Here is a 56,735-nt window from a genome sequence, read left to right as displayed (position 1 = left end):
GGCCGCGAGGCTCGGGCTTTTACTCCCTCCCCCTCAGGGGGAGGGCTGGGGAGGGGGTGTGCGGCGTTCGAGTTGACGGGCAATCTCCTCCAGCATGGCCCCGGGGTTCTGTATTCTGCTTATTCCGGCAACTCGCCCCGAACCACAGAAAATCCTGTCAATCCCGTCAATCCTGTAAATCCTGTCCATACAAAGAAAAAGGGAGGCCGAAGCCTCCCTCTCTATTCATCAGATACTCACTACGCCTTCGAGCCGTAGTAGTCGTAATGGTAGTAGCGGTCGTACCCGTATCTGCCGTATTTCCCGTAACGGCCAGCTTTCTTGATGTCCACCTGGTTGAGGACGGCGCCGACCAGCGGGGCATTGACGTGGCGCAGGCGTTTCACGCCGGTCTGGGCCAGGGGGTAGGGGGTGGAGTCGGCCTTCACCACGTAGACCACGGCGCTGGCCTGGGTGGAGAGGACGAGGGCGTCGCTCACCGCCTGGGTGGGGGCGGTGTCGATGACGATGCGGTCGTAGGCCTCGGAGAGCTTGTCCAGCAACTCCCTGAAGCGGTGGGAGGAGAGCAGCTCCAGCGGGTTGGGGGGGATGATGCCCGCCGGCAGCACGTGGACGCTGGTGCCCTCCACGGGGTGGATGCACTCGCTGGCCTTGGCGGTGCCGGCCACCAGGTTGGACAGCCCGGGGGTGTCCTTGGCGAAGCCGAGCTGCTGGGCGATGGAGGCGCGGCGCATGTCCGCGTCGATGAGCAGCACCTTTTCCAGCTGGCCCAGCGCGAGGGCCAGGTTCATGGAAACGGTGGTCTTGCCCTCGCCGGGAATGGTGGAGGTCACCACCACGATCTTGTGGGGGTTGTCGAGGCCGGAGAGCACCACGCCGGTGCGAATGGTGCGGATGGCCTCGGCGAAGGTGGACTTGCTGTCGTCCGCGAACACCCGCTCGGGCTTGAGCTGCTCGCCCTTCTTCAGCCGCAGCAGGGGCAGGGAGCCGAGCATGGGCAGCCCCAGCCGGTCCTCCAGCTCCTCGCCGCTCTTCAGGGTGTTGTCCAGGTGCTCCAGCAGGAAGGCCAGGCCGATGCCGGCGAACAGCGCCAGGACGATGGCGATGCTGACCATCAGCGCCTTCCGCGGCTTCACCGGCACGGTGGGCACCACCGCCGGGTCCACCACGCGGGCATTGGTGGAGTCCATGTCGCCGGCGACGTTGGTCTCCTTGAAGCGGGTGAGGAAGGTGTCGTAGAGCTGGCGGTTGGCGGCCACCTCGCGCTCCAGGGCCTGCAGCCGGAAGCCCTTGCGGTTCACGTCCTGCACCTGGCCCTTGAGCTGGTCGTACTCCCGCTGCAGCTGGGCGGCGGTGGCGCGGGCGGCGGCGAGCTCCTTGTTCACCCCGGCCACCACGTTGCCGAGCTCGCCGCGCAGCTTCTGGCGCGCGGCCTGCAGGTCGCTCTGGGCGGCAATCATCTTCGGGTGCTTGGGCCCGTAGCGCTGGGAGAGCTCGGCGATTTTGCGCTCGGCCTCCGCCTCGGCGGTTTTCATCTGCACCACGAGCGGGCTCTGCAGGCTGCTGAGGCTGGTGGCGCCCTGGCTCTGCAGGTTGCGCGCCTGGGCGTACATGCTCTCCAGCTCGCCCACCTTGGCGCGGGCCGACACCAGGCGCTCGGAGATGGACTGCAGCTGGGCGCTGGCCAGGTCGCTGTCGCCGGCCATGTCCACCAGGCCCTGCTGCTCGCGGTAGGCCTGCAGCGCCTTCTCGGACTCCTCCACCTTGGTGCGCAGACCGTCGAGGCGGTCGGTGAGCCAGGAGGTGGCCTTCTGCACCATGGAGAGCCGTGCCTCCAGACCCGCCTCGATGTAGGCGTTGGCCACGGTGTTCGCCACCTCGGCGGACAGTTTCGGATCGTTGGCCTCGAAGGTTACGTCGATGATCTGGCTGTTGCGCACCGGCTCCACGCCGAGCCGACTCATGAAGGCGTCGACGGTGGCCTTGCGGACGGCCTCCTCGGTGGGGGGCTCCTCGTCCTTCGCCAGCCAGGGCAGCCAGTCGGCCAGCTTCAGGTTGAGCCGCGCCCGGCTCGGCGCCTCCCGGGTGGGATCGAACTCGGGGTGGGTCCAGAGCTGCAGCCGGTTCACCACGTCCTCGGCCAGGGTCCGGGACTGGATGATCTCCTTCTGGGTCTGGTAGTACTCCCCGGCGCGGCCGACGCCCTCGGGGCCGTAGAGATCCTCGATGGAGAGGAACTTCGCGGCCTTCGGCTCGATGAGCAGCGAGGTCTTGGCCTGGTAGACCGGCTCCAGGGAGAAGGCCACCAGCGCCGTGACCAGCCCCACCACGAAGGCGAGCCCGAGGATGCCCCACTTGTGGGCGTAGATGGTGCGCCAGTAGGCGAGGAGGTCGATGGTGTCCTCCTCGTAGTGATCGTCGTCAACGCGCGGGGCGAGCCCCATTTCCCTGGGATTGTTCATGCGGCCTTCCATCAGAAGAAGCTTTCCTCAACGGTGAGGGTGTCGCCGGGGCGCACGGGGTCGTTCAGCTCGACCTTCTTGCTGGCGCCGGCGGGGTCCTTGTCCCGCACCACGAAAATCTTGTTGCGCGAGGCCCGCTCGGTGAACCCGCCGGCCAGCGAGACGGCCTGGCGCACGGTGAGCCCGGGCTGGTAGGGGAAGCCGCCGGGGCTCTTCACCTGGCCGTTCACGTAGAACTGGCGGTACTCGAGGACGCTCACGCTCACCTGGGGGTTGACCAGGTAGTCGCCGCGCAGGCGGTTGGCGATGAGTTCCTCCACCCCGCGGATGGAGAGCCCCACCACCTTCAGCTCGCCGAGCAGGGGATAGGGGATGGTGCCGCGGTCGCTGACGCGAGACTCCGCAGAGAGATCGTCCTCGCCGAACACCTGCACCCGCACCAGGTCGCCGGTGCCGAGGCGGTAGCCGGACAGCCCCTCGCCCTCGGCGGCGTGAGGCGCGCCGGCGGGTGCCAGCGCCATGAACAGCAGCAGTGTCAGGAGGTATGCAAACGGGGTCTTGCTCATGCTGATGACAGCGCTCCTATCAGACATCGTTCAATGCAGTTTGATGCGAACAAGGTACCATCATGGAACCATCCCTGGTGTGGCCGGCGTCTCTCAGGGCCGCCTGGCTGAATTTCTTCCTTTCACTCCCGGAGAGCAAATCGCCGCAAAGGCGACCCTCCCGTAGGTGCAGATTCATCTGCACACCCCGGTGGCCCGACCGAAGCCTGTGGGAGGCCCGCCCCCGGGGCGATAGGGCCCAGGTCAATGCCCGCGCACCCTCATCCACCCGCAGTCCCTCAACCCTGAGGGAAAAATCCTGTCAATCCTGAGAAATCCCGTAAATCCTGTCTATTGAAAAAATCATTTCGCAGCCAGCAAAAAGAAGCCTCCCCGCGGGGAGGCTTCCCTGCACAGCCCGTTCCGGTTACGCCAACAAACCTACAGCGCCGCCTTGACGGTCAGCATGAAGGTGTTGTTGTCGTAGTCCTTGCCGGCCGCGCTGGAGTCGCGCTCCAGGTAGCGGTAGCTCGCACCCAGATCCAGCCAGCGGTTGAGGGCGTAGGTGAGCCCCATGCCGTATGTGGAGCGGTCGTCCTCGCGGTCGGTGGTGTTGTACTCGTCCCAGGCCCACTTGGCGTCGAACTTCGTGCTGAGGCGCACGCCCCAGTCGTGGGTCCAGGCGATGCCGAAGTCCTTCGTCAGCACGTAATCGTCGGTGCCGGTGGTCTGCTCGCTGGTGGAGCGGGAAGTGGTCAGGTCCACGGCGGAGTAGGTGAGGGGCCGCCAGGTGACGCCCACTTCCCAACTGCTGCCGCTGAAGTCGTCACGGCTGCCGTCGTCGAAGTCCTTGGTCAGGTAGCCCACCTTGGCGGTACCGGTGGTCTTGGCCGTGGCGTCCCAGGTGACGCCGGCCAGGTAGCGGCGCTCGGTGCTGTCGAGGCTGGTGGATCCCGGAGGGGCAGCCCCTTCGTTCACATAGTCAATGTCGGTCTGGGCCACCTCGAACAGCAGCGAGGTCTTGGGCATCACCCGGGCGTAGAAGGTGGCGCCCAGGGTGGTGGCGTCGCGGTCGCGGTACTCCTGGCCGTTGTTGTCGTAGCGGCGCCAGGCCTGGTCGGCGTGCAGCTCCAGCCGGCCGCGATTTCCAGGGGTACCGAAAGCATAGGTGCCGCCCAGTTGGTGCTGGTGCCACTCGTCCACGTCGGTGCCGGCAGCGGTGTCGCGCACCACGTCCACCACCTCGTCGGCCTCGAAATCAGTGCCGCGGGGATCGGTTGCATCCTTGAACTCGTAGTTCAGGTCCAGGTGGTGGCGGGTGGCGAACTCCAGGGCCGCGTTCGCATAGAGTCGCTGGTGGAGGAAGTCGTTCCGGCCGCCATCCTCGCTGTACCAGGCCTTGCTGAGTTCATAGCCGAGCACGTAGGCGTTGGGGCCGCTCAGGCCGCGCAGCTCGATGGCCGGGGTAAGAACGTTCACCCACGCATCCTGCTCGTTGCTCTCGGTACGGTAGACGTTGTCCTCGTACTTGAGGTCGTAGGAGAGCGAGGGGTAGGCGCGGAAGGGGCCGAAGGGAATCCCGTTCGGCTCCAGGGCGGAGGCGGCGCCGGCGCTGCAGGCCAGCGCCACGCCCAGGGCAATCTGTTTCTTGATCATCACGGCGACTATTCCTTTAGGCTGAGCGTCGGAAGCGGTCTGGGTCATGGGGCCTGTCAGCTATCGCTGGCGACGCCGCCGGGGGCGCCGGCAGCCGGCTTCATGTCGTTCACGCCGGCCTGGGCCAGTCCTTCCTCCACATCGCCGCTGTCCGCGCCCGCGTCGAGCGCCGCGGTGCGGATGATCTCGATGGCGGAGGTGCCGGTCAGGAAGGCGGCGCGGCTCACCACCTCGATGGTGGCGTCGTTTCCGGCGAGCCCGATGACCGTGGAGACCACTTCGGCGGCGCCGAAGCCCGCCTCGAGCAGGGCCTGGGTCACGTCACCGGGGCTGATGCCCGCGTCGAGCAGCGCCTGGGCGATGGAGGCGAGGGATTCGTTGGCCGCCTTGGCATCGGCCACGGCCGCGGTGAGCGCCGCCTGGTCCATGCCGGGTGAAACCGTGATGGCCTGCGCCGCAGCAGGCAGGCCGAAGGCCAGCGTCCCTGCAAGCAGCCAGCCGGGAATGCGCGATTTGTTCATATCCTGAACTCCCGTGGAAAATCCATGTTTACTGGTAGACCAAAGCCTAGCATGTCGTGGCAACGAGATCAGTGTTTCATGTTGCCCTGACGGGACATACATAAATAAATTTGCGACATGTCACAAAAGCGAAACGCCGATGTTTCAATAGCTGTTTACAAACCTGTCCATTCAAAATCAATCGCGGCGAGGGCGCCCCTCCCGTAGGTGCAGATTCATCTGCACACTCCACCGGCCCGTTCGAAGCCTGTGGGAGGCCCGCCCCGGGGCGATAGCGCGCACCACAACCACTATTTCCCTGGGCACCGCTTCTCCCGGTCCATCCACTCCAGCATGGTCCCGGCAATCTCGAATCCCTGCGCCTTCGCCCGCCCGAGCCAGCCGCGCGCCGCGCAATCATCCCGCTTAACCCCGGTGCCACCGGCTATCATCCGCGCCAGGTTGTACTGGGCCGGGGCGTACCCCTGTTCCGCCGCGCGGGTATACCAGCCCACCGCGGTGCCGGGGTCCTTCGCCACGCCTTCGCCGGTCTCGTACAACTCGCCCAGGTTGTTGCGGGCGCTGGCGCTGCCGGCCTCGGCCGCCTCGCGGTAGAGGCTCGCGGCGCGCACCGCATCCTTCTTCACTCCATGCCCGCCGGCGAACATCCAGCCCAGCAGGCTCAAGACACTCACCCGGCCCTGCGCCGCCGAACGCTCCGCCCACTGGAACGCCTCCTCGGTCCGGGGCGGCTGCTCCGCCAGCAGGCGCTCGGCCAGCAGGTGCTGGGCGGCGGCATGACCGCCCGCCGCGGCCTGGCGCGTCAGCTCCAGCGCCCGGGCCGGATCGTCCGCCGAAACGCAGAGCGCCGCGCGATACTGGCCCGCCGCCACACCGGACTGCGCGGCGCGGCTGTAGGCATCGCACGCCTTCTTCTCGTCGGCCTCGGCCAGCAGGCCGTGCCGGAGGAAGACACCGAGCGCAAGCTGGGCGCGCCCATCGCCCGCCTCGGCATCACGCTCCGTGCGCCAGAGGGTGTCGGCCAGCCGCTCCACGATGCGCGCCTCGTACTCCAGCGCCGCGTGCGTCTGTTCGATCGCCTCCGCCGCCTCGATTTTCGCCGCCAGCGCCCAGGCCGTCTCCGCCAGCGCCTGGCGCGCGGCCTCGTTCTTCGGCTCCAGCGCCACCACCGCCCGCCAGGCCTCGATCAGCGCCACCGACCCGGCCTCCGCGGCATCTGCCTCCAGCGCCCGCGCCGCCGCGATACGCCGCTCAACCTCACCCGCCGCGGCGACGGTACAGACGAGCAGCAACACAATTCCCGGCAACAACTTCATCCCCGCAGCTCCAGGCAGACTGTTCTGCAGGAATTGTAGGGCCGTTTCCAGCGTTGGTGCATTCCCGCACCACCAGGGCGCTGTTTCCCCTCCATTGGGTGGAAATCGCCGCGAGGCCACCCCACCCGTAGGTGCAGATTCATCTGCACACCCCGGCGGCCCGAGCGCAGCCTGTGGGAGGCCCGCCCCCGGGGCGATAGGGCCCGGGCCAGAACCCACAAACCCTCATCCAACCGCAGCCCCTCAACCCAGAGGGAAAATCCTGTCAATCCCGCCCATTCCAGAGTACTGCGATGCCCCCTCCCCCCAGCCCCCTCCCGCAAGGGGAGGGGGAGCAGAGCATGCCGTGCCCCGGGCGTGTGCCTCAGGCTTTTACTCCCTCCACCTCAGGGGGAGGGTTGGGGAGGGGGTGAACCACGCCCAGTCTCTACCACCCGCCTCACATCCTGTGGGGCACCCACGCCCAGCACAAACATCAACAAAAAATCCTGTCAATCCTGTCTATCTACAAATCCCGTCAATCCTGTAAATCCTGTCCCTTCAATTCATCACCCGAATCACTCCACCTCCCGCTGCGCCAGCGCCCCATGCGCCTGCCCGGCCCCTGCCACCTGCCGGCCTCCGGGCTTCGGCAACACCCGCATCACCCTCCAGGCATGCCGCACACCCCAGAAATAGAGCAGGAACAGGCCGGCGAAGGCGTAGAACATCACCCACTGATCCACGGACGACCACAGCCCGGCCAACCCGAACAGCGCCAGCAGGGTGGAGAGCACCGCGATCATCAGCACCGCCCGGGAGACCGAGTAACCGGCCACCAGCAGGATATGGTGGAAATGCTCCCGGTCGGGGGCGAAGGGCGAGCGGCCCTTCATCACCCGCCGCAGCATCAGGCTCACCGTGTCGAGCAGCGGGATGGCCACCAGCCACAGGGCGGTCACCGGGGCGATGGACGCATTCGGATCCTGGGTCAGCGCCACCAGGAACCACGCCAGGCAGAAGCCGAGGAACATGCTGCCGGCATCGCCCAGGAACACCAGCGCCCGCCGGCGGCCCGGGATGCGGTAGTTGAAGGCGAGAAAGCCGAGCACCGCCGCGGCCAGGATCATCAGCAGGGAAGTGTGGGCGCCGTCGCCAGCGGCAAAGGCCGCCAGGGCCATGAACACCAGCGCCAGCAGGGAGAGCGTGCCGGCCAGCCCGTCGAGGCCGTCGCACATGTTGACGGCGTTGATGACCCCCACCACGCCGAAGACGGTGAACGGCACCGCCCACGGGCCCAGCGCCAGCTCGTCGCGGCCGAGGAGGAAGCCGAGATCCTCCACCACCACGCCGCCCCACTGGGTCATCATCAGCGCCGCGGCTATCTGGGCCGCGAACCGGATCCAGGCCGGGAGCTCGCGAAAGTCGTCGAGGATGCCGACGATGAGCAGCAGCGCCCCGCCGGCGAACAGCGGCTTGTAGGGCGCCAGCGCCCCGTCGACCAGGAGAACCGCGAAGAAGAAACCGCAGAACAGCGCGATGCCGCCCACGAGCGGCGTGTCGTGGGCATGATCCTTGCGGCCGCCGGGTTCGTCCACAAGCCCGATCCGGAACGCCAGGGGACGCAACACCAGGATCAGCAGAACCGTCACCCCGAAGGCAACGGCAAAAGGCAACAAGTCCATGTAACGGACATCCATTGTCACGTCTCCAAAGGCAGTCAAAACGCACCCCACTGTGCGGTTGCCATGTTAACCGAATGTGTCAATCCGTAACAGATGCAAAAAATGATGACCGCGCCCCCCGCGGGTGGCTGGAGACGACGTCGTGATGGGGGAGAGGTCAACAGCCGCTCGTTGGCAGCCCATCGCCCACCCTGTTGCTACAACGAAAGAAGGGACGGGAGCCATCCCCTGTGGATCTCAATACACAGTCCGAACACGGTGAACTGCTGGAATGCACAACAGCTGCGGCTAAATGCCGCGGGACCTGTTTGCCGCTCTGAAGGGAAAGGATAGTTGATAAGGGCAGACGGACATAGCCTCGGTCCCCCCAATCTTTCCTGCTGAGATTGAATGCACATGCTATTCGCATTTTTCGCCGGATCTGCCCTATATCTGCCATCTCCGTTGTGAGAAATCGCCCATTGACACTCTCCCTGCGCCCTTCCTATTGTGTTCACTCGTTGAACGGACTCGAGCGCAGACCGCCCCATGGAACACTGGTACGCCATCCACACCAAGCCCCGCCAGGAGCGCGAGGCCGAGGCCCAGCTCTGCCGGCAGGACTACCGCACCTACCTGCCGCTGCTGCGCGCCTCCCGCCGCGTCCGGGGCAAGTGGCTGGAGCGCATCGAGCCGCTGTTCCCCCGCTACCTCTTCATCCGCGTCGATCTCGAGACCGAGAACACCGCCCCCATCCGCTCCACCCGCGGCGTGGCCGGCCTGGTCAAGTTCGGCATGGAGGTCAAGCCCGTCCCCGATCTCATCGTCGACGGCCTCATGCAGGCGGAGGAGGGCGGCTGCCACACCCCCGATGCCCCCGTGTTCAACCGGGGCGACGCCGTCACCATCCTCGACGGCAGCCTCGCCGGCCTGCAGGCCATCTACCAGGCCGAAACGGCGGAGGAGCGTGTCCACCTCCTGCTCGACCTCATGGGCCGCACCAACCGCATCACCCTCAGCCGCCACCAGATCGCCCCGGCCGGCGCCTGAAACACCCCAACAGACCACCGCGGACGTCGCCCCTCCCGTAGGTGCAGATTCATCTGCTCGTTCCGCGGCCCGACCGAAGCTGCGGGAGGCCCGCCCCTGGGGCGATTGCGCATCAACACGATATCTGTCGCCCCTTTGCAAAGCGGCAAAGTGTTGCGATGATTGCAACATGGATGGCGACCACCTATCAGCACTTAGTCAATTCCTGCGGGAGGAGCCGGCTGTCCTGTTCGCCTACCTCTTCGGCTCCCGCGCCCGCGGTACTCATGGACCCATGAGCGACTTCGACATCGCGGTCCATCTGGCGCAGAATGTCGATCTATTCACCTTTCGATTGCAGATGCTCGAACAGCTGAATCGGCTTCTCAAGACAGACAAGGTCGACCTGGTGGTTCTCAACGACGCACCTCTATTATTGCGACATCGGGTTATCCGCGATGGCCGGTTGCTCAAGGAACATCACGATGAGCGTGTCCGGTTCGAATCACGTACCTTGCGCGATTATCTCGATAGCGCCTACCTGCGCCGCACGCAGACACGTGCCCGCCCGAACCGGGTCGCACCGGAGGTTCCTCGTGGTCGATAAGGACCTGGTGGCGGAGCGGCTGCAGCGGCTGGATGAATACCTGCACCACCTGCGCGACATCGAAAAGAAGGGAAAGGTAGCCTACCTGTCCGATCCGCTCCTGCGCGGGGCTGGTGAACGCTATCTGCAGCTTGGTCTGGAAATTCTGCTCGACATCGGCAGCCATATCATCGCCGACCGGGGTCTTTCGAAACCAGAGACCTATGCCGATATCTTCCGGCTGCTCCATGAAGCGGGACTGCTGCCGGAACCTCTCAACCGGAAGCTGCAGGGCCTGGCGGGTTTCCGCAACATCCTGGTTCACGACTACCTCAAACTGGACTCCGAACGGGTCTTCCAACTCATCAGAGACAAACTCCCCGTACTGGAAGAGCTCGCCGACCACTACGCCAACCTCAACCAGAGCGATCTGCACTGACTCCGTGGTTCGGCCGAAGCCCGTCGAAGACCCGCCCCGGTGCCACAGGCAACCGCCGGTGCGGAAGCGCCGGCCGCCTTTACCAGAAAGAGCAATCGCCGCGAGGGCGCGCCTCCCACAAGGGTTGTCCGGCCCCGTTGGCCCGATCGAAGCCTGTGGGAGGCCCGCCCCCGGGGCGATAGGGGCTTCCCGCATCGCCAACGGTCACACACGGAACACGGAACACGGAACACGGAACACGGAACACGGAACACGGAACACGGAACACGGAACACGGAACACGGAACACGGAACACGTAAATCCGTCTTGATCCCGTAACACCAACGCGTTTTAATACCCACCCAGCCCCACCGTTCAACCATTGAACACACCCTCCATCTCACCGGAGGACAGGGCGCAGCACCAAATCGGACCAGCCCCATGCTGTGCAAGGAACGCACCGGCAGGGCGGTAGCGTGCCCGAAGCCCCAACAGCCATTGATTCCAGGGAAGGAAACCCATGGCCTACAAGTCATTCGAAGACCTGGACGTTTGGAAACGCGCCTGCAGGCTGTGTCTCGACGTCTACGCCGCACTCAATGGATGCAAGGACTACGGTCTCAAGGACCAGATGACCCGAGCTGCGGTTTCCATCGCATCCAATATCGCTGAGGGTGCGGAACGGGATACCCCACGCGATTTCGTTCGATTCCTGAATATTGCCAAAGGCTCTGCAGCCGAATTGCGCACCCAACTGTATATCGCTCAACAGGTATCCCTGATTCAGAATAAACAGGCCGCAGAAATGATGTCAGAGCTCAAACAGTTGTCGGCCATGTTGCATGGGCTTGTGCAATCGATACAAAGGCAAATGCAATAAATCTTGCTTCGAACAAGAGCCTCCCATGAATGACGAAATGCATCTTAAGCTTCTGAAGGCGCTGGAGAATAATCCGACAGCAACCCAGCGTGAATTGTCCCGCGAACTCGGCGTGAGCCTTGGGAAGGCCAACTACTGTTTAAAGGCCCTGGTGGATAAGGGGGCGGTAAAAGCAAATAACTTCAAGAACAGCAAAAATAAGCTGGCGTATGCATATCTATTGACTCCCAGCGGTATTGAAGAGAAGACACGGCTTACAGCGCGGTTTCTGAAGCGAAAAATGGCAGAGTACGAACTGCTGAAGAAGGAAATTGAACAGTTGCGGCAGGAAGTGGCAACAGCACAATCTACTGAAAACTGAAAAACCGATGCCCAAATCGAACGTCTTCTGGCACCACGCCACCGTCACCCGCCCCCGGCGCGAGGGCCAGAACGGCCATCGCGCCGTCAACCTCTGGTTCACCGGTCTTTCGGGCTCGGGCAAGTCCACCATCGCCCACGCCCTGGAGGAGGAACTCCACAATCGCGGCTGCCGGACCATCGTGCTGGACGGGGACAATGTCCGCCACGGCCTCTGCGCCGACCTCGGCTTCAGCGAAGAGGACCGGCGCGAGAACATCCGCCGCATCGGCGAGATGGTGAAGCTCTTCCTGAACGCGGGCGTCATGGCGCTCACTGCCTTCATCTCCCCCTTCCGCGAGGACCGCGAGCGGGTGCGCAGGCTGCTGGGGGAGGGGGACTTCATCGAGATCCATGTACGCTGCAGCCTCGACGAATGCGAGCGGCGCGACGTGAAAGGCCTCTACAGGCGCGCCCGCGCGGGCGAGATACCCAATTTCACCGGAATCTCCTCTCCCTACGAGGCCCCCGAGGCCCCCGAAGTGGTGCTGGAAACCGATCGGCACAGCGTTGAGGGATGTGTGGAACAGGTGATGGTGCACCTGGAAGGGCAGGGAATACTCCAGCCCGTGGGCGGGAGCCGGGCCGCGGCCGTTTGAAGCGCAGGGCGCTGCCCTGCAAACCCAATCGCCGCGAGGGCGCGCCTCCAGGTAGGTGCAGATTTATCTGCTCATTCCACGGCCCGGCCAACGCCTGTGGGAAGCCCGCCCCCGGGGCGATGGGGCAAGGCCGGAACCAGCAGCCGTAGGATGGGCAAAGCGACAGCGTGCCCATAAAGGCCAGGTGCAGCCCGAAATGCCGCACCCCCTCCCCCCAACCCCCTCCCGCAAGGGGCGGAGGAGTGGGCGGTGCCGGGAAGGTTGTGACGGAACACGGAACACAAATCACTGAAAACGGAAAACTGAATCCCGTGCCCTTCAAAGCCTATGACATCCGCGGTCGGCTCCCGGACGAACTGAACGAAGCCCTTGCCTATAACATCGGCGCGGCCTACGCACACGTCATCACCCCACAATGTCCCGTGGCCGTTGGCTGGGACAACCGCCTGACCAGTCCATCGCTGGCCCAGGCGCTTATCAGTGGCCTCAACGATAGCGGGGTCGACACCCGCGAGCTCGGCCTCTGCGGCACGGAGATGGTCTACCACGCCGCGGCGCAGCCCGGCATGGGGGGCGGCATCATGGTCACCGCCAGCCATAACCCCATCGACTACAACGGCATGAAGCTGGTGCGCGGGCAGGCCATTCCGGTCAGCGGGGACAGCGGCCTGCGGGAAATCGAGACGCTGGCCCGGGCCGGCAGCTTCGAGCCCGCCGCACGCAGAGGGGAAAACGCTTCTCTCGATATCCTGGCGAGCTATGTCGAGAAGGTGCTCTCTTTCGTGAACCGGGAGCACCTGAAACCGCTGAAGCTGGTGGTGAACGCCGGCAACGGCGCCGCCGGCCCGGCCTTCGACGCCATCGCCGCCCGGCTGCCTTTCGAGGTGACCCGCATCCACCACGAGCCCGATGGCCGCTTCCCCAACGGCATCCCCAACCCGCTGCTGCCGGAAAACCGTGCCGCCACCGCCGAGGCAGTGCGGGCAAAGGGCGCTGACCTCGGCATCGCCTGGGATGGCGACTACGATCGCTGCTTCCTCTTCGACGAGACGGGCCGTTTCATCGAGGGCTACTACATCGTGGGGCTGCTGGCCGCCCAGTTGCTGGAGCATAACCCGGGTGCCGCCGTCATCCACGACCCGCGTCTCACCTGGAATACCCTGGAGATTGTAGAGAAGGCTGGAGGCCGGCCGCTCATGAGCAAGACCGGCCACGCCTTCATCAAGGAACGCATGCGCGCCGAGGACGCCCTCTACGGCGGCGAGATGTCCGCGCACCACTACTTCCGCGACTTCGCCTACTGTGACAGCGGCATGATCCCCTGGCTGCTGGTAGCCGAGCGCATGTCAGTAACGGGCAGACCCTTGTCGGCGCTGGTCAACGAACGCATTGCCCGCTTCCCCTGCAGCGGCGAAATCAACTTCCGCGTGGCCGACACCCGCGCCACCCTGGAACGCATCCGAGACCACTACCAGCCGGACCTGTCGCAGCAGGACGCCACCGACGGCCTCAGCATGGAATTCGACGACTGGCGCTTCAACCTCCGCGCCTCCAACACCGAGCCGCTGCTCCGCCTGAACGTGGAATCCAGAGGCGACCAGGCCCTGATGGAACAACGCACAACCGAACTCAGCAACCTGATCCAGGCCTGAACACTGAACACTGAACACTGAACACTGAACACTGAACACTGAACACTGAACACTGAACACTGAACACTGAACACTGAACACTGAACACTGGACACTACCTCTCCCATCCCGGAACTGAAAACTTGCCTCTGATTAATATCCAACCCGTCATCCTCGCCGGCGGCGCCGGGACCCGGCTCTGGCCCCTCTCCCGGGAGTTCTTCCCCAAGCCGCTGCTGCCGCTGAACTCGGACCACAGCCTGCTGCAGGAGACGGCGCTGCGGCTGGACGGCCTCAGCGCCGCCGCCCCCATCGTGGTCTGCAACGAGGAGCACCGCTTCCTGGTGGCCGAGCAGCTGCGCGGGCTCAATCTGCCCAGCCCGCGGCTGCTGCTGGAGCCGGCGGGGCGCAACACCGCCCCGGCGCTCACCCTGGCGGCGCTGACCGCGGCCCCCGACGATCTACTGATGGTGATGCCCGCCGACCACGTCATCCGCGAGCCGGAGGCCTTCCGCGCGGCGGTGCGCCGCGGCGCGGCGCTGGCGGGGGAGGGCTGGCTGGTCACCTTCGGCGTGGTGCCCGACGCGCCCCACACGGGCTACGGCTACATCCGCCAGGGCCAGCCCCTTGTCGGTTCTGAAGAGGCCGGGATCGGTGCGGCGGTCCACGCCATCGCCGCCTTCGTGGAGAAGCCCGATGCCGGGACCGCCCGCGGCTACCTGGACGCGGGCGGGTACGCCTGGAACAGCGGCATGTTCCTGCTGCGCGCCGGGCGCTGGCTGGAGGAGCTGGAACGCTTCCGCCCCGACATCCTCGAGGCCTGCCGGGCCGCCCACACCGCCGGCCGCGCCGACCACGACTTCTTCCGCCCCGAGCCGGAGGTGTTCCGCGCCTGCCCCGCCGACTCCATCGACTACGCGGTGATGGAGCGGACCGAACGGGGCGCCGTGGTCAGCCTCGCCTCGGGGTGGTGCGACGTGGGCTCCTGGGAGGCGCTCTGGTCGCTCATGCCCCGCGACGGAGCGGGCAACGCCGTGCAGGGCGACGTGCTCGCCCACGATTCAAAGAACTCCCTGCTGCTCTCCAACCACCGCCTGCTCGCGACCGTGGGGGTGGAGGACCTGGTGGCCGTGGAGACTGCCGATGCCGTGCTCATCGCCCCCCGCGACCGCGCCCAGGAGGTGAAGACGCTGGTGGAGGCGCTGCGCGCCAGCGGTCGCGAGGAGCCCCGCAACCACCGCTGCGTCCACCGCCCCTGGGGCAGCTACGAGTCCATCGACGCCGGCGAGCGCTTCCAGGTCAAGCGCCTGAAGGTCAAACCCGGCGCTGCCCTGTCGCTCCAGCTCCACCACCACCGCGCCGAGCACTGGGTGGTGGTGCGCGGCACCGCCCGAGTCACCCGCAACAGTGAGACCTACCTGGTGGGCGAGAACGAATCCACCTTCATACCGCTGGGCGTGTCGCACCGCCTGGAAAATCCCGGCAAGGTGCCCCTGGAGCTCATCGAGGTCCAGTCCGGCAGCTACCTCGGTGAAGACGACATCATCCGGTTCGAAGACATCTATAACCGCACGGAACCCGGTCCGTAGGAGGCGAGTCTTTTCGCCGAACAACAACGGCTCTTGCCATTGTCCCGTAGGCTACGCGAGGCACCCAAATTCGAGCGGAGCCACTCCTCGAATCCCGGAACTCGAAACTATCGTAAAAGTGGCCGACCTCTGAATAAGCAATAGCCCAGGCTGAAGCGGCTGGCGTCGAGGGTGATGGGGCAGCGTGGAATTGCGTAAGGTGTCCCCGGAATTCAACTTGCCTATTGCTGCCACTTTGTAGTACGTTTAGACAATGTTTAAACACCGCGAGAGAAGCGCAATGGCAAACGCAGTGCTCGATATCAAACGCTGGGGCAACAATCTCGGTGTACGCCTGCCGGTTAGCGTGGCGCGTGAGGCGCACTTGCATGCCAATCAGCGCGTGCGCATCGAGGTCGAAAACGGCCGCGTCATCATTACGCCGTTGGAAAACGGCCAGCCTACACTCGAACAGCGCCTGGAGCGATTCGACGCAGCACGCCACGGCGGCGAGGTCATGGACGCAACGTCCGTCGGCGCCGAGCAGTGGTAGCCAAAACGAGAGACTGGGTGCCCGCGCGGCAGGACGTCATCTGGATCGACTGCAATCCCCAGGCCGGGCGTGAAATGCGGGATATGCACCCATTTCTCGTGTTGTCGCCACAACACTTCAACGCCAAAACCTCGTTGGTCATCGGCCTGCCCATGACCACCGCCGAATACAACGCAGACAACCCCTTCGCCGTTGCCGCTGGTAAGGCCAAAGGAAAAAGCGGCAAAACAAGCTACGTACTGTGCCATCAGCCCAAATCATTCGACTGGCGCGTTCGCAACGCAGCGCCTCACCCCATGCGCAAGCTCGACAACGCCCACTTCGCTGAAGCTTGCGCCATACTCGAGCAAATCATGCAGCTGACGGGGCAGAAGGGATAGGACAGATTCAAAAGCGCACCAGCCACCTGGCTTCAAAACGTCACGGCCCGGCGACCCGGAAAGTTCCGAAAGTTCCGGCAGAAAGTTCCGGGGACACCTCATGAAGTTCCGGAAGTTCCGGGGACACCTCACACAATTCCAGACCGAACGGATTCGGAGTCCTTCTGCATGGCAAGACTGGCCCGAGTGGTGGCCCCTGGATTACCGCACCACATCACCCAGCGGGGCAACCGGCGGCAGAACACCTTTTTCAGGGACGATGACTTTCGGGTCTATATCGATCTCATGGCCACGTGGTGCGCGCATTACGGTGTCGCGGTTTGGGCCTACTGCCTCATGAGCAACCACGTCCACCTGATTGCCGTGCCGGAAGAGGCAAACGGACTGGCGCCGGCGATCAGCGAGGCGCACCGCCGCTACAGCCGACACATCAATTTCCGTGAGGGATGGCGGGGCCATCTGTGGCAAGGGCGGTTTGCCTCTTTCCCCATGGAGGAAACGCACCTCCTGGCTGCGGCCCAGTATGTCGAACGGAACCCCGTGGCGGCGGGGATGGTGAAGGCGGCCGGCGACTATCCCTGGAGCAGCGCCCGGGCGCACTTGGATGGCCGGGACGACAGACTGGTCCGAGTGGGGCCGCTTCTGGAAATGGTCAGTGACTGGGGAGCCTTTCTGGAGGAGCCGCTCCCCTAGGACGAGCGAGAGGCCTTTCGGACCCACGAACGCACAGGCCGCCCACTCGGCAGCGAGGCCTTTGCCGAGAAGTTGGAGGTCATGCTGGGCCGGTCTCTGAGGAAGCGAAAACCCGGGCCGAAGCCGGGGGCTCCAGAGGAGATGAAACAACGTGGAATTACGTAAGGTGTCCCCGGAATTCTTTGCCACTGGGGGGTGACATTGTGGGAGGCACGCCACCACGGCAATAGCGGCACCGGCCACCGTCCCTTCGGCCTGGGGCTGGCCTCCTGCGCCTGAACGGAGCCACCCGTTGAAACTCGTAACCATCCTTTCAAGTCCGGTGGGTTGAGCAAAGCGCAGCGTGGCTGGCGAGACACTATCCTTGAATCCTGCAACCTGCATCTTGCTCAATGGGACGTGCAACTCAGCGTTTCCCCAAGTGACGTCTTTCCGTTCCATGACTCCGGCTTGCTACCAAGAACCATGACTCCGATTCGCAGCTACATTCTGAGGGGTGCAAGCTGGAGTGCCGCAGTCCAGGTCCTCAATACCGCGCTGAGTTTCGCGGCCAGTGTGCTTCTTGCCAGGTTGCTCGGGGTTACAGGCTATGGGGCCTATCAGTACACGATGGGCTGGATCGCTCTTCTGGGTACGCTTGCAGGATTCGGTTTGGGTCGTGTCGTCGAGCGAGAACTGGCGGTTGCTGTTGCCAAACAGGAGTGGGCGAGAGTCAAAGGGGCTGTGCGGTTCGGCTATCTCGTCGTTGCTCTTGTCTCCGTCGCCCTGGCCGTTATCCTCTTGGTGTTAACGACACTCATTCCTGGTGAGAAAGGGGCCCTGTTCGCCACTGCAGCGTTCCTGCTGCCGATTCAGGCCCTCCTGGGGCTGAGTGGCGCCGTACTGCTCGGTTTCAAGAGAGTCGTGCAGAGTTCGTTGCCGAATGTGCTTCACATGTGCGCCTTCGTGGCCCTGCTGGTCGTGGTTTGGCTGGTCGCTCCGACGGAAGGCTCTCTGGAACCGGACACGGCCCTTTATCTCCAGATGGCTGCGGCGGGGGTCGCGTTGGCGCTTGGTATTGCCCTTGCTTCCATCGCTTACGGGGTCCAGCCGGAGTGGAAGCACCCGTTGGAACCGGACTATGCGGCTACATCTTGGTTGAAGGCAGGGCTGCCGCTGCTGCTTATCAGCGGCATGCTCACCATTAACAACCAAGCCGACATTCTCATGCTTGGAGCACTGGTGAACGATGAGGCGGTGGGCATGTACCATACCGCGACCCGGATGGCGAACTTCATCGCCTTCGCGCTGGGCGCGATGATCGTCCCGATGCGCCCCTTGATGTCAGAGTTCAATTCCACAGGACAGCAAGTACGGTTGCAGCGCATGGTTACGAAATCCATCCGCGCTGTCTTTCTCCTCACTTTGCCGCTTGCAGTCGTTTTCATTTTTTTTGGCGGCCCATTGCTGGGCTGGATCTACGGCGATGCGTTTCGCGAGGCCGCGAGTGCTCTCGCTCTACTGAGCATTGCGCAATTGCTGAACGTGGCCACCGGGCCGGTGCAGGCTTTGCTGGTGATGTGCAGCCACGAGAAGACGGTGGCGTGGGGAGTTGCCCTGAGCACCTTCGTGAACGTGTCGCTGAACTCAATTCTGATTCCCCTGGCCGGAATCGACGGCGCGGCAATGGCCACCGGATTGAGCTTGGCCATCTGGAACCTGGTTCTCGTCCGGGAAACTGAGAGACAATTGGGCATCCGACCCACCATTTTCGGTCACCGGCTTTCCTTGAATCGTCGTGCAGGACTCGCTGCCAATGAAACCGCAACCCGCTAGCCTTGAACCCTCCCTTGACCGTGGTCTGACATCGCGCCGGTTGCTCAAGGCAATAGCGCACCCTCTTTGGGCTCTGCGCAATGCCCGTTATCACTGGGTGCGCACCATCTCCGATTCCGAACACGTGTTCGTCATGGGGCCACCGCGCAGTGGCACAACATTGATGCAGTCGCTCCTACGGAGCCACCCCGGTTTCTGTGGCTTGGAGGATGAAACGTGGTTTTTCTTCCGGCGCAACTATCTCGATCTTCGCTATCCGGAATTGCCACAAGAAGAGATGAGCCGGATTTTGCGTCAGGCGCGCGACTCGGTAGATCTCTTTGATGCAATTGCAAACGCCCTGATGGAGCAGAAGGGCGCCCGGCGGTTTGTGGAAAAGACCCCTGAGCACGCATTGTGTCTACCCTTCCTCACGCGCCATTTCCCCCGGTCAAAATTCGTTTTCATGCTACGAGATCCCCGGGACGGTTATCTCTCGGCGCTTCGCAATCCGAGAGTCAAGAGTGGAAGTATTCCAATGTACACGGAACTCTGGAAGCGCTCCGTGGCCGCTTTTGTGACGGCTCAGGAAAGCGGAGCAAAAATAGAACTGGTCCGGTACGAATCACTGTGTCGAGATCCTCGGGCAGTCTTGGAGAAAGTGATGACCTTTCTGGGCGAGTCGCTCGATCCGGCACAGTTGCAGTCCGAGAACTATTCGAAGACGCGTGTCAGGAACCAGCAGGGCCACCAGCGCTTGGCGGAACGGATCACCGATGCGTCGGTAGGGCAATGGCGAGCACATTTGAGCCCTGAGCAGTTGGAAGAGTTCCAGGAACGCATCGGGCCCTGGATGGAAAGAATGGGCTACACTGCGGACGGGCGTTAGAACGATGAATGGGTGCACTTCGGCATGCTTCACGCTGGGGCGGTTGAAATGTATTTGCGGACCTTTGTTCCGTCCAGAAAGCAAGTTGGTGTGATATTGGATGTTCTTTGGGTAAAGCGTTGATCAACCCTTTTATGCGAATAGGTAGTGCTGACGCTGCAGTACGGCATCAATACATAGATGTTCTAAGGGGCGTGGCAATTCTTGGTGTAATTGCGGTGCATAGCCACCAGAACATAGGTGGGCTTTCGACGCTAGTGGCTTGGATTTGTAACTATGGACAAGTGGGGGTTCAACTATTCTTTGTTGCTTCCGCCCTAACTCTGTGCCTCTCTGCGAGTGAGCGTGACGAAAGTTCCCCAACAAACTTCTATATTAGACGCTTTTTCCGCATTGCACCTTTGTATTATTTTGGAATCATTCTGTATTTCGTGTGGCGATCCGGGTTGAGTCTATATCAGGGAGGGCAGTTGGCTGTTCCGAAGGGTTATACGATCTCCGGAATTGTGGAGAATATCCTATTCCTACACGGATTCGACCCTTTCAACTTTAACTTCGTTGTTCCTGGAGGCTGGAGTATCGCCACAGAAGTATCATTTTATGCGATTTTTCCGGTTATGTATCTATTGCTTCGCAGGATGAGTCTGACGCAATTCTTTCTGTTAATAATCGTTGTTGCGGTGTTTTCATTCTTAGTTCAGTATTATGCCATATGCCATGTTCAGCCGCATCTGGTCGACAGAGAAATTCTGGATCGGGTAATTCCTAATGATCAATTTGGGTATATATATGCACTTATTATTAATCAAATAAACGTATTTCTTATTGGAATGGCAACATTTAGAATGCTGAATTATAAAATATCCGCAGCACATCTTGCGCTCGCTGCGTTTTTAATCGTTGAAAGTTGTTTCCTGCTGAATGACCGCGTGTATGATACAGGCTTTGATGGCTTTGCTTATCCAGCTCTATCGGCTGTTGCATTTTCAATTATAACTATCAAAATATCTGGTGTGGGTATACCCAGCAATATTGTTTTTCGTGCTTTAATTGAGATTGGTAAAAGCTCCTACTCGATGTATATAATTCACTTTATTGTTCTTTATATTGTGAATGAGTTGTTGTTTAACTTTGGAGTTTACGAGTTTGTCAAATTACCTGAGGGGCAACTTGTACTGCTATTTGTGTCGGTCGTTACGCTAACATACTATGTTTCGACATTAACGATGGGCTACATTGAGGCGCCTGGCATAAGAATGGGTAAATGTTTCCTTCGACAAATGCATCGTGGATAACTGAAAGTGATATTGCAATACACGCGTTCGGCATGGAGTGGTCGACGAGGGTTCGTGTGCTTGCGCACTGAATAAAGATGTAGTCGAGAAATGCGCTGCTCTTGTACATTATGTTGCTGACGGAGAGGTGTGGTGCCACGCAAGCATAACGAGGGTTGCATGTCAGGTGTGTGCGTGGGATACAGCTTTATTTGCCTTAATATTATTTAGTTATGAAAATCGCTAGTTTTGCCATTCCGATGATAGGTGGTGTTTATTCCGTAGCCAGTCGTTTGCGTCAGGGCTTGGCGGAACATGGCGTTGAGATGCGCTGGATCGGTATCGGCCCAAGGGGCATAGAAGCCTGGAACGAGCCTGGGATGGAGGCGGAACGCGCCCACGGGATTGTTGTCGGCATGGACGCCGCCTCGGACCGGGAGCAGGCCGCGGCGGTGATCGCCTATCTCGAAAGTGAGAGGTTCGATGGTGTGATCCTCGACGTGCTGGGTGGGGTGCTTCAGCCCAACCTGGCAAGATACCTTCCAGAGCACTTCTTTCGCCTCCTGATAGTGCATAGCATCACGCCGGGAACGTATGCCCACGCCCGTGCAATCCGCGACTTCGTGCACGCGACCGTGGGAGTATCGCCGAGGGTCCGTAAAGACTTGGTTCGTCGCCACGGTTTCGACCCTGAGCGGACACATGCCATCCCTAATGGATGTGACCTCAGCCCATTTGCGTCGACCAGGCGCGACCATTCCGAGGCCGTACTGCGAGTCCTATGCCTGGGGCGAGTCGAGAATTCGTCCAAAGGGGTTTTGGATATACCGCGAATCGCCAGAAGGCTGAATCGGCCCGACATAAGGTTCACGATTGCTGGTGATGGCCCCGATCTGGGTGCGCTGAAGGCTGCTGCGCGTGGCAGTTCCAGCAGTTTTAACTTCCTGGGCGCGGTCCCGCCCGCCCAGGTGGCTGACTTGATGGCTCGGCATGACGTGCTGCTGTTCCCGTCGCGGTTTGAAGGCCTCGGACTGTCTCTTGTGGAGGCTATGGTTACCGGCTGTGTGCCTGTTGCCTCTCTGATTCGGGGCGTGACCGACTTTGTCGTCGAAGACGGTGTGACCGGGCTGCTATTTCCCGTCGGGAGCATCCGTCGCGCTGCCGACGCGCTCAATCGACTGGCAGACGACCGAACACTTCTCGACCGGTTGAGCAGTAACGCACATTCAGCGGCATTGGCGCGCTTTGACGTCGGGCAGATGGCGGAACAGTACCACGACGTTTTGCGGACCCTGATGGCATCTCGTCACGCAATCCATTCCCCGCTGGCATTGGAGTCTTGGCATTACCCCGCCGCGTTACGGCCAGGTTGGCGGCGTTACGTTCCGGCTTGGGCCAAAGGCTATGGGCGGATCCTGGCGGCACGTTTGCGCTGATGCGGGGCCGGACAGCGCAGTGACGACGCAATCCCACTTGGTGGGCGAGAGTTGGACCGGGCCGGCGGATGCGGTTGCATTGCTGTATCCTGTATCTGGTGCGTCAGCGGCCTGAAAACGATTTTGACCACTCTATTGACTTCAACACATGTCTGAACCATATCCATTCCTGGTAGCACAACTCGGCGCCCGCATGCACTATTCCGTTCCAAGGATTCTGCAGAATGCTGGCCAACTGGGTCACCTCTATACCGATATTTGTTCATCGACGGGACTGTTGCGCGCCTTGAGTCTGCTTCCGCAATCGCTTCAGAATGGTCCAGTTCGAAAGATTCTGGGTCGGTCGCCTGAAGGAATTCCTCAGGCCAAGATCTCAAGCTTTGATTGGTTTGGTGTGCGGTACGCGTGGCGACTCCGCAAGGCCCGCACGGCCGCAGAGAGGACGGCAGTCAATCTTTGGGCAAACCAGGAGTTCTGTCGGAGAATCCTGAATGGGGGCTTCGGCTCTGCGCGTGCGGTCTACACGTTCAACGGGGCCGGTCTCCCGCTTCTATCCGCAGCGCGTCGAGCGGGCTTTCGAGCTGTGATGGAGCAAACCATCGCGCCGCTGCGTTTCGAGAGGCAGCTGATGCTGGAGGAGGCTGAAGCACACCCGGAGTGGGGTGAGAGGCCTACCAATGAGTCGGTCTTTGACCGCCTGTGCGAAACCGAGGAAGCGGAGTGGAGCCAAGCGGACCTGATTCTCTGCGGTTCGGAATTTGTAAGAACGGCAATAGGATTGTGCGGTGGACCGGTTGAGCGTTGTGAGGTCGTTCCCTACGGCGTGCATCTGGCCCGCTATCAGGGACATGTCAGGGAAAGGCGATACGAGGGTCCACTCCGGGTCTTGATGGTCGGTTCGGTTGGGCTGCGTAAGGGAACACCTTATGTGTTGGAGGCGGCAAAGCTCATGGGACCGCGTGCGCAATTCCGGGCAGTAGGTCCGATTGACCTTCGGCCAGGCGTGTTGCGAGATCTTTCTTCCCATGTCCAGGTGCTGGGATCGGTTCCGCGAAGTGACATGCCGAAGCACTACGCATGGGCGGATGTTTTCCTGTTGCCCTCACTTTGTGAGGGTTCTGCGACGGCCTCATATGAAGCCTTGGCGGCCGGTCTGCCTGTGATTTGTACAGACAATACCGGTAGCGTGGTGAGTGATGGCGAAGACGGATTTATTGTTCCGATCCGGGATGCGAATAGCATTTGCGAAAGGCTGTCATGGCTTTCTGATGCGCCTGAACGACTAGCGGAGTTTGGCTTCAATGCGACTCGGAAGTGTGCGGTGGTTTCGGAGGCGGCGTATGCAAAGCGACTATTGACGGTTCTCAACAAGAGGACGGCAGATTGATCGCCTGGGGACTATTCTGGATACTGGTTGCGCTCAGCGTCAGGAGCTTTTGGTGGGGCCTGAAAAGGGCAGATAGGTTGTATCAGTTTCCCACGCTCTTTGGGGCAGCATGGTTGTTCTATATAGTACCCCAGGCATTTGGCGCCCTGAGCAATCCGTCCAAGTTTCCGCCCCAGGTGTTGCATGACGGCGGCATGGAACTTGCGCTCCTGATGTCCATTATTTGCGTGCAGGCGGGGTGGCTCGGGTATCACAGTAGGGCATGGAAGAGGCGGGGATTGTTACCCAGTCCGAAGCGGCGGGCACACTCGCACCGAAGACTCTTCCATGCAGCGGTCCTGCTTTACGTAGTGGGCTTCTATTTCCAGTACAAGTTGGCCGTGCTGACCGGTGGGTTCGTCGCCCAGTTCACAGGGGGAGGGCACTATGGCCTGGTGTGGTCCGGCCTGCCCGTAAGGTATGTTTTCTTTGGACAGCTGATCTATCCGGGCTTGCTGTTCGCACTACTTTCCTTTCTGAACAGGCCCTCAGCGGTGCGTGGCATAACAGTTGCGCTTTTCTCGGTCTATCCGCTCTTGACTGTGATCTTTCTGGGTCGAAGATCCACTCTGGTCTTCATCATACTGGTAATACTGTTGAGTTTGTATTTCATGCGTCGCTGGACGCCTCCCCGATGGACGGCGATCGCTGGAGGAGTGTTCGTCTTCGTTGCAATCGTGATCATGCCGCAATATAGAACCATCACGCAGTACGGGATTGACATGGAACAGATCCGGGAGATTCAGGTGCGTTCAGAAGTGGCTGACGTATTCTCCGGAACTGGCTATGCCGAGTTTGATTCTTTCATTGTTCGAGCAGCGGCTGTTCAGCAGGACCTCAACTTTGGACTAGGTAGCTCCTTTTACAATGCTGTTGTGAGCATGTTGGTCCCGCGGCAGATTGTCGGCGGTGATGTAAAGGAAGCATTGATGATCCGGATAGGGTTTGATGAGGACAGTTTGTGGAAGCGATACGGTTGGGTCATGCCATACGGAAGTAATCCGACAGGCCCCGCAAACGCATTTACGGAATTCTGGTATTTCGGTGCGTTATTTTACTACTTTGCCGCCATTATCGTGCGGCGCATATGGGAAGGAGCCTTGCAGAAGGAAAATCATGGCATGCAGATCTGGTACGTCATGATCTCGATCCTGATCCCAACCGCAGTGGTAGGCTCGATCTTTATCTTGCCTGGTCGGCTGATCACCCTGTACCTGTTCCTGACGCCGATGCTGATATATGCGTCCCGTCGTCGTCTACTTACCTATCGCGGCCTACCGATACCTCCCGAGCAAAAAGAAAAACTCGCAGAATAGTAGTGTACGGTTGTGTTGGCTAAGATCGAGACGGCCGCGCTACTATGTGAGCGGATTAAGGGTCGCCTGGTAGTAGCCTAAGGCAAGAAGTGACAGGGAGTTGTATGACCGCAACGTGTATTGTGTTTCTGGGGTATCCCATAGGGGATGATGGGGCTCCGCATCAGGCGATGAGTGCTCTTCAACTTTCGCGGAATAATATCAGTGTCACTTATATCGCCTGGGGAAACCAACCGCCGCCGGATTGGCTTGTGGAGTATCCGCAACTCAATTACATTCTTGTCAAGAAGTCCGGCGTGGCGTCAGCGCTGCTACTCGTGAAGCGAATGCTTCACGAGGCTCGCAAGGCGAGGGTTAAATATATTTATGTGCAGGGCGCGCAACAGACACCCTTCGCAGCTATATTGTGGATGCTCGGTAGTCGGCGACGCACGATTTATCATACCCAGGATTTCTTGGGTCCGGGTCAACACTGGCTTTACGAAATAACGGAGCAATTCGTTGCGCGTCGGGCCGATGTGGTGATCTGCAATGAAGTCAACCGCGCTCGATTTATGGCGAGCCTGTATCGGTTGCCAAAAATGCCCGAGGTGGTACCAACCGCCCTGCCGGCGGACTGGCCCGTCCCTGCGCGTGATGAGAGTTTGCGGAGAGGGCTCTTGAGTAGACTTGGAATGGAAGAGCTCAGTGGTGCGCGACTGGTGATCGCGGGCGGGCCCTACGGCGTTGACCGCATGTCGCCGGAATCATTGCGGGCGCTGGCGCAACTTCCAGATAACTTCGCCCTGGTTTTTACGGGAATGGATGATTCCAGCCGTCGGGCACAACTTGAGGCGGATCCAGGATACCCTGCTGTCTGCGGAAGAGTGTTGTGTCTTGAAAGATTGCCATTCGACTATTTGCTTCGGGTTTACGCGGCTTGCGATATTGGTCTGTTGTTGTACCCGAACTCTGGAATTGGTCACTTCTATCAGTGTCCTGGCAGACTCACGGAGTACTTGCGTTGCGGACTGCCGGTCGTAGCCGCCAACTATCCTGGGCTGGATCTGTTGGTCCGCAGGCATGATATTGGGGCGGTAGCCGATCCCTATGACCCTGAGGAGATAGGCGATGTCTTGGCACGGTTGGGTGGGGTGTCAAGCGAAGAATTGGCAGCCACGCGTGCGCGCGTGCAGCAGATTGCGGTTTCGAACATGAATTATGAGCGAGAGGCCGGCCGAGTGTGGAAGCGCGTCTTCGAACGAGATTCATAGGTGATGGTAACTGTGAAGGAATCGCCGAAGCGTGCAGTCATAATTTTTGATGCTCTTGGTCCCTATCATCGCGCGCGGCTAAGTAAAGCGACAGCTTGGTGCCAAGCTGTTGGGTGGGATTTGACAGTAATAGAGCGGGTTGGGGCACAGGTAGACTACCCGTGGTTTGGAGGTGGTGAGAATGAAGAGTTGCAGGTGCTTCGAGCCTATGGGGCAGATGAGCCGGTTCCATCGGATCGCAGATCGGCGACGCGTCTAATTGCGCTGTTGAACGACGTGAAGCCGGATGGCGTTGTCTTTGGGCGTAATTCGCCTGCGTTGTATCCGGTTCTAAGATGGTGTGTGCAAGGGGGTGTTCCGTCTGTACTGCTCTCTGATAGCACATGGCATGACAGACCACGTGTTGGGTGGAAGGAGTGGGTGAAATCAAGGATTACGAAATTATATGGAAGTGCTCTCACCTCTGGTGTACGAGGAATGGAGTACCTGATTAACCTGGGGATGCCGGAAGAACGAATCTGGACAGGTTATGATGTGGTGGATAATGAGCATTTTCGAGAAGGGGCGCAGCGTGCACGAGCCAAGGCGACGTTCCTGCGAGAAGAATTGGACCTGCCGGAGCATTACTTTCTGACGTGTGCTCGCTTTATTGACGTCAAGAACTTGACAGGACTCGTGCTGGCGTATGCACATTATGTTGTTGACTGTGGGACTCAGCCGTGGGGATTGGTTCTGGTGGGCGATGGCCCATTACGCGGAGAGATTTGGGCGTTGGTCCAGAATCTCGGATTGGAGGATTTGATCCGCCTGCCGGGCTATAAGGACTATGAAGAATTGCCCGCTTACTATGGGTTGGCAGACGTCTTCGTGCTACCTAGCTCAAGCGAGACATGGGGATTGGTCGTCAACGAGGCGATGGCTGCAGGTCTGCCGGTCCTGGTTTCGGAGAAATGCGGATGTGCACCAGACCTTGTGCGAGAGGGGGTAAACGGCTTCACCGTGGATCCGGGGGGCGTTGGGCAGTTGGCAACCCAAATGTGGGAAATGGCATCGGAATCCTGTGACCGCACGGCAATGGGCCGGGCTAGTGAGAAAATTGTCAGTCGGTGGACGCTCGAGACTTTCGCACAAGGATTGCACGGAACTCTGGAGTGTGCCGGGCAGGCTCCCATAAAGAAACCCGGTGTGCTGGACAGTATGATCCTGCGGGTGTTGGAACCAAAATGAGGATTGGCATCGTTACCGCAGCTATTTCACGGCGGGCAGGGGGATTGTTTTGGGCGGTACGTTCACTGTCGCAGGAGGTGAGTCGACAGGGATGTGAGGTAAGTGTCTATTCGGTCGATGATCGGTTCGCGGCAGATGATATTGAACAGTGGCAAGGGCTTGATATAACGCTGTGCACTACGCGGGGTCCGGCTTCGTTCGCTTTTGCCCCGGGGATGGGGGCGGCTTTGAGAATGGGACAAGTGGACCTGGTGCATGCCCACGGATTGTGGATGTATCCGTCAGTAGTGAGTTCACGATGGGCAGGAAACAAGGGTGCACCCAGGGTTGTGTCACCCCATGGAATGTTGGATCCGTGGGCCATACGCAATTCGGCTGTTAAGAAGAAACTGGCAGGGTGGGCGTATGAGAATCGACACCTGCGGCGAGCTACGTGTTTGCATGCACTCTGTGATTCAGAGTATGAATCAATACGGGCGTATGGCCTGCGAAATCCTGTGGCGATTATCCCAAACGGTGTCGAATTACCGCTGCTTAGCGCTGACGGGGTAGAGCCGAGTTGGTTGGACAAAATCCCCTTGCAGAGTCGGGTCTTGTTGTTTCTTGGTCGTATACATCCTAAGAAGGGTTTGGCAAATCTGCTTCATGCGTGGGCGCAGGAACTGCGCGCGTCGCACGGCAGGTCGTGGCATTTGGTTGTTGCCGGATGGGACCAGAACGGCAACCAAGCGGAGCTTGAAGGTTTGGTAGAAGGGCTTGGTATCGGGTCGACTGTACACTTCGTGGGGCCGCAGTTCGAGAAGCAGAAGTTGGCGAGTTTGTTGCGTGCCGATGCTTTCGTTCTTCCTTCCTTCAGTGAGGGGCTGCCCATGGCCGTACTTGAAGCGTGGGCCCACCGACTGCCTGTACTGATGACCTCACAGTGTAATCTCCCGGAGGGTTTCGCCGCCGATGCAGCGGTTCCAATGGAGCCGAACGTGGAGTCGATCCGCCAAGGCTTGGGTACGCTTTTTGAAATGAGCAGCGATGAGCTTGCCGAAATGGGCAGTCGCGGTTGTGCGTTAGTGGAGGACCGCTTCACATGGCCTGCCGTTGCTGCGCAGATGTGCTCGGTGTATGCATGGGTGCTGGGACAAGGGCCTCGGCCTGATTGCGTGCGTCTGGATTGAACCACCTCATAGGCCTAGCGGTGCGTAGCCAGCGCCTTACTTTCCGAGACAAGTTCGCACGTATGCTCTGGCAGGTCGTGTGGCTGGTGCTCTACCGGCCAACACCGCGCCCGCTACACGCCTGGCGTTGTCTGCTACTGCGCCTATTCGGTGCCAAGCTGGGCAAGGGGGTACACCCGTATCCGTCAGCCCGCATATGGGCGCCATGGAATCTCGAAATGGGCGATCATGCCTGCTTGAGTGAAGGGGTGGATTGCTACTGCGTGGACAAGATTCGTATCGGTGCCCACTCCACGATAAGCCAGTACAGTTTCCTGTGTTCCGCCAGCCATGATTACACCCAGGCGGCTATGCCACTCGTCACCGCACCCATTACGATTGGCGAGTGGGTGTGGATCACTGCTGATGTGTTCGTCGGTCCGGGAGTGACTATTGGCGACGGGGCTGTGGTAACAGCGCGCTCGAGTGTGTTTAGTGATCTCCCGCAATGGATGGTGGCCAAGGGGAATCCCGCAGCGCCGGTCAAGCGACGGGAGTTCAAAAGTGAAGAGAATGGAGCAGACTGAAATATCAGGTTATCGCTGGGATGATTCTGAGCTGACTTCCTCCCATGACTACCTGCTGCCCGCATTGTTGAAGGAACTCCGGCGGCTGCGGGAGGGGCGTCTGTTCGAACTGGGGTGCGGCAATGGCAGCGTGGCGAACGTGCTCTCGCAGCATGGCTGGGATGTTACCGGGATCGACCCCTCTACAGATGGTATCGCCCAGGCCAACTCCCGTTTCCCGCACCTCAAGCTATACGCCGGTTCTGCCTATGACGATTTGTCGGCCAGCTATGGGCGGTTTCCCGTGGTGACCAGCCTGGAGGTGGTCGAGCATGTTTACTTTCCCCGAAAGTATGCGGCGACGCTGTTTGACCTGCTGGAGCCGGGTGGGACGGCTATCATCTCCACGCCCTACCATGGCTACTGGAAGAACCTGGTCCTGGCGCTGACCGGTCGGATGGACGCGCACTTCACGGCACTGTGGGACCACGGTCATATCAAGTTCTGGTCGGTCCGGACACTGGGGGTCTTGCTGAAAGAAGCAGGTTTCCGTGACATCGCCTTCACGCGTGTGGGGCGGGTTCCGCCCCTGGCGAAGTCCATGATCGCAATTGCGCGCAAGCCCTGACTCATGCCCGCCGACCTGACCGTCATCATTCTCGCCTTCAACGAGGAGAAGCACCTGCCCCGCTGCCTGGAGAGCCTGCGCGGGGTGGCCCGGCGGGTGATCGTGGTCGACTGCTTCTCCACGGACAAGACCGTTGAATTGGCCCGGGCGGCGGGGGCGGAGGTGGTGCAGCATGTGTGGATCAATCATTCGGTGCAGATGAACTGGGCGCTGGACAATGCTGCCATCGATACGCAATGGACCATGCGGCTGGATGCCGACGAGGTGGTGACACCGGAACTTGCGGCCGCGCTTGCGCGGGAGTTGCCGCGCTACCCGGACGGGGTCATGGGCCTGACGGTGAACCGGCAGATTCATTTTCTCGGCCGTTGGATTCGGCATGGCGCGATTTACCCCCTGCGCATGCTGCGCGTCTGGCGTACGGGGCATGCCCGCTGCGAAAACCGCTGGATGGACGAGCACATGGTGGTGGAGGGCGGGGTCGCACATCTGGATGCTGATATTGCCGACATCAACCTCAATTCCGTGACCTGGTGGACGGACAAGCACAACCGCTATGCCAGCCGCGAGGCGGTGGATTTGCTGCTGCATGAAAATTCACAGGCGGAGGCGGCCACCGCTCCACGCCTGAGCATGCAGGCGGGAATGAAACGCTGGCTCAAGCTCAAGGTCTATGTGCGGCTGCCGATGGGGCTGCGCGCCTTCCTCTATTTCCTGTACCGCTATTTTCTGCGCCTCGGCTTCCTCGACGGCTGGCAGGGTTTCGTGTTCCATTTCCTGCAGGGCTGGTGGTACCGGACGCTGGTGGACGTGAAGGTGATCGAGGTACAGCGGCACATGCGCGAGTCGGGCGACCCGCTGGAGCAGGCCATCGAGAAGGTGCTGGACATCAAGGTATCGACGGAGGCGTGAAGATCTCAGTCATCACCGCTGTCTACAACAACCGCGCCACCATCGCAGCGGCACTCGATTCGACGCTGGCGCAGTCCCATGACGACGTGGAACTGGTCGTGATCGATGGCGGCTCGACGGATGGCACCCTGGAGGTGCTGCAGGGGTATGCCGACCGGATTGGGGTGCTGGTGAGCGAGCCGGACCGCGGCATCTACGACGCGCTCAACAAGGGGTTGCACCACGCCGGCGGCGAGGTGGTGGGCTTTCTCCATTCCGATGACCTGTACGCCGATACGGATGTGCTGCGCCGCGTGGCCGGGGCGTTTTCCGACGCGGAGGTGGGCGCGGTGTATGGCGATCTCCTCTACGTGCGCAAGGAGGCGCCCGACCGGGTGGTGCGCACATGGCGCGCGGGGCGGTTCTCGTCGGCCCGCCTGGCGCGCGGCTGGATGCCGCCCCATCCGACCTTCTATGCCCGGCGTTCCGTATACGAGGCGCTGGGGGGGTTCGATACGCGCTACCGCATCGCCGCGGACTATGACTGCATGCTGCGCTTTCTCGGCCGCGGCGGAATCCAGGTGGGCTACATCCCCGAGGTGCTGGTGAAGATGCGGGTGGGTGGAGCCAGCAACCGCTCGCTCGCCAACATCCTGCGCAAGTCGGCGGAGGACTACCGCGCCCTGAAGTCCAACGGCGTGGGCGGCCTGACCGCCCTGGCGTGGAAGAATCTCAGCAAGCTGCCGCAGTTCTTTGTTCACAGTTAATCGCTACTGGAATCATTGATGACAAAAAAAGCACTCATCACGGGCATCACCGGCCAGGACGGCGCCTACCTAGCCGAGTTCCTGCTGGGCAAGGGGTACGAGGTCCACGGCATCAAGCGGCGGACTTCGCTGTTCAACACGGACCGGATCGACCATCTCTACCAGGATCCCCACGAGGCGGATCGCCGTTTCATCCTGCACCACGGGGACCTGACCGACTCCTCCAGCCTGATCCGCATCATCCAGCAGGTGCAGCCGGACGAGATCTACAATCTGGCGGCGCAGTCCCATGTGGCGGTCTCCTTCGAGGAGCCGGAGTATACGGCCAATTCCGACGCCCTGGGCACGCTGCGGCTGCTGGAGGCGATCCGGATCCTGGGGCTGGAGAAAAAGACCCGCTTCTACCAGGCCTCCACCTCGGAGCTCTTCGGCAAGGTGCAGGAAGTGCCCCAGCGGGAGACCACGCCATTCTACCCCCGCTCGCCCTACGCGGCGGCGAAGCTCTACGCCTACTGGATTACGGTCAACTACCGGGAGGCCTACGGGATGTACGCCTGCAACGGCATCCTGTTCAACCACGAGTCGCCGATCCGGGGGGAGACCTTCGTCACCCGCAAGATCACCCGCGCCCTGGCGCGGATCAAGCTGGGGCTGCAGGACTGCCTCTACCTGGGCAACCTCAACTCCAAGCGTGACTGGGGCCACGCCCGCGACTATGTGGAGATGCAGTGGCTGATGCTGCAGCAGGAGGCGCCGGACGATTTCTGCATCGCCACCGGGGTGCAGTACTCGGTGCGTCAGTTCGTGGAGATTGCCTGCCGGGAGCTGGGCATGGCGGTGCGCTGGGAAGGCGAGGGGGTGGAGGAGAAGGGGCTGGACGAAACGGGCAGGGTGATTGTGGCCGTGGACCCCCGCTACTTCCGGCCCACCGAGGTGGAGACCCTGCTGGGGGATCCCGCCAAGGCGAAGGAGAAGCTGGGCTGGGTGCCGAGGACGAGTTTCGAGGCGCTGGTGAAGGAGATGGTGGTGGCGGACCTGCGCGAGGCGGAGCGGGACCAGCTCTGCCAGCAGGAGGGGTACACCACCTTTACATATCATGAGTGAGGTATTGAAGCCATCGGATGTCATCTTCATCGCCGGCCACCGCGGCATGGTTGGGTCGGCGATCGTGCGGGCGCTGTCGGAGCGGGGGCATTGCAATATCGTCACGGCCGGCCGGGACGAGGTGGACTTGCTGGACCAGGCCTCGGTGGCACGGTTCTTTACCGAGCATGACATCGACCATGTCGTGCTGGCGGCGGCCAGGGTGGGCGGGATTCACGCCAACAACACCTACCCGGCCCAGTTCATCTACGAGAACCTGATGATCCAGTGCAACGTGATCCATGCCGCCCACCGGGCCGGCGTGGAACGCCTGCTGTTCCTTGGCAGTTCCTGCATCTACCCGCGGGACGCCGGGCAGCCGATGGCAGAGGATGCGCTGTTGTCAGGCAGGCTGGAGCCCACCAACGAGCCCTATGCGGTGGCGAAGATCGCGGGGATCAAGCTGTGCGAGTCCTACAATCGCCAGTACGGTACCCGCTACCGCTCGGTGATGCCCACCAACCTCTATGGCCGGGGGGACAACTTCCACCCGGAGAACAGCCATGTGATTCCGGCCCTGATCCGCCGGTTCCATGAGGCCAGGATCGCCGGTGCCGACGCCGTGACGGTCTGGGGGACCGGAAATGCCATGCGGGAGTTCCTGCACGTGGACGACATGGCTGCCGCCTGTGTCCACGTGATGGGCCTGGCGGACGAGGACTACGCGGCCCACACCGAGCCGATGGTCTCGCACATCAACGTGGGCACGGGCCGGGATGTCACCATCCGCGAGCTCGCCGAGACGGTGAAGGCCGTGGTGGGCTTCCAGGGCGAACTGGTCTTCGACCCCAGCCGGCCCGACGGCACCCCCCGCAAGCTCCTGGACGTCTCCCGACTGGCAGCCCTGGGCTGGACCCCTTCCATCGGCCTGCGCGAGGGGCTGGAAGCGACCTACCGGTGGTTCCTGGAGAGTGACCAGGTTCGTGAATGAGTTTAATGGACAGGATTTACGGGATTTCTCAGGACTGACAGGATTTCCCTCAGTGTTGAGGGCCGTGGTTGTTTGAGGGTCCGTGGGTTTTGACCGGTGCCCTATCGCCCCGGGGGCGGGCCTCCCACAGGCTTCGGTCGGGCCGCCGGGGTGTGCAGATGAATCTGCACCTACGGGAGGGGTGCCCTCGCGGCGATTGGACATTGGCTGCGATGCTGTTGCCCCCGCTGGAGTGGGTCAAGCTGGCCTTATTCGGGTAGTTTCCCGTCGCTTCAATCCCTTTTGAGTCAAGGAAAACCGATGTCGAGAAGAGTCCTGGTAACTGGCGGCGCCGGCTATATCGGCAGCCATACCGTGCTGCAGCTGCTGCAGGCGGGCTCCGATGTGGTGGTGCTGGATAATCTCTGCAACAGCTCGCTGGAGTCCCTGCGGCGGGTGGAAGCGATTGCCGGTAGGCGTCCGATGTTCGTGGAGGGGGATGTTCGGGATGCACGTTTGCTGGACCGGGTTTTCGCTTCGGAGCCCGTTGATGCGGTGATTCACTTCGCCGGGCTCAAGGCGGTGGGCGAGAGTGTAGAGAAGCCCCTGGACTACTACGACAACAACGTGGGCGGTACGGTGGCCTTGTGCCGGGCGATGGCGGATGCAGGTGTTTTCCGCATCGTCTTCAGTTCCTCGGCCACGGTCTACGGGGAGCCGGAGGTGGTTCCCTACCATGAGGACTTGCCCACGGGCATGCCCACCAATCCTTATGGACGTTCCAAGTTGATGGTGGAGGAGGTGCTCGGAGACCTGGCCCACTCCGATGAGCGCTGGGCTGTCGGTCTGTTGCGTTACTTCAACCCTGTGGGGGCGCACGAGTCCGGGCGCATTGGCGAGGACCCGCAGGGGGTTCCCAACAACCTTCTGCCTTATATCGCCCAGGTGGCGGTGGGGCGGCTGGAGAAGCTGTCGGTCTTCGGGGGGGACTACCCCACCCGAGACGGTACCGGGGTGCGGGACTATATCCACGTGGTGGATCTGGCCCGGGGGCACCTGGCGGCGCTGGAGTATCTTCCCGATCAGACGGGGGTGTTCACCTGGAACCTCGGCACCGGGCGGGGTTACAGCGTGCTGGAGATGGTGCGGGCCTTCGAACAGGCGTCGGGTCGGGCTGTCCCTTACGAGATTGTAGCGAGGCGGGCTGGGGACATTGCCGAGTACTGGTCCGACCCCTCCAAGGCGGAGCGGGAACTGGGGTGGAGAGCGGAGCGGGGCCTGGAGCAGATGATGGCGGACACCTGGCGCTGGCAGTCGATGAACCCGGAGGGTTATGGGGGGTAGTTGGGGTTGTTGTGCTGGCAATTCTGTAAACGGGGAGGCTTCGGCCTCCCCGTTTGCGTTTCGGGCCGCCTTCACTGACATGCGCTTGAAAATGAAGTAAACATGACAGAGGCGGTATGCAGGTGAAAGGGTTGGTGTGTATGGACAAGGCCCTTATGGTCACCGGCGGCGCCGGCTTCATCGGCGGCAACTTCGTGCGCCACGCAGTTGCACCCTGAGTGGTGTGTGGCGGTGACGAAGAAGGTGTACCAGCGGGAGCGGCTGGGGCTGGGTTGAGGGAAAGTCTTTAATAGACAGGATTTACAGGATTGACGGGATTCTGTGTGGGGGCTTTGGGCAGGGCCAGATGTTGGTGAGCCCATGGGTTCCGGCCAGTGCCCCATCGCCCCGGGGCGGGCCTCCCACAGGCTTCGGTCGGGCCGCCGGGGTAGGACAACCCGTGTGGGAGGGGCACCCTCGCCGCGATTGGTTTGAATGGTGCCGTGAGCCTGGCACGAATGGCTCCCCCGCCCCTTGCGGGAGGGGGTTGGGGGGCATCGGCTGGTCTATGGATTGCTTTCCTGGCGGCTGGAGTTACACTTTTCAGTGTAACTTCTATGAGGAAGGCACTATGGAAGCCACCACGAAAGATCTCAGGCTGCATACCGCGGAGGTGTTGGCCGCCGCGGACCGGGGTGAGGAGGTGATCATCACCTACCGGGGCAAGCGGCGTGCCCTGCTCACACGTTGGCCGGCAACGGGGCAGGTACCGCAGGCGGGCGGGAGGAATCCGGCCTTTGGCCTGTGGCGGGAGCAGACGGTTGATGTGGAGGAGCAGGTGCGCCAGCTGCGGCGCGGGAGGAAATTGCCGTGATTCTGGTGGACACGGATGTCCTGATCTGGAACCTGCGGGGGAATGAGCGGGCGGCTGAACTTCTCGACGGGGAGCCTGCCTTTTCCCTCTCTGCAGTGACCTACATGGAGCTGGTGCAGGGGATGCGGGATAAGCGCGAGCTGAAAATCCTGCGCCAGGCGCTGGCCTACTGGTCCGCGACCATTATCCACATCGACCAGGCAATTTCGGCACGGGCAAGTTTCCTGGTGGAACAATTTTCCCTCAATAGCTCGATGCAGCTCGCCGATGCCCTGATCGCAGCGACGGCGTTGGAGCATGGTCTGGATCTGCTGACTGCCAACGACAAGCACTATCGGTTCGTGGACGGACTGGTGATTCGACGGTTCAGACCGTGAAGTCATCGTCTCTGCCACGATTGGTTTTTGAATAGACAGGATTTACGGGATTGACGGAATTTTTTCTGAATAGCTTGTTGGGGGGTGAGTTGCTTGGATGGATTGATAGGCAATGTTGGGTCTGACCACCCCCTCCCCAACCCTCCCCCTCAGGGGGAGGGAGTAAAAGCCTGAGGCACACGCCCGGGGCACGGCATGCTCTGCTCCCCCTCCCCTTGCGGGAGGGGGTTGGGGGGAGGGGGCATTGCAGTACTCTGGAATGGGCGGGATTGACAGGATTTTCTCTGAATAGCTTGTTGGGGGGGTGAGTTGCCTGGATGGGTTGGCGGGCAATGTTGGGTCCGACCACCCCCTCCCCAGCCCTCCCCCTGAGGGGGAGGGAGTTTGGGCGGTGCACCCGGTGGGTTGCAGTGCCGTGACGCTGGCACGAATGGCTCCCCCGCCCCTTGCGGGAGGGGGTTGGGGGGAGGGGGATGGGGCACGGTTGGGGTCAGGGGTCGCAACCATGTCAGACTCAATCGACGAAACTCCACCCACATCCTGTCTATCCTGTAAATCCTGTCTATTCAAACAGTCTGCTGGTTGTTGTTCAGACGTGACGGAGACTGAATCTTGAAGGGAATAATTCTCGCGGGCGGGTCGGGGACGCGGCTCTATCCGCTGACCATGGGGACCAGCAAGCAGCTGGTGCCGGTCTACGACAAGCCGATGATCTACTACCCGCTGTCGGTGCTGATGCTGGCGGGTATCCGCGACATCCTGGTGATCACCACCCCCGAGGACCAGGGCGGATTCGTGCGTCTGCTGGGGGACGGCGCCCACCTGGGGCTGAACATCCAGTACGCGGCGCAGCCGCGGCCCGAGGGCATCGCCCAGGCCTTTCTCATCGGGCGGGAGTTCATCGCCGGCGACCGGGTGGCGCTGATCCTGGGCGACAACATCTTCTACGGCCACGGCCTGGTGGAGTCGGTTAAGGCGGCGGTGGCGCGGGAGCAGGGCGCCACGGTGTTCGGCTACCGGGTGAAGGACCCCCAGCGCTACGGCGTGGTGGAGTTCGACCGCGAGGGCCGGGCCATCAGCATCGAGGAGAAGCCCGCCCGGCCGAAGTCCTCCTACGCGGTGACCGGGCTCTACATCTACGACGGCGCGGTGGTGGAAATGGCCGCCGGGCTGACGCCATCGGCCCGCGGGGAGCTGGAGATTACCGATCTCAACCGCGCCTACCTGGCCCGCGGGCAGCTGAACGTGGAACTGCTCGGGCGCGGCATCGCCTGGCTCGACACCGGCACCCACGATGCGCTGCTCTCGGCCTCCAACTTCATCCACACCATCCAGGAGCGGCAGGGGCTGATGATCGCCTGCGTGGAGGAGATCGCCTTCCGCGAGGGGTTCATCGACGCCGACCAGCTGCGCCGCTGCGCCGGGCCCATGGCGAAGAACGGCTACGGGCAGTACCTGCTGCGGGTCGCGGAGGGGAGGTCATGAAGTTCCACCGCGACACGGGGCTGGAGGGGGTGGTGCGGGTGGAGCCCCGGGTGTTCCGGGACAGCCGGGGTTTCTTCCTGGAGACCTGGCACCGGGAGAAGTTCCGCCAGGGCGGCATCGACGTGGATTTCGTCCAGGACAACCACTCCCGCTCGGTGGGCGGCACCCTGCGCGGGCTGCACGCCCAGCTGGCCAATCCCCAGGGGAAGCTGGTGCGGGCGGTGGAGGGGGCGATCTGGGACGTGGCGGTGGACATCCGCCGCGGCTCGCCCACCTTCGGCCGCTGGTACGGGGCGGAGCTGAGCGCCGGGAACTTCCACCAGGTCTACATTCCGCCGGGCTATGCCCACGGCTTCTGCGTGCTCAGCGACATGGCGCAGGTGGAGTACAAGTGCACCGCCTTCTATGACCCCGCCAGCGAGATCGCCATCCGCTGGGACGACCCGGAGCTCGCCATCCACTGGCCGCTGCGCGAGCCGCTGCTCTCGGCGAAGGACGGTGCGGCGCCGGGCCTGGCGGAGTTGATGGAGCGGCTGCCCGTGTACGGGGAGGGCGGGGCGTGAAGGTCCTGCTCACCGGCGCCGGCGGCCAGCTCGGGCGGGCCGTGCAGGTTGTGTTCGGCGGCCACGAGGTGGTGGCGCTGGGGCACGGGGCGCTGGATATCACGGATCTGGCGGCGGTGCGGGCGGCGGTGGCGGCCCTGCGGCCGGCGCTGGTGCTGAACGCCGCGGCCTGGACCGACGTGGACGGCGCCGAGTCGGACCCCGCGGGCGCCTGCCGGGTCAACGCCCTGGGCCCGCGCAACCTGGCGCTGGCCTGCGCCGGCGCGGGGGCCGTGCTGCTGCACATCTCCACCGACTATGTCTTCGACGGCCGTGCCGGCCGGCCCTACCACGAGTACGACGCCACCGTGCCGCTCAATGTCTACGGGGCCGGCAAGCTGGCCGGCGAGGAGGCGGTGCGCGCCCACTGCCCGCGCCACTACATCGTCCGCACCGCCTGGCTCTACGGGGCCGAGGGTCGGAACTTCCCCAACACCCTGCGCGGGCTGGCTGAGCGCCCCGAGGTGCGGGTGGTGGACGATCAGCACGGTTCGCCCACCTATGCGCCCCACCTCGCCCGGGCGCTGCTGGAACTGGTAGAGACGCAGGCCTGGGGCACCTGGCACCTGGCCGGCAGCGGCGGGACGAGTTGGTACGGGCTGACCTGCGAGCTGTTCCGGGCGCTGGGGGTACAGACCCCGGTGGTGCCGGTGGCGACGGCGGAGTTTCCCCGGCCGGCGGAGCGGCCGAAGTACGCGGTGCTGGAGTCGATCCAGTCGCCGGCGATCCGGCTGCCGCCGTGGGAGGAGGGGCTGGCGGAGTTCGTGCGCGAAATAGACAGGAATTCTGAATAGACAGGATTGACAGGATTTACTGGATTATTCCCTCAGGGTTGAGGGGCCGCGGGTGTATGGGGGTTCAGGGGTTCTGGCCAGTGCCCCATCGCCCCGGGGGCGGGCCTCCCACAGGCTTCGGTCGGGCCGCCGGGGTAGGGAACCCGTGTGGGAGGCGCGCCCTCGCGGCGATTGGTTTTTCTTCGAATAGACTGGATTTACAGGATTTCTCAGGATTGACAGGATTATTTCCCTCAGGGTTGAGGGGCTGTGGGTGTATGGGGATTCAGGGGTTCTGGCCTGGGCCCCATCGCCCCGGGGGCGGGCCTCCTACAGGCTTTGGTCGGGCCGCCGGGGTGTGCAGATGAATCTGCACCTACGGCGAGGGCGCCCTCGCCGCGAAGAAGGGTGCGGGAGGATGGGGATGTCTCTCCGGAAACCCTCCCCGGCTGCAGGAGCGGTGTCCTTGTCTCCCCCTCTCCTTGCGGGAGGGGGCAGGGGGGAGGGGGTTCGGCGCCGGGCTCGCGGCTGAGCGCCGCGCCGGGTCCGGCCGCCGGTCACCCCCACCCCGGCACTCCCCCTGAGGGGGAGGGATCGCGTTTGAAATACGGACATATGTGTCCGATACTCGTAGTCATGAAGGGAAGCGAATTCATCAAACTGGTCAAGGGATTGGCCAGGCGTCGTGGTGTTGACGTGCGTGTGGATGCCAAGCGTGGGAAGGGAAGTCATCAGACCCTTTACTATGCGATCGCTACACCATTGTGCGGAATCCCAGGGATGAGCTGAAGCGTGGCACCTATTACGCCATGTTGAAGCAGCTTGGCTTGCAGGAAGACGAATTGTTCTAGCAGGGGATACACATGAGGGCGTTCGAGTATCCGGTTTTGTTGATGCCAGCTGAGGAAGGCGGGTTTGTTGTGTCGTGCCGGGATTTGCCCGAGGTGATCACCCAGGGTGATGACCGTCACGATGCGTTGGCACAGGCAGCCGATGCGATGGGGGAGGCTTTCGCAGCTCGCATTGATGACGGGTTGGACTTCCCGTCACCCTCTGGGTCGCAGGAGGGTGAGTATCTGGTGGCGCCGGCCACGGAGATGGTGGCCAAGGCGGCCTTGTACGTGGCAATTCGAGAGGCGAAGGTGTCCAAGGTGGAACTGGCTCGTCGTCTTGGTGTGGACGAGAAAGTCGTGCGAAGGCTGCTGGACCCTCATTACCATTCGAAGCTGCCGCGGCTGGCCGAGGCCGTGCAGGCCCTGGGTCGACGCTTGCGGATCGAACTGGCGGCGTAGGCCACCGCGGCTGGTTTGATTGGACAGGATTGACAGGACTTTTTCCCCAGGGTTGAAGGGTTGCTGTCGTATGAGGGTTCATGGGTTCCGGCCAGTGCCCCATCGCCCCGGGGGCGGGCCTCCCACAGGCTTCGGTCGGGCCCCGGTGGCACTGCGAAGGGGATTTGAAGGCGCGGCATTGTGGCGTCCAGGGGTTGGGCGGGGGGTGGTTCATTCGGGCCTGCCGGCTCTAGCATTGCCCCTGGCCGCTGTGTAAAATACGCGCTCCATTGGGGCCGTAGCTCAGCTGGGAGAGCGTCGCGTTCGCAATGCGAAGGTCAGGGGTTCGATCCCCCTCGGCTCCACCAGGATTTCCAGCAGTTTCAGCGAAAGGGTCAGGCAGCGATGCCTGGCCCTTTTTCGTTTGTGGGTCCGAATGGACAGGATTGACGGGATTTTGCCTGGTGGCTTCGGGGAATCGGGTGACGGTCCGTCTGTTGGAGGCTTCGTAATGGGCCCCATCGCTCCGGGGGCGGGCCTCCCACAGGCTTTGGTCGGGCCGCCGGGGTGTGCAGATGAATCTGCACCTACGGGGTGGGGCGCCCCCGGCATCGGTCGTAGGGTGCGCCGCGCGCACCGTGGGGAGGTGCAGGTGCGGGATTGTGGCGCACTGGCGGTGGGTTGGCGTGGGTCGCGCCTGGAAGCCGCCTGCGGGGGTGGGGCGGATTGGGTCAGCCCAGGTGGCGCTCGAACTCCACGGCCGGCATGGCGTGGCTGTGGAGGTGGCCCTGGTAGGCGTCGCAGCCGCGGGCGGCGAGGAAGTGGAGCTGCTCCTCGGTTTCCACGCCCTCGGCGATGACTTTCAGCCCGAAGCGCCAGGCCATGGCGATGATGGTCTCGACGATGGCCACGTCGTTGGGGTCAGTGGGGATGTCCCGAACGAATGAGCGGTCGATCTTGAGCGCCTCCACGGGCAGGTTCTTCAGGTAGGCCAGCGACGAGTAGCCCATCCCGAAGTCGTCGATGCAGAAGCGGGCGCCGATGGCCTGGAGCTCGCGGATGCGCTCCGCGGCTCCCTCCATGTCCTCCAGCAGGATCCGCTCGGTGAGCTCCAGCACGATGCGCCCGGGGCTGACGCCGGTCTCCGCGAGGATGCCCTTCACCCGCTGCACGAAGTCGGGCTGACGGAACTGGCGCGGACTGACGTTGACGGAGACCTGGGGCAGGGGCCGGCGGCTGGACTCCCCATCCCAGGCCCGGATCTGGCGGCAGGCCTCCCGTATCACCCATTCGCCGATGGCCAGGATGAGACCGGTCTCCTCGGCGATGTGGATGAAATCGTCCGGGTGGGTGAGGCCGTGGCCGGGATGCTCCCAGCGCAGCAGGGCCTCGGCGCCCAGCACCTGGTTCCGCTCGCTGTCCACCTGGGGCTGGTAGTAGAGGACCAGTTCGCCGTTCTCCAGCGCCGAGCGCAGATCGTTCTCCATCTGCAGGCGCAGGTCGGCCGCCGCCTGCAGGCTCGGCACGTAGAAGTGGAAGGCGTTGCCGCCCCGGTCCTTGGCCTCGTACATGGCCGCGTCGGCCTGCTTGAGCAGGTCCTGGCTGGTGTGGGCGTTCTCGGGGAAGAGGGTGATGCCCACGCTGATGGAGACGTACAGCTCGTGTCCGTCCACGGGGTAGCGGCGGCAGAGGTGCTGGAGCAGCTTCGTCGCCAGGGTCTGGGTATGGAGGAAGGCGGCGTCGGGGTCGGAGCCCAGGCCGGTCAGCAGCACCACGAACTCGTCCCCGCCCAGCCGGGCCACCGTGTCCTCCTCCCGCAGCAGTCCGCGCAGGGCGGTGGCCACCTGGCGCAGCAGGCCGTCGCCGATGCTGTGTCCGAGCGAGTCGTTGATGTGCTTGAAGCGGTCGAGATCCAGGTAGAACAGCGCGCCGCGCTCATTGTGGCGCTGGGCGCGCAGCAGGGCCTGCTCCAGCCGGTCCATGAACAGGGTGCGGTTGGGCAGCCCGGTCAGCGGGTCGTAGAAGGCCGCCCGGGTCAGGTCCTCCTCCTTGCCGGTCAGGATGCGGTAGCCGAGGGTGAGGCCGCCGATGCCCAGCAGCCACAGGAAGCCATGGCCCAGGCCGAACACGAGGGTGCGCTCCCGCGCCTGGGCGTAGAGGGGCTCGAGTGGCACGGTGACGCTGATGCCGCCGAGCACGTCCCCCTCCCGGTAGCCCTGGTGCCCGTGGCACTCCAGGCAGGCGGTCGTGGTGAGGCGCGGGCGCATCAGCCGGAAGACCGACCCGTCCGGGCTCTCCTCCACGCCGCTCCACTCCCGGGCGCCCTGGGCGAAGGCCTCCAGCCCGGCCCGCTCCCAGGGGTCCGGGGCGTTGGCGGCGCGCAGGGGATGGAGGCTGGTGGCGTGGCCGCGCAGGCCGGGGCTGGCGATGTGCAACTCGCGGTCGTGGATCAGCCGCATGAAGTAGGAGCTGTTCAGCAGGGTCAGCCGGGCGCCCCCGGTGGTGACCACGTCGCGCCCCGGGACATGGGCCAGGAAGGGGTTCGGCTCCACTCCGGCATCGATCCGGGCGTAGACACCCCCCAGGTCGGCAATCAGGCCGCGGTAGTTGATGTCCTTGTCGATGGAGGCGCGGGCGCTGCTGCGGGCCTGCTCCTGGGCCGACTGCCGGACCTGGGTCGTGTTCCAGGCCAGCGAGACGGCGACGGCCAGGGTCCAGAGCAGCACCATGGTGGTGGCCCGGGGCAGCTTGCGGGGTTTCGGTCCGGGTATCCGGTCAGCGGGAGGCATAGGGCGGTGCGGCGGGATGGGCGCGGGAGCGGACGCGGTTGCGGCGGCGGTCAGGGCCCGCGCCGGGTGGGTCCGGTGGCGATGCCCGGCGCTTCCTCACCCGATGGCTTCCAGCAGGCATCGGCCGGTCACCCGGTCCATGGTCAGGATGTGATTGTGGAACCATTCCGGGAGGGTTTCCTGCAGGTAGCCGCGGGCGGTTTCCACATCGCCCCGCTCCAGTTGGCCGCGGGCCCGCTCCAGCCCCTCCAGCACGCGCAGGTGCTCGGCCTTGTGGAGGGGGAAGGCGAAGAAGCCGTGCTCGCGCATCAGCAGCTCCTCGCGCTGGAAGTGGGACAGCAGGAAACCGGTGAGACGGCACAGGTGTTCCTGCACACGGTCGGGCGTGTGCTCCAGGGCCTGCCTGACGCGGTCCATCAGCTCGACGGCCTGGGCGTGCTCGGCGTCGATGGGCTCGAGTCCGACGCTGGGCAGGCCGGCTGCGGGTCTTGGTGCCATCCCGGCATCCCCTTCAGGTCTATTTGTTGTTCTTCTTTAGACGCTTGTCGCCGGTTCCTGCTGGGTGTCCGGCGAACGCTCGGGCCGACGGTAACAGAAGAAATATCAAAAAACTGCGAGAGGGGTCATGGTTTGTCCGCGGGGCATATGATGTGGACCCGGGCCCCCTCCCCGCAGGAGCGGGTTCCAGCCGGGATTTTCGGATGGGGCCGTGCCCATCGCGCCAGGATGGCGCTCCTACGGTGGGGGGGGAGGTTGGCCGCTTGTGGTGGTTCACCCTGGTCACGCCCACTCCCGCAGGAGCGGCTTCCAGCCGCGATTTTCGGATGGGGCCGTGCCCATCGCGCCAGGATGGCGCTCCTACGGTGGGGGGGGAGGTTGGCCGCTTGTGGTGGTTCACCCTGGTCACGCCCACCCCCGCAGGAGCGGCTTCCAGCCGCGATTTTCGGATGGGGCCGTGCCCATCGCGCCAGGATGGCGCTCCTACGGTGGGGGGGGAGGTCGGCCGCTTGTGGTGGTTCACCCTGGTCACGCCCACCCCCGCAGGAGCGGCTTCCAGCCGCGATTTTCGGATGGGGCCGTGCCCATCGCGCCAGGATGGCGCTCCTACGGTGGGGGGGGGAGGTTGGCCGCTTGTGGTGGTTCACCCTGGTCACGCCCACCCCCGCAGGAGCGGCTTCCAGCCGGGATTTTCGGATGGGGCCGTGCCCATCGCGCCAGGATGGCGCTCCTACGGTGGGGGGGGGAGGTTGGCCGCTTGTGGTGGTTCACCCTGGTCACGCCCACCCCGCAGGAGCGGCTTCCAGCCGCGATTTTCGGATGGGGCCGTGCCCATCGCGCCAGGATGGCGCTCCTACGGTGGGGGGGAGGTTGGCCGCTTGTGGTGGTTCACCCTGGTCACGCCCACCCCCGCAGGAGCGGCTTCCAGCCGCGATGCCCGGATCGCTGCTCAATAGCGGTCCTCGTCCAGCGGCTCTTCCTCCGGGCGCCCTTCCCCCCAGTCGTCGAGCTCCTCCTCCTCGGGCGGCTCGGCGCCGTTGCCGCGGGGGCGGGCATGCTCGCCCACGGGCTCGAGCCAGTCCTCATCGCTCATCTGGCTGTCGGTGAGCTCGAGATCGTCCAGCTCCACATCATCGAGGGGTCCGGTCCAGTCCTCCGGCGGCTCGATGGGTTCGAGGTCCAGTTCGTACCAGGCCTCCAGATCCAGCGGCTCCAGTTCGCCGTCGTGGTACTGGATGGCCACGATCGCCGCCGCCTCGTCCACCGCCACCACCTGGAAGGGGCGGCTCTTGAGAGGACTCTCGTACCAGGTGCCCTCGATGGGGTCGGCTTCGGTGGTCATGGCAGGGTCCTTGTCTGGCGCATGCAGGGTCTCCGCATATGAATAGTTTCATAGCAGGTGGGGAGGGAAAGGGACAGGAAAGGGGGGGAGCCAGTGGGCCGGGCCGTCGCGGTTTTAGTAATGGACAGGATTTACAGGATTGACGGGATTCTGTGTGTGGGGCTTTGGGCGGGGCTAGGTGTTGGTGAGCCCATAGGCTCCGGCCAATGCCCCATCGCCCCGGGGGCGGGCCTCCCACAGGCTTTGGTCGGGCCGCCGGGGGTGTGCAGATGAATCTGCACCTACGGGAGGCGCGCCCTCGCGGCGATTGGTTTTGAAAGGACAGGATGGACGGGATTCTGTGTGGGGGGCCTTGGGCGGGGCCAGGTGTTGGTGAGCCCATGGGTTCCGGCCAATGCCCCATCGCCCCGGGGGCGGGCCTCCCACAGGCTTCGTTCGGGCCGCCGGGCTATTTCCACACCCCTTCCCGCAGGGCTGTCAGCACCTCCGCCAGCAGTGCCCGCGGGATGCGCAGGCCGTGGCGTCGGCGGAGGATTTCTCCCGCCCGGGCCGGATCGTCGGGATCGGCGCCAGCCTCCCGCAGCAGGGTGACGAGATCCTCGGTGACGGCCCAGGGGTAGATGATCCAGCGCCACTTCACCACCCGGGCGGCGAAGTAGTCCGGGGTGTGGCGGGAGACGGTCTTGTGGTGGAGCACGGCGGTCCGCACCGCCTGCGGCTCGCCCCGGCTCCTGAGATGGGCGAGCGCCGCCACGAAGGTGTCGCCGCTGTCGCTCACGTCGTCCACCAGCAGGATCCGCTCGCCGTCCACGGTCGCGGGGAGGGGATAGCGGATGATGGTTTCCGGCGCCTTGTGGGCGGCACGGTAGTGCTCGATCTTCACGCTGGCGAGGTTCATCTGTCCGAGGCGGTCGGAGAGGATGCGGGCGGGCATCCAGCCCCCGCGGCCCACCGCCACGATGAGCGTCGGGCGGTAGCCTGATTCCACCACCCGCCGGGCCAGCCGCAGGCCGAGCCCGGCGCAGCGGTTCCAGCTGATGAATTCGCACTGGACGGGATCGGTCATGGGTACGCTGCCTGTGCGGTGGCTGCCATTTCTGCCGATCATCGGGATCCCGCCGACGGTGTTTACGGCGATATCCGGGGCAAAAAGCTCGTCAGGATGGTACACCGGCGACGGGTCCCGGATGCAACACCCGGCCGCCGCGGGGCTTGGGCGCGGCGCCCCCGCCGCGATTGGTTTTGAATGGACAGGATTTACAGGATTGACGGGATTCTTGTGTGGGGGCCTTGGGCGGGGCCAGCTGTTGGTGAGCCCATGGGTTCCGGCCAATGCCCCCATCGCCCCGGGGGCGGGCCTCCCACAGGCTTCGATCGGGCCGCCGGGGTGTGCAGATGAATCTGCACCTACGGGAGGCGCGTCCTCGCGGCGGACAGTCGGCGGAAGGTTCCACCTGTTCCCGCCCTGTGGCACTTTAAGTACCGGTCCCTCCGCGGAGTGCTTTCATCATGCCACTGCCCGATTACCATGGCGGCAGTATCGTCAACCTCATGGCCTCCCTGGTGGAAGGTCTGGGGGGCGGCGCCACGGACTATGCGCCGCTGCGGCTGCTGCCGCCCGGACAGGTGGGCGCGGCGCGGCAGGTGCTGCTGCTGGTCATCGACGGACTGGGCTACGACACGCTCACGGGATCCGGCGCCGGGGGGGTGCTGGAGCGGCACCTGCGCGGTCCCATGACCTCGGTCTTCCCCCCCACCACCGCCTCGGCCATCACCACCTACCTGACCGCCGAGGCGCCGCAGCAGCACGGTCTCACCGGCTGGCACATGTACTTCCGCGAGCTCGGCGACGTGCTGGCGGTGCTGCCTTTCCGGCCCCGTCACGGCGGGTCGCCGCTGGGGGAGGGGGGCATGGACGTGGGGGCCTTCTTCGGCCACACACCCGTTTTCGACCGCCTGCCGCCCGAGAGCGTGGCGATCGCGCCGGCCCACATCATCGAGTCGGACTTCAACCGCGCCCACACCGGAAGTGCCCGGCGGGTGCCCTTCACCGGCCTGGAGAGCTTCTGCGACGCCATCCGCGCCAGCCTTACCACGACCGCCGCCGGGCGCCGCTATGTCTACGCCTACTGGCCCGAGCTGGACCGGCTGGCCCATGAGCACGGCATCGCCAGTCCCGAGGCGGCTGCCCACCTGGCGGCGCTGGAAAACGCCATCGGCGGGCTCCTGGCGCAGCTGTCAGGCACCGACACCCTGGTGGTGATCAGCGCCGATCACGGCTTCATCGACACCGCGCCGGAGTCCACCATCGACCTGGACGACCATCCCGGCCTGGCCGACTGCCTGCAGCTGCCCCTGTGCGGTGAGCGGCGTTTTGCCTACTGTTATGTCCGCCCCGGGGCGGAGGCCGACTTCGAGGCCTACGTGCGCGAGATGTTCGCCGGCCGGGCGCGGCTGCTGGAGAGCGCGGCACTGCTGGAGGAGGGGTGGTTCGGCCTGGGGGAGCCCCACCCGCGGCTGCGGGATCGCATCGGTCACTACGCCCTGGCCATGGAGGACAACTGGACCATCCGCGATTACCTGTACGGCGAACGGCACTACGACCTGGTGGGGGTGCACGGCGGAATCTCGGAGCGGGAGCTCACGGTGCCACTGGTGGTCGTGGAGGTTTGAGGGGATAAGGGATAAAGGATAAAGGTTTGGGCCCGGGGCCCGATCGAAGCCTGTGGAAGGCCCGCCCCCGGGGCGATGGAACCCAGGCCAAAACCCCTGAACCCTCTGCACCCTCAGCCCCTCAACCCGGAGGAAAAAATCCTGTGAAATCCTGTAAATCCTGTCCATTCCTAAGAACAATTCAGCTCAGCGCGCCGCCGCAGCTGCTGCCGTTGCCGGCGGTGCAGCCGTAGCAGTGTTCCCCCACCCGGATGGGGGCGCCTTCCAGGGTGCGTCGGCGGAGTTGAGTGATGTGCAGCGGATGTTTCTCCAATCCTGCAGGAAGGTGCAGCATCTGGTTGAAATCGCAGTCATAGACGTAGCCACGCCAGTCCACGCTGAGGAGGTTCCGGCACATGACCGAGGCCAGGTTGGCATCCTGGTGGCTGTCACGCAGCAGCACCATGTACTCGTCGAACTGACCCCGGGAGAGGAGGGTGCTGCCGAAGCGGGCGATAGGCATGTTCGTGATTGTCATAAGATGGTTGAATTTAACGCCATAACGTTCTGACAATTCACGCTTGTAGTCGGCCTCCAGGTCGGCCTGTGGCGGGGGGAGATAGGGGCCGGTGGGATTGTAGACCAGGTTGAGCAGCAGGCCGCTGTCCGGCTGGCCGTAACCCAGGGCATTGAGCTTGCGCAGGCCGGTGATGCTCCCCTGATAGACGCCCCTGCCCCGCTGGCCGTCCACGTTCTCCTCCAGGTAGCAGGGCAGCGAGGCCACCACCTCGACGCCCTGGTCGGCGAGGAATCGCGCCAGGTCCTCCTGGCCAGGCTCGGAGAGGATGGTGAGGTTGCAGCGATCGATGACCCGGATACCCCGCTCGCGGGCGAAGCGCACCGTGTCGCGGAAATGTGGGTTGAGCTCAGGCGCTCCGCCGGTCAGATCGAGGGTGTGCGCCCCGGACCTGACGAGGTATTCGAGAACCTGGTCCAGGGTCTCGCGGGTCATCACCTCGGTCCGGTTCGGGCCGGCGTTGACGTGGCAGTGCTGGCATCGCTGGTTGCAGCGATAGCCGAGGTTGACCTGGAGAAGTTCCAGGGCCTTGCGGCGAATGGTCGGGAAGTCGGTTTCGCTCAGGTAGGGACGGGTATCGAGCATGGATGCGGTCCGGGCCTCGTATCGGTTTCCTGCTGTCACAACACTAACCGTTTTTTGCAGGGCTCCAAACCCCGCAATCGGTCGGGATTCGTGACGCGTATATGGATTTTGACCGGAACAACCGGGATTTTCTTGCCTTCGCCGTTGTGGAAAAGAAGTTGAGTAAAACGGTTTGACATTCGGGCAGGGGAGGTTATAATTCCTAGCACGATGCTTGGTTATGCCGTGCACCGTGCTTATCTACCCCCAAGACGTACTTTGAAACCGGTCCGCCCAGGACCGGTTTTTTTTTGTCTCGGCTCCACGGGGCTCCCCAGCGCTTGCCCTGAACTGGTAAACTTCGCGGCCTGCGGAAAGATTCCTTGCTCGCGCAAGCACCCCGCTTGCATTCTGGTTCGGGATGGGCCTGCCGGCTGCAGTCGGCGGTTGTTTCCCGGGCCCATGCCGACGCAGGGTATCACCACCGGCTCTCAGCCCCGGTAGCTCAGCTGGATAGAGCAGCCCCCTCCTAAGGGGCAGGTCACACGTTCGAATCGTGTCCGGGGCGCCAATTCCCGCATCACCCTCTCCGCGCGACAGCTCGCCGCGAATCTCTTTTTGTCTGAATAGACAGGATTTACAGGATTGACTGGATTTCGGTCTGGTGGCTTCGGTGGGGCAGTGGCAGGCCGGACACTCCGGCTCCGACCTGGTCACATCGCCCCGGGGGCGGGCCTCCCACAGGCTTTGGCCGGGCCGCCGGGGTGTGCAGATGAATCTGCACCTACGGGAGGGGCGCCTTCGCGGCGATTGGTTTTGAATAGACAGGATTTACAGGATTGACGGGATTTCTGTCTGGTGGCTTCGGTCGGGCCGCCGGGGTGTGCAGATGAATCTGCACCTACAGGAAGGGGCGCCCTCGCGGCGATTGATTTTCTGGTGATAGGCAGGATTTCTCAGGATTGACGGGATTTTTATTGATGTTTGTGCTGGGCGTGGGTGCCCACGGGATGTGTGGCGGGTGGTAGAGACTGGATGTGGTTCACCCCCTCCCCAACCCTCCCCCTGAGGGGGAGGGAGTAGAAAGCCTGAGGCAGACGCCCGGGGCACGGCATGCTTTGCTCCCCCTCCCCTTGCGGGAGGGGGCTGGGGGGAGGGGGCTCCGGCCAGGGCCCCATCGCCCCGGGGGCGGGCCTCCCACAGGCTTTGGCCGGGCCGCCGGGGGCGGTTTCGGCGGAAGATTACCCTTTCAGAAACAATTCAGACACAATCTGGGGTGTTTAATGGCAAAATACCCCAACATCTCAAGCTAGCGAATAGCGGGCGGGCAGTCCGCGATGGAGGTCACACCCCTTCATTGCCGGCCGCAGCTCCTGACCAACGGCGCGGAACCGGGACAACGACAGGAACGGTTTAACCATGGAGCTCTATCTCACCAAGATTCTCTCGGTGTTCGCCTTCCCCCTCGGCGCGGCCCTGCTGCTGGGGTTGCTGACGCTGCTGCTCCTGCTCCTGCGGCGCGGCCAGGCGCTGCCGTTCTTCATCCTGCTGCTGGCCGTGGGCGGCCTGTGGCCGCTTTCCACCCCCTACCTGGCCGACCGGCTGCTCGGCAGTCTGGAGTGGCGCAATCCGCCCGCGGCAGTCGAGAGCCTTCCCCAGGCCGACGCCATCGTCATCCTCGGCGGTGCGCTGGAGGGGGTACAGCCGCCGCGGCTGGTGCCGGACCTGGGCGAGGCCGCCGATCGCGTGCTCCATGCCGCGCGTCTCTACCGGGCCGGGAAGGCTCCCCGGATCGTGGTCAGCGGCGGCAACCTGCCCTGGGATGCCAGCGTCGCCAGCGAGGCCGAGGCCATCCGTGGGTTGCTGATGGAGTGGGGCGTGCCGGAAACGGCCGTGCTCATCGAGCCCGGCAGCCGCACCACCCGCGAGAACGCGATCCTCACCCGGGAACTGCTCGAGCGCGAGGGCCTGGATCGGGTCCTGCTCGTGACCTCCGCTTTCCACATGCCCCGCGCCCTGGGCGCTTTCCGGGCCGTGGGCATCGAGGCTGTCCCGTCCGCGACCGACTACCGGGCCAGCCAGGCTTCCAGCGCCACGCTGCTCGACTACCTGCCCGATGCCAAGAGCCTCTACCGATCGAGCGTGGCGGTGAAGGAGTACCTCGGTTACCGCTACTACCGCCTGCGGGGGTGGATTGCCGCGACGCCCGGCTGAACACCGAGAGCCACACAACAAGGATTGACGCAACTCCATGGCCAGGATCATCTTCATCAACCGCATTTTTCATCCCGATCAGTCCGAAAACAGCCAGCTGCTGACCGATCTCGCCTTCCACCTCTCGGTGCGGGGACGGCATGTCAACGTCATCACCGCCCGCTACCGGGATGACGACCCGATGGTGGTCCTGCCGCCCTACGAGCTCATCAAGGGCGTGCGGGTGGACCGGGTCTGGACCCCGAAGCTCGGGCGCAACACCGCGCTGGGCCGCAAGCTCCGGAATTTCTTCTTCCGCATCAATGCCGCCCGCCTCCTGTCCGGGATTTCCCAGCGCGGCGACGTGGTGGTGACGCTGCCGGACCCGGTGCGGGCGACGGTGACCGCCGGTTTCCTGGGACGGCTGAGCCGGGCCCGGGTGGTGAACTGGCTGCAGGGTATCGAACCGGAGCTGGAGAACACCCGGCGCGGCCGCAACGGCGGCAACCGGCTGCGGCGCAAGCGCAACGCCGCGCTGGGCAAGGCGGCGCTGAACCTGGTGCCCGGGGAGGGCATGGCGGCCTATCTCGTCGGCGAGGGGATGGACCCCGGCCGCATCCGGGTGCTGCCCCACTGGTGCCGCGCCGAGAGTGTCCAGCCCCTGCCAGCGGCGGAGAACCCCCTGCGCCGGGAGTGGGGCATGGAGGGCCGCTTCGTCCTCGGGCACCGTGGCCGTCTCGACCGGCTGGATGATTTCTCCACCCTGCTCGACGCCGCCGCCACCCTGCGCAACCGTGGCAGCTTCACGCCGCTGTTCGTGGGCGTGGGCCGGGCCCGGGACAAGCTGATGGCTGAGCTGCGCGGGCGCGGGCTGGCCAATGCCCAGTTCCGTCCCTACCAGCCGCGCGACCGCCTGGCCGTGAGCCTCAGCGTGCCCGACGCCTACCTGGTGGTGCAGCGGCCGGGGTCCGACGGCCTGATGATGCCCGGAGGCTTCTATGACGCCCTGGCCGCCGGCCGCCCCGTGGTCTACCTGGGCGCGACGGAGGGAGAGATTCCCGGCCTGCTGGCCGAGCATCGCTGCGGCGTGGCCGTCGCAACCGGGGACACCGAGGGTTTCGTGGCGGCCGTGGCGGGGCTCATGACCGACCCGGACGCCCGGCGGGAAATGGGGGAACGCGCCCGTGCCCTCCATGAAGCCCGCTTCGAGCGCACAGCCGCGCTGGCCGCCTGGAGCGAGGCGCTCGACGGGGTGATGGGGTAGGGGGACAGGGGAATAGACAGGATTTACTGGATTGACGGGATTTTGTGTGGGGGGCTTTGATCGGACCGGGTGTTGGTGAGCCTATAGGTTTCGGTCAATGCCCCATCGCCCCGGGGGCGGGCCTCCCACAGGCTTCGGCCGGGCGCTGGTGTCTGTGCAGATGAATCTGCACCTTCGGGGGTGGAGGGTTGTGCCGGACCGGGGCGTGGGCGGTTCCCCACCCCGTAGGAGCGCCATCCTGGCGCGATGGGCACGGCCCCGGTCCGGGCGCACCCCCCCCGTAGGAGCGCCATCCTGGCGCGATGGGCACGGCCCCGGTCCGGGCGCACCCCCCGTAGGAGCGCCATCCTGGCGCGATGGGCACGGCCCCGGTCCGGGCACCCCCCCCGTAGGAGCGCCATCCTGGCGCGATGGGCGTTGTGGCCAGCTCCGTTCGCGGCTGGAAGCCGCTCCTACGGTGGTGGGGGGCGCGGGCCGATTCGCGGCTGGAAGCCGCTCCTACGATGAAAGATGGTGTGTGCAGATGAATCTGCACCTGTCGGGAGGGGCTCCCCCGCCGCGATCGAGCGCTACTCAACTTTCCGGAATCAGGATCTCCGCCCCGGGACAGACCTCGCGCAATCCGTCCGCCAGGGCCGCCTTGGCGCCTGCCTCGCCGTGCACGAGCCGGATCTCGGCGGGCTTGCGGCGCATGCGCCGGACGAAGCGGACCAGGTCGTCGCGGTCGGCGTGGGCGGAGTAGCCGGGCAGGGTGTGGACGCCGGCGCGGATGGTGTGGCGCCTGCCTTCCAGCTCCACCCAGCCGCCCCGGGGGCCGTAGCGCTGGATGTCCCTGCCGGGCGTGCCGGCGGCCTGGTAGCCGACGAAGAGGATGTCGGTGCGCGGCTCGCCGATGAGGGCCTCGAGGTAGTCGACGATGCGCCCGCCGGTGCACATGCCGCTGCCGGCGATGACCACGGTGGGGCGCCCGCCCCGGGCCAGGTGCTCCACCGCCCGCAGGTGGTCGGCGTGGCTGTCGACGGTGGTGAGCTGGTCGAAGGCGAGGGGGTGGCGTCCGGCGCGGACCCGGCGCCGGGCCTCGGCGTCCCAGTGGGGGCGCAGATCCCGGTAGGCCTCGGTGAAGCGGGCGGCGAGGGGCGAGTCCACCACGATCTCGAGCTCCGGCCAGGGCGGCCGGCGGCCGGTCGTGCGCGCACCGTGGCGGTGGATGATACCCTCCAGCTCGTAGAGCAGCTCCTGGGTGCGGCCGATGCTGAAGGCGGGAATGAGCACGTGGCCGCCGTCCTCGAGGCTGCGCTCGATGACCGCTCGCAGCGTTTCGCGGCGGGCGGCCCGGTCACCGTGGCGGCGATCGCCGTAGGTGGATTCCAGCACCAGCACCTCGCAGCCGTAGGCGGGGGCCGGTGCGGACAGCAGCGGGGTATGGGGTGCGCCCAGATCGCCGGAAAAGATCACCTCGCGGCCGCTGCGCCCCCGGCCCGGCTTCAGCACCACGTAGGCCGACCCGAGGATGTGGCCGGCGGGCCGGAAGCGGGCGGTGACGGCTGCCGTTCCGGCGGGGTTGAAGGGGGCGTCGTAGGGGACTGGAACCAGGCGCGCCCGGACCAGCTCCAGGAATCGCCGCACCAGGGCGGCATCACGGGTGAAGCCGATGCGCAGGGCGTCCTCCAGCACCAGCGGCAGCAGCCGGGCGGTGGGTTCGGTGCAGAAGATGGGGCCGCGGAAGCCGGCGGCGACGAGGTAGGGCAGGCGGCCCACGTGATCCAGGTGGCAGTGGGTGATGAGCAGGGCCTTGATGCCGCCGGTGTCGAACTCGACGCGCTGGCGATCGAACCCGGCGCCGTCCGTTCCCCGCTCGGCGCCCTGGAACAGGCCGCAGTCGATGAGGAGCCGCCCGTCCCGGCCCAGGTCCAGCTCGTGGCAGGAGCCGGTGACGCCGTCCACGGCGCCGTGGTGTCGTAGGGAAAAGTGCATGGTCATCGTCCCTGATGAGTCTGCGGAAGGTCGAAAGCGATAGTGTACTTTACGCGAGTGCGTTTGCGCTTCCGTAGGTGCAGATTCATCTGCACAACGGCGCCGGGATTCGAGGCCCTGCCCGGTCGGATGAATCCGACCCTACCCATTTACGTTGACGGGACGACAATCCCACACGGAACACGGAACACGCCCATGCGCCTCTCCATCATCGTGCCCGCGCTCGACGAATCGGCTGCCATCGTTCCCACCCTGGGTGCGCTGCAGCCGCTGCGCGCGGCCGGCCACGAGGTGATCGTGGTGGATGGCGGTAGCCGTGACGCCACCGCGACGATGGCCGCGCCGCTGGCCGACCGGGTGCTGAGGAGCCCGCCGGGGCGCGCGCTGCAGATGAACGCCGGCCTGCGGGCGGCCCGCGGCGAGGCGCTGCTGTTCCTGCACGCCGACACGCGCCTGCCGCCCGGCGCCGATGACCGGGTCCTGGCGGCGCTGGCGGCGGGCGCCTGCTGGGGCCGTTTCGACGTGCGCCTGTCGGGGCGGCGCCCGTTGCTGCGGGTGGTGGAGCGGCTGATGAACCTGCGCTCGCGGCTCACCGGGATCGCCACCGGCGACCAGGCCATCTTCGGCACCGTCACCGCCTTCGCCGCCGTGGGCGGCTTTCCAGAGCTGCCCCTGATGGAGGATGTGGCGGTCTCCAGGCGGTTGAAGCGACTGGGCCGCCCGGCCTGTCTCCGTCCCCCCGTGGTGACCTCCAGCCGCCGCTGGGAGCAGCGGGGCATTCTCCGCACCATCGCCCTCATGTGGCTCCTGCGCCTGGCCTTCGCGCTCGGGGTGCCGGCCGCCTGGCTGGCGCGCGTCTACCATCCGGGGCGGAGGGGATGATGCCGGAGCGGCGCATTCTCGTGTTCGCCAAGGCCCCGGTGCCCGGGCAGGTGAAGACCCGCCTGATCCCGGCGCTGGGTCCGGAGGGGGCCGCGCGGCTGCATCGGCAGCTGGTGGAGCATGCGCTCGGCACCGCGGCCGCCGCCGGGCTCGGGCCGGTGGAGCTCTGGTGCGCGCCCGACGACAGCGACCCGTTCCTGCGCGCGTGCGCCGGGCGCCACGGGGCGGTATTGCGGGTGCAGCGGGGCCGGGATGTGGGCGAGCGGATGGCCGACGCGCTCGACAGGGTGCTCAAGAGCGGCGCCCGGGCCGTCCTGGTGGGCAGCGACTGTCCCGCGCTGGATGCCCGCCGGCTGGCGGAGGCGTTCAGAGCGCTGGAGGAGGTCGAGGCGGTCTTCAATCCGGCGGAGGATGGCGGCTACATGCTGGTGGGGCTGCGGCGGCCGCTGCCGGATGCCTTTCGCGATATCCCCTGGAGCGGGCCGGAGGTCATGGAGCGCACCCGTGAGCGGCTGCGGGCGCTGGGCGTCCGTTGGCGGGAGCTGCCGCCGCTCTGGGACGTGGACCGGCCGGAGGATCTGGCGCGCCTGCGGCGACTGGGGTGGGAGATTCCAGCCCCGCCCCGGTGATACTGCCGGCGGTTCGCGGCTGAAGCCGCTCCTGCGGGGTGTGGGGGGTGTGCTGGCCTGGTTTGCGGATTACGGGGTGGGGCGCCGGACCGGGGCGCGGGTGGTGCCCCCTCCGGTAGGAGCGGCATCCGGCCGCGATGGGCTGAGCATTGATTTGGGCAGCAGGGCAGGAAGCCGCTGCTGCAGGGTTGGGGGTATCGGAATCCCTTGTGGCATCATGAGTCGGCGCCCGGAGTCGGCGCGATTTCCACTTGCGGTTCATGGAGGAACCATGATGAATCCACGACCGGGGCACGCGGCGCTGCGGCGCGGGCGCGTGCCGATTTCCCGACAACCCTATCTCATCACCACCACGACCCGGGGACGTCGGCCCTTCCTGGCGCAGCCGGGCGCCGCGGGCATCGTGCTCGAGTGCCTGGGCTGGCTGGACGGCAAGGGACGGATGCAACTCGACGCCGCTGTGGTCATGCCGGACCACGTCCATTTCGTCGCCACACTGGCCAATTCCGAACTCGGAAACCTCATGCACAGTTTAAAGAGCTTCTCCGCCAACCGGATCAACGGGGTGCTTGAGCGGGAGGGGCCTTTATGGGCCCGGCAGTATCATGAGCAGGCAATCCGCACGGAAGATGGTTTTACCCGGGCCATACAGTACGTGTTGAACAATCCGCTACGCAGCGGCTTGGTGGAGAGGCTGGATGACTATCCACACTGGTATTGCCGTTACCCGCTGTTGCCTGGGGTGTGAGGCCGGGGCATTCCCTTCGCGGCTGGAAGCCGCTCCTACGGATGAGGGGGTGTCGCACCGGAATGGCTGCCGTGCCCGTCGCGCCAGGATGGCGCTCCTGCGGTGGGATGGGATTGCCGGCGGGTGGTCGCCGGCCGCCCTGTTCACCCCCCCCGTAGGAGCGGCTTCCAGCCGCGATGCCTGGACCGGGCCGTGCCCGTCGCGCCAGGATGGCGCTCCTGCGGTGGGATGGGATTGCCGGCGGGTGGTCGCCGGCCGCCCTGTTCACCCCCCTCCCGTAGGAGCGGCTTCCAGCCGCGATGCCTGGACCGGGCCGTGCCCGTCGCGCCAGGATGGCGCTCCTGCGGTGGGATGGGATTGCCGGCGGGTG

General features: G+C 64.0%; 51 protein-coding genes, 2 tRNA genes and 1 pseudogene. 42 read left to right on the top strand and 12 right to left on the bottom strand.

Annotated elements, in window-relative coordinates; genetic code table 11:
- Positions 1–239 precede the first annotated feature (239 nt).
- The 6 genes from DFQ59_RS20485 to DFQ59_RS07705 all read right to left on the bottom strand — a co-directional run bounded on the left by DFQ59_RS20485 (position 240) and on the right by DFQ59_RS07705 (position 8,179).
- Positions 240–2,462, bottom strand: coding sequence for a GumC family protein (locus tag DFQ59_RS20485; RefSeq protein WP_170142081.1), 2,223 nt, complete (start codon positions 2,460–2,462; stop codon positions 240–242).
- A gap of 11 nt (positions 2,463–2,473) precedes the next feature.
- Positions 2,474–3,028: a polysaccharide biosynthesis/export family protein gene (locus DFQ59_RS07725; RefSeq protein ID WP_211314819.1), complete on the bottom strand. Its 555-nt coding sequence runs from the start codon at positions 3,026–3,028 to the stop codon at positions 2,474–2,476.
- Positions 3,029–3,448: 420 nt separating this feature from the next.
- Positions 3,449–4,663, bottom strand: coding sequence for an outer membrane beta-barrel protein (locus DFQ59_RS07720; protein WP_170142080.1), 1,215 nt, complete (start codon positions 4,661–4,663; stop codon positions 3,449–3,451).
- A gap of 56 nt (positions 4,664–4,719) precedes the next feature.
- Positions 4,720–5,184, bottom strand: coding sequence for a hypothetical protein (locus tag DFQ59_RS07715; RefSeq protein ID WP_114279078.1), 465 nt, complete (start codon positions 5,182–5,184; stop codon positions 4,720–4,722).
- A gap of 290 nt (positions 5,185–5,474) precedes the next feature.
- Positions 5,475–6,491, bottom strand: a complete 1,017-nt coding sequence (locus DFQ59_RS07710; RefSeq protein WP_147275194.1) for a tetratricopeptide repeat protein — start codon at positions 6,489–6,491, stop codon at positions 5,475–5,477.
- A gap of 566 nt (positions 6,492–7,057) precedes the next feature.
- Complete coding sequence (locus DFQ59_RS07705) at positions 7,058–8,179, bottom strand: MraY family glycosyltransferase (protein WP_114279076.1); 1,122 nt, start codon at positions 8,177–8,179, stop codon at positions 7,058–7,060.
- Positions 8,180–8,692: 513 nt separating this feature from the next.
- On the opposite strand from DFQ59_RS07705, the gene rfaH reads away from it, so the two are divergent.
- The 35 genes and pseudogenes from rfaH to DFQ59_RS07525 all read left to right on the top strand — a co-directional run bounded on the left by rfaH (position 8,693) and on the right by DFQ59_RS07525 (position 40,621).
- Positions 8,693–9,193 (top strand): transcription/translation regulatory transformer protein RfaH, encoded by a 501-nt coding sequence (rfaH, locus tag DFQ59_RS07700; protein WP_114279075.1) that lies wholly within the window; start codon positions 8,693–8,695, stop codon positions 9,191–9,193.
- 169 nt (positions 9,194–9,362) lie between these two features.
- Positions 9,363–9,779: a type VII toxin-antitoxin system MntA family adenylyltransferase antitoxin gene (mntA, locus tag DFQ59_RS19800; protein WP_114279074.1), complete on the top strand. Its 417-nt coding sequence runs from the start codon at positions 9,363–9,365 to the stop codon at positions 9,777–9,779.
- On the top strand, positions 9,769–10,197 hold the full coding sequence (hepT, locus tag DFQ59_RS07690; protein WP_170142078.1) for a type VII toxin-antitoxin system HepT family RNase toxin: 429 nt from the start codon (positions 9,769–9,771) through the stop codon (positions 10,195–10,197). The genes mntA and hepT overlap by 11 nt, the downstream gene beginning before the upstream one ends.
- 500 nt (positions 10,198–10,697) lie before the next feature.
- Positions 10,698–11,057, top strand: coding sequence for a four helix bundle protein (locus DFQ59_RS07685; RefSeq protein WP_114279072.1), 360 nt, complete (start codon positions 10,698–10,700; stop codon positions 11,055–11,057).
- A 25-nt stretch (positions 11,058–11,082) separates the two neighbouring features.
- Positions 11,083–11,418, top strand: coding sequence for a MarR family EPS-associated transcriptional regulator (locus DFQ59_RS07680; RefSeq protein ID WP_114279071.1), 336 nt, complete (start codon positions 11,083–11,085; stop codon positions 11,416–11,418).
- 7 nt (positions 11,419–11,425) lie between these two features.
- Complete coding sequence (gene cysC / locus DFQ59_RS07675) at positions 11,426–12,055, top strand: adenylyl-sulfate kinase (protein ID WP_114279070.1); 630 nt, start codon at positions 11,426–11,428, stop codon at positions 12,053–12,055.
- A 311-nt stretch (positions 12,056–12,366) separates the two neighbouring features.
- Entirely contained in the window at positions 12,367–13,707 is a 1,341-nt protein-coding gene (locus tag DFQ59_RS07670; protein WP_281268237.1) for a phosphohexomutase domain-containing protein, read from the top strand.
- A 131-nt stretch (positions 13,708–13,838) separates the two neighbouring features.
- Positions 13,839–15,275, top strand: a complete 1,437-nt coding sequence (locus tag DFQ59_RS07660) for a mannose-1-phosphate guanylyltransferase/mannose-6-phosphate isomerase (protein WP_114279219.1) — start codon at positions 13,839–13,841, stop codon at positions 15,273–15,275.
- Positions 15,276–15,555: 280 nt separating this feature from the next.
- Positions 15,556–15,807 carry an AbrB/MazE/SpoVT family DNA-binding domain-containing protein gene (locus DFQ59_RS07655; RefSeq protein WP_114279069.1) on the top strand — a complete coding sequence of 84 codons (252 nt, stop codon included), beginning with the start codon at positions 15,556–15,558 and terminating at the stop codon, positions 15,805–15,807.
- Positions 15,808–15,824: 17 nt separating this feature from the next.
- Positions 15,825–16,187 carry a type II toxin-antitoxin system PemK/MazF family toxin gene (locus tag DFQ59_RS07650; RefSeq protein WP_245937213.1) on the top strand — a complete coding sequence of 121 codons (363 nt, stop codon included), beginning with the start codon at positions 15,825–15,827 and terminating at the stop codon, positions 16,185–16,187.
- Between the two features lie 168 nt (positions 16,188–16,355).
- On the top strand, positions 16,356–16,880 hold the full coding sequence (locus tag DFQ59_RS07645; RefSeq protein ID WP_245937212.1) for a transposase: 525 nt from the start codon (positions 16,356–16,358) through the stop codon (positions 16,878–16,880).
- Between the two features lie 327 nt (positions 16,881–17,207).
- Entirely contained in the window at positions 17,208–18,695 is a 1,488-nt protein-coding gene (locus tag DFQ59_RS07640; RefSeq protein WP_147275192.1) for a flippase, read from the top strand.
- Positions 18,676–19,563, top strand: a complete 888-nt coding sequence (locus DFQ59_RS07635; RefSeq protein WP_114279066.1) for a sulfotransferase family protein — start codon at positions 18,676–18,678, stop codon at positions 19,561–19,563. Before DFQ59_RS07640 ends, DFQ59_RS07635 begins: the two co-directional genes overlap by 20 nt.
- A gap of 107 nt (positions 19,564–19,670) precedes the next feature.
- Positions 19,671–20,858 carry an acyltransferase family protein gene (locus tag DFQ59_RS07630; protein WP_147275191.1) on the top strand — a complete coding sequence of 396 codons (1,188 nt, stop codon included), beginning with the start codon at positions 19,671–19,673 and terminating at the stop codon, positions 20,856–20,858.
- A gap of 212 nt (positions 20,859–21,070) precedes the next feature.
- Positions 21,071–22,273, top strand: a complete 1,203-nt coding sequence (locus DFQ59_RS07625; RefSeq protein WP_114279064.1) for a glycosyltransferase — start codon at positions 21,071–21,073, stop codon at positions 22,271–22,273.
- Positions 22,274–22,859: 586 nt separating this feature from the next.
- A complete protein-coding gene (locus tag DFQ59_RS19795; RefSeq protein WP_170142077.1) occupies positions 22,860–23,660 on the top strand; it encodes a glycosyltransferase family 4 protein in 801 nt (266 codons plus the stop codon).
- On the top strand, positions 23,657–25,015 hold the full coding sequence (locus DFQ59_RS07615) for a hypothetical protein (RefSeq protein WP_114279062.1): 1,359 nt from the start codon (positions 23,657–23,659) through the stop codon (positions 25,013–25,015). The genes DFQ59_RS19795 and DFQ59_RS07615 overlap by 4 nt, the downstream gene beginning before the upstream one ends.
- A 104-nt stretch (positions 25,016–25,119) precedes the next feature.
- Entirely contained in the window at positions 25,120–26,268 is a 1,149-nt protein-coding gene (locus tag DFQ59_RS07610) for a glycosyltransferase (protein WP_114279061.1), read from the top strand.
- A gap of 477 nt (positions 26,269–26,745) precedes the next feature.
- Positions 26,746–27,495 carry a glycosyltransferase gene (locus tag DFQ59_RS19790; RefSeq protein ID WP_170142076.1) on the top strand — a complete coding sequence of 250 codons (750 nt, stop codon included), beginning with the start codon at positions 26,746–26,748 and terminating at the stop codon, positions 27,493–27,495.
- Positions 27,492–28,010: pseudogene (locus DFQ59_RS20635) on the top strand (glycosyltransferase); the annotation flags it as partial. The gene DFQ59_RS19790 and the pseudogene DFQ59_RS20635, both read left to right, overlap by 4 nt.
- A gap of 48 nt (positions 28,011–28,058) precedes the next feature.
- Entirely contained in the window at positions 28,059–28,664 is a 606-nt protein-coding gene (locus tag DFQ59_RS20215) for a glycosyltransferase (RefSeq protein ID WP_245937211.1), read from the top strand.
- Between the two features lie 218 nt (positions 28,665–28,882).
- Positions 28,883–29,230 carry a putative colanic acid biosynthesis acetyltransferase gene (locus DFQ59_RS20040; protein WP_211314818.1) on the top strand — a complete coding sequence of 116 codons (348 nt, stop codon included), beginning with the start codon at positions 28,883–28,885 and terminating at the stop codon, positions 29,228–29,230.
- Positions 29,217–29,837, top strand: coding sequence for a class I SAM-dependent methyltransferase (locus DFQ59_RS07590; RefSeq protein ID WP_114279058.1), 621 nt, complete (start codon positions 29,217–29,219; stop codon positions 29,835–29,837). Before DFQ59_RS20040 ends, DFQ59_RS07590 begins: the two co-directional genes overlap by 14 nt.
- A 3-nt stretch (positions 29,838–29,840) precedes the next feature.
- Entirely contained in the window at positions 29,841–30,749 is a 909-nt protein-coding gene (locus DFQ59_RS07585) for a glycosyltransferase family 2 protein (protein WP_114279057.1), read from the top strand.
- On the top strand, positions 30,746–31,495 hold the full coding sequence (locus DFQ59_RS07580) for a glycosyltransferase family 2 protein (protein WP_114279056.1): 750 nt from the start codon (positions 30,746–30,748) through the stop codon (positions 31,493–31,495). Before DFQ59_RS07585 ends, DFQ59_RS07580 begins: the two co-directional genes overlap by 4 nt.
- 18 nt (positions 31,496–31,513) lie before the next feature.
- The gene (gmd, locus tag DFQ59_RS07575) at positions 31,514–32,599 is read left to right on the top strand and encodes a GDP-mannose 4,6-dehydratase (RefSeq protein WP_114279055.1); all 1,086 of its coding nucleotides are present in this window, start codon (positions 31,514–31,516) and stop codon (positions 32,597–32,599) included.
- Complete coding sequence (fcl, locus tag DFQ59_RS07570; protein ID WP_114279054.1) at positions 32,592–33,569, top strand: GDP-L-fucose synthase; 978 nt, start codon at positions 32,592–32,594, stop codon at positions 33,567–33,569. The genes gmd and fcl overlap by 8 nt, the downstream gene beginning before the upstream one ends.
- Positions 33,570–33,869: 300 nt before the next feature.
- Positions 33,870–34,892: a UDP-glucose 4-epimerase GalE gene (gene galE / locus DFQ59_RS07565; protein ID WP_211314817.1), complete on the top strand. Its 1,023-nt coding sequence runs from the start codon at positions 33,870–33,872 to the stop codon at positions 34,890–34,892.
- A 610-nt stretch (positions 34,893–35,502) separates the two neighbouring features.
- Complete coding sequence (locus DFQ59_RS07560) at positions 35,503–35,745, top strand: type II toxin-antitoxin system Phd/YefM family antitoxin (protein WP_114279053.1); 243 nt, start codon at positions 35,503–35,505, stop codon at positions 35,743–35,745.
- Positions 35,745–36,122, top strand: a complete 378-nt coding sequence (locus DFQ59_RS07555) for a type II toxin-antitoxin system VapC family toxin (RefSeq protein WP_114279216.1) — start codon at positions 35,745–35,747, stop codon at positions 36,120–36,122. The genes DFQ59_RS07560 and DFQ59_RS07555 overlap by 1 nt, the downstream gene beginning before the upstream one ends.
- Positions 36,123–36,734: 612 nt before the next feature.
- Positions 36,735–37,607, top strand: a complete 873-nt coding sequence (gene rfbA / locus DFQ59_RS07550; protein WP_114279052.1) for a glucose-1-phosphate thymidylyltransferase RfbA — start codon at positions 36,735–36,737, stop codon at positions 37,605–37,607.
- Positions 37,604–38,170 (top strand): dTDP-4-dehydrorhamnose 3,5-epimerase, encoded by a 567-nt coding sequence (gene rfbC / locus DFQ59_RS07545; protein ID WP_114279051.1) that lies wholly within the window; start codon positions 37,604–37,606, stop codon positions 38,168–38,170. Before rfbA ends, rfbC begins: the two co-directional genes overlap by 4 nt.
- The gene (gene rfbD, locus DFQ59_RS07540; RefSeq protein ID WP_114279050.1) at positions 38,167–39,003 is read left to right on the top strand and encodes a dTDP-4-dehydrorhamnose reductase; all 837 of its coding nucleotides are present in this window, start codon (positions 38,167–38,169) and stop codon (positions 39,001–39,003) included. The genes rfbC and rfbD overlap by 4 nt, the downstream gene beginning before the upstream one ends.
- 842 nt (positions 39,004–39,845) lie before the next feature.
- Positions 39,846–40,274: a type II toxin-antitoxin system HicB family antitoxin gene (locus DFQ59_RS07530; protein ID WP_114279049.1), complete on the top strand. Its 429-nt coding sequence runs from the start codon at positions 39,846–39,848 to the stop codon at positions 40,272–40,274.
- A gap of 271 nt (positions 40,275–40,545) precedes the next feature.
- Positions 40,546–40,621 (top strand) — tRNA-Ala (locus DFQ59_RS07525).
- A gap of 363 nt (positions 40,622–40,984) precedes the next feature.
- Here the strand turns inward: DFQ59_RS07525 and DFQ59_RS07520 are convergent.
- The 4 genes from DFQ59_RS07520 to DFQ59_RS07505 all read right to left on the bottom strand — a co-directional run bounded on the left by DFQ59_RS07520 (position 40,985) and on the right by DFQ59_RS07505 (position 45,948).
- On the bottom strand, positions 40,985–43,042 hold the full coding sequence (locus DFQ59_RS07520) for a putative bifunctional diguanylate cyclase/phosphodiesterase (RefSeq protein WP_114279048.1): 2,058 nt from the start codon (positions 43,040–43,042) through the stop codon (positions 40,985–40,987).
- Between the two features lie 96 nt (positions 43,043–43,138).
- Positions 43,139–43,540 (bottom strand): bacteriohemerythrin, encoded by a 402-nt coding sequence (locus tag DFQ59_RS07515; protein WP_114279047.1) that lies wholly within the window; start codon positions 43,538–43,540, stop codon positions 43,139–43,141.
- A 949-nt stretch (positions 43,541–44,489) separates the two neighbouring features.
- Positions 44,490–44,882: a DUF6763 family protein gene (locus tag DFQ59_RS07510; RefSeq protein ID WP_114279046.1), complete on the bottom strand. Its 393-nt coding sequence runs from the start codon at positions 44,880–44,882 to the stop codon at positions 44,490–44,492.
- Positions 44,883–45,330: 448 nt separating this feature from the next.
- Entirely contained in the window at positions 45,331–45,948 is a 618-nt protein-coding gene (locus tag DFQ59_RS07505; protein ID WP_170142074.1) for a phosphoribosyltransferase, read from the bottom strand.
- 443 nt (positions 45,949–46,391) lie between these two features.
- On the opposite strand from DFQ59_RS07505, the gene DFQ59_RS07500 reads away from it, so the two are divergent.
- Complete coding sequence (locus tag DFQ59_RS07500) at positions 46,392–47,555, top strand: alkaline phosphatase family protein (RefSeq protein WP_114279044.1); 1,164 nt, start codon at positions 46,392–46,394, stop codon at positions 47,553–47,555.
- Between the two features lie 181 nt (positions 47,556–47,736).
- On the opposite strand, the gene arsS is transcribed toward DFQ59_RS07500, so the two are convergent.
- Positions 47,737–48,696, bottom strand: coding sequence for an arsenosugar biosynthesis radical SAM (seleno)protein ArsS (gene arsS / locus DFQ59_RS07495; protein ID WP_114279043.1), 960 nt, complete (start codon positions 48,694–48,696; stop codon positions 47,737–47,739).
- 473 nt (positions 48,697–49,169) lie between these two features.
- Here arsS and DFQ59_RS07490 point away from each other — a divergent pair.
- From DFQ59_RS07490 to DFQ59_RS07480, 3 genes are all read left to right on the top strand, one after another.
- Positions 49,170–49,246: transfer RNA gene (locus DFQ59_RS07490), tRNA-Arg, on the top strand.
- Positions 49,247–50,094: 848 nt separating this feature from the next.
- Entirely contained in the window at positions 50,095–50,889 is a 795-nt protein-coding gene (locus tag DFQ59_RS07485; RefSeq protein ID WP_114279042.1) for a YdcF family protein, read from the top strand.
- A gap of 37 nt (positions 50,890–50,926) precedes the next feature.
- Entirely contained in the window at positions 50,927–52,132 is a 1,206-nt protein-coding gene (locus DFQ59_RS07480; protein ID WP_114279041.1) for a glycosyltransferase family 4 protein, read from the top strand.
- 573 nt (positions 52,133–52,705) lie between these two features.
- Here DFQ59_RS07480 and DFQ59_RS07475 read toward each other — a convergent pair.
- Positions 52,706–54,106: an MBL fold metallo-hydrolase RNA specificity domain-containing protein gene (locus tag DFQ59_RS07475; RefSeq protein ID WP_425451004.1), complete on the bottom strand. Its 1,401-nt coding sequence runs from the start codon at positions 54,104–54,106 to the stop codon at positions 52,706–52,708.
- 195 nt (positions 54,107–54,301) lie between these two features.
- Here DFQ59_RS07475 and DFQ59_RS07470 point away from each other — a divergent pair, with 195 nt between their 5' ends.
- From DFQ59_RS07470 to DFQ59_RS07460, 3 genes are all read left to right on the top strand, one after another.
- Positions 54,302–54,988, top strand: coding sequence for a TIGR04283 family arsenosugar biosynthesis glycosyltransferase (locus DFQ59_RS07470; protein ID WP_114279039.1), 687 nt, complete (start codon positions 54,302–54,304; stop codon positions 54,986–54,988).
- Complete coding sequence (locus DFQ59_RS07465; protein ID WP_211314816.1) at positions 54,988–55,617, top strand: TIGR04282 family arsenosugar biosynthesis glycosyltransferase; 630 nt, start codon at positions 54,988–54,990, stop codon at positions 55,615–55,617. Before DFQ59_RS07470 ends, DFQ59_RS07465 begins: the two co-directional genes overlap by 1 nt.
- A gap of 274 nt (positions 55,618–55,891) precedes the next feature.
- Complete coding sequence (locus DFQ59_RS07460) at positions 55,892–56,365, top strand: REP-associated tyrosine transposase (protein WP_211314815.1); 474 nt, start codon at positions 55,892–55,894, stop codon at positions 56,363–56,365.
- Positions 56,366–56,735: the final 370 nt, after the last annotated feature.

Origin of the sequence: Thioalbus denitrificans (genome assembly GCF_003337735.1) — a bacterium.
Lineage (GTDB): Bacteria > Pseudomonadota > Gammaproteobacteria > DSM-26407 > DSM-26407 > Thioalbus > Thioalbus denitrificans.
The sequence above is the reverse complement of the archived record's forward strand: the minus strand, read 5'-3'. Positions and strand labels throughout refer to the sequence as shown.

Coding starts and splice junctions, on each gene's coding strand:
- DFQ59_RS07510 (WP_114279046.1), bottom strand. CDS start 44,882: ATGACCACCGAAGCCGACCCCATCGAGGGCACCTGGTACGAGAGTCCT.
- DFQ59_RS07645 (WP_245937212.1), top strand. CDS start 16,356: ATGGCAAGACTGGCCCGAGTGGTGGCCCCTGGATTACCGCACCACATC.
- DFQ59_RS07530 (WP_114279049.1), top strand. CDS start 39,846: ATGAGGGCGTTCGAGTATCCGGTTTTGTTGATGCCAGCTGAGGAAGGC.
- DFQ59_RS07720 (WP_170142080.1), bottom strand. CDS start 4,663: ATGATCAAGAAACAGATTGCCCTGGGCGTGGCGCTGGCCTGCAGCGCC.
- DFQ59_RS07475 (WP_425451004.1), bottom strand. CDS start 54,106: ATGCACTTTTCCCTACGACACCACGGCGCCGTGGACGGCGTCACCGGC.
- DFQ59_RS07685 (WP_114279072.1), top strand. CDS start 10,698: ATGGCCTACAAGTCATTCGAAGACCTGGACGTTTGGAAACGCGCCTGC.
- galE (WP_211314817.1), top strand. CDS start 33,870: ATGTCGAGAAGAGTCCTGGTAACTGGCGGCGCCGGCTATATCGGCAGC.
- DFQ59_RS19795 (WP_170142077.1), top strand. CDS start 22,860: ATGGAGCAAACCATCGCGCCGCTGCGTTTCGAGAGGCAGCTGATGCTG.
- DFQ59_RS07655 (WP_114279069.1), top strand. CDS start 15,556: ATGGCAAACGCAGTGCTCGATATCAAACGCTGGGGCAACAATCTCGGT.
- mntA (WP_114279074.1), top strand. CDS start 9,363: ATGGATGGCGACCACCTATCAGCACTTAGTCAATTCCTGCGGGAGGAG.
- DFQ59_RS07500 (WP_114279044.1), top strand. CDS start 46,392: ATGCCACTGCCCGATTACCATGGCGGCAGTATCGTCAACCTCATGGCC.
- DFQ59_RS07680 (WP_114279071.1), top strand. CDS start 11,083: ATGAATGACGAAATGCATCTTAAGCTTCTGAAGGCGCTGGAGAATAAT.
- DFQ59_RS07515 (WP_114279047.1), bottom strand. CDS start 43,540: ATGGCACCAAGACCCGCAGCCGGCCTGCCCAGCGTCGGACTCGAGCCC.
- gmd (WP_114279055.1), top strand. CDS start 31,514: ATGACAAAAAAAGCACTCATCACGGGCATCACCGGCCAGGACGGCGCC.
- DFQ59_RS07715 (WP_114279078.1), bottom strand. CDS start 5,184: ATGAACAAATCGCGCATTCCCGGCTGGCTGCTTGCAGGGACGCTGGCC.
- DFQ59_RS20485 (WP_170142081.1), bottom strand. CDS start 2,462: ATGAACAATCCCAGGGAAATGGGGCTCGCCCCGCGCGTTGACGACGAT.
- fcl (WP_114279054.1), top strand. CDS start 32,592: ATGAGTGAGGTATTGAAGCCATCGGATGTCATCTTCATCGCCGGCCAC.
- cysC (WP_114279070.1), top strand. CDS start 11,426: ATGCCCAAATCGAACGTCTTCTGGCACCACGCCACCGTCACCCGCCCC.
- DFQ59_RS07635 (WP_114279066.1), top strand. CDS start 18,676: ATGAAACCGCAACCCGCTAGCCTTGAACCCTCCCTTGACCGTGGTCTG.
- DFQ59_RS07460 (WP_211314815.1), top strand. CDS start 55,892: ATGAATCCACGACCGGGGCACGCGGCGCTGCGGCGCGGGCGCGTGCCG.
- DFQ59_RS07610 (WP_114279061.1), top strand. CDS start 25,120: ATGACCGCAACGTGTATTGTGTTTCTGGGGTATCCCATAGGGGATGAT.
- DFQ59_RS07590 (WP_114279058.1), top strand. CDS start 29,217: ATGGAGCAGACTGAAATATCAGGTTATCGCTGGGATGATTCTGAGCTG.
- DFQ59_RS07505 (WP_170142074.1), bottom strand. CDS start 45,948: ATGACCGATCCCGTCCAGTGCGAATTCATCAGCTGGAACCGCTGCGCC.
- DFQ59_RS07725 (WP_211314819.1), bottom strand. CDS start 3,028: ATGAGCAAGACCCCGTTTGCATACCTCCTGACACTGCTGCTGTTCATG.
- DFQ59_RS07485 (WP_114279042.1), top strand. CDS start 50,095: ATGGAGCTCTATCTCACCAAGATTCTCTCGGTGTTCGCCTTCCCCCTC.
- DFQ59_RS20040 (WP_211314818.1), top strand. CDS start 28,883: ATGGGCGATCATGCCTGCTTGAGTGAAGGGGTGGATTGCTACTGCGTG.
- DFQ59_RS07470 (WP_114279039.1), top strand. CDS start 54,302: ATGCGCCTCTCCATCATCGTGCCCGCGCTCGACGAATCGGCTGCCATC.
- DFQ59_RS07465 (WP_211314816.1), top strand. CDS start 54,988: ATGCCGGAGCGGCGCATTCTCGTGTTCGCCAAGGCCCCGGTGCCCGGG.
- rfbC (WP_114279051.1), top strand. CDS start 37,604: ATGAAGTTCCACCGCGACACGGGGCTGGAGGGGGTGGTGCGGGTGGAG.
- DFQ59_RS07560 (WP_114279053.1), top strand. CDS start 35,503: ATGGAAGCCACCACGAAAGATCTCAGGCTGCATACCGCGGAGGTGTTG.
- DFQ59_RS19790 (WP_170142076.1), top strand. CDS start 26,746: ATGGAGTACCTGATTAACCTGGGGATGCCGGAAGAACGAATCTGGACA.
- DFQ59_RS07480 (WP_114279041.1), top strand. CDS start 50,927: ATGGCCAGGATCATCTTCATCAACCGCATTTTTCATCCCGATCAGTCC.
- DFQ59_RS07520 (WP_114279048.1), bottom strand. CDS start 43,042: ATGCCTCCCGCTGACCGGATACCCGGACCGAAACCCCGCAAGCTGCCC.
- DFQ59_RS07585 (WP_114279057.1), top strand. CDS start 29,841: ATGCCCGCCGACCTGACCGTCATCATTCTCGCCTTCAACGAGGAGAAG.
- arsS (WP_114279043.1), bottom strand. CDS start 48,696: ATGCTCGATACCCGTCCCTACCTGAGCGAAACCGACTTCCCGACCATT.
- DFQ59_RS07625 (WP_114279064.1), top strand. CDS start 21,071: ATGAAAATCGCTAGTTTTGCCATTCCGATGATAGGTGGTGTTTATTCC.
- rfaH (WP_114279075.1), top strand. CDS start 8,693: ATGGAACACTGGTACGCCATCCACACCAAGCCCCGCCAGGAGCGCGAG.
- DFQ59_RS07705 (WP_114279076.1), bottom strand. CDS start 8,179: ATGGATGTCCGTTACATGGACTTGTTGCCTTTTGCCGTTGCCTTCGGG.